Origin of the sequence: Streptomyces sp. WG7 (genome assembly GCF_049975785.1) — a bacterium.
GTDB lineage: Bacteria > Actinomycetota > Actinomycetes > Streptomycetales > Streptomycetaceae > Streptomyces.
In genome coordinates this window covers 1-57,671 of sequence record NZ_JBNGGE010000038.1, presented here as the reverse complement: position 1 = coordinate 57,671, position 57,671 = coordinate 1, and the positions used below count along the sequence as shown (strand labels likewise).

The 57,671-nt window shown below is 70.6% G+C and carries 43 protein-coding genes and 2 pseudogenes (1 of these 45 running past the window's edge); 22 read left to right on the top strand and 23 right to left on the bottom strand.

Translation table 11 applies throughout. The annotated features are described in order from the left end of the window. A protein-coding gene (locus ACP4J0_RS29200) for an SRPBCC family protein (protein WP_426601716.1) crosses the window boundary here: on the bottom strand, positions 1 to 316 show its 5' portion. Its footprint begins 158 nt before the window's first position; 316 of the gene's 474 nt are visible here — the first part of the coding sequence; the start codon lies at positions 314 to 316; its stop codon lies off the left edge, out of view. Positions 317 to 435: 119 nt separating this feature from the next. Continuing rightward, entirely contained in the window at positions 436 to 1,257 is an 822-nt protein-coding gene (locus tag ACP4J0_RS29195) for a DeoR/GlpR family DNA-binding transcription regulator (RefSeq protein WP_426601715.1), read from the bottom strand. Positions 1,258 to 1,694: 437 nt separating this feature from the next. Here ACP4J0_RS29195 and ACP4J0_RS29190 point away from each other — a divergent pair, with 437 nt between their 5' ends. Next, positions 1,695 to 3,950 (top strand): hypothetical protein, encoded by a 2,256-nt coding sequence (locus tag ACP4J0_RS29190; RefSeq protein WP_426601741.1) that lies wholly within the window; start codon positions 1,695 to 1,697, stop codon positions 3,948 to 3,950. 490 nt (positions 3,951 to 4,440) lie between these two features. Here ACP4J0_RS29190 and ACP4J0_RS29185 read toward each other — a convergent pair whose 3' ends face one another. The 4 genes from ACP4J0_RS29185 to ACP4J0_RS29170 form a co-directional block, all read right to left on the bottom strand. Then, entirely contained in the window at positions 4,441 to 6,879 is a 2,439-nt protein-coding gene (locus ACP4J0_RS29185) for a right-handed parallel beta-helix repeat-containing protein (RefSeq protein WP_426601714.1), read from the bottom strand. Between the two features lie 108 nt (positions 6,880 to 6,987). Continuing rightward, positions 6,988 to 7,593 carry an Rv1733c family protein gene (locus tag ACP4J0_RS29180; RefSeq protein ID WP_426601740.1) on the bottom strand — a complete coding sequence of 202 codons (606 nt, stop codon included), beginning with the start codon at positions 7,591 to 7,593 and terminating at the stop codon, positions 6,988 to 6,990. A gap of 206 nt (positions 7,594 to 7,799) precedes the next feature. After that, a complete protein-coding gene (locus ACP4J0_RS29175) occupies positions 7,800 to 8,627 on the bottom strand; it encodes an MOSC domain-containing protein (protein WP_426601713.1) in 828 nt (275 codons plus the stop codon). Positions 8,628 to 8,669: 42 nt separating this feature from the next. Further along, entirely contained in the window at positions 8,670 to 9,110 is a 441-nt protein-coding gene (locus tag ACP4J0_RS29170) for a DUF6643 family protein (protein WP_426601712.1), read from the bottom strand. Between the two features lie 296 nt (positions 9,111 to 9,406). Here ACP4J0_RS29170 and ACP4J0_RS29165 point away from each other — a divergent pair, with 296 nt between their 5' ends. After that, positions 9,407 to 10,729: a TerD family protein gene (locus ACP4J0_RS29165; protein ID WP_426601739.1), complete on the top strand. Its 1,323-nt coding sequence runs from the start codon at positions 9,407 to 9,409 to the stop codon at positions 10,727 to 10,729. 19 nt (positions 10,730 to 10,748) lie between these two features. Here the strand turns inward: ACP4J0_RS29165 and ACP4J0_RS29160 are convergent, their stop codons facing one another. Further along, on the bottom strand, positions 10,749 to 11,957 hold the full coding sequence (locus ACP4J0_RS29160) for a glycosyltransferase (RefSeq protein WP_426601711.1): 1,209 nt from the start codon (positions 11,955 to 11,957) through the stop codon (positions 10,749 to 10,751). 39 nt (positions 11,958 to 11,996) lie between these two features. Between ACP4J0_RS29160 and ACP4J0_RS29155 the strand changes: the two genes are divergently transcribed. The 6 genes from ACP4J0_RS29155 (at position 11,997) to ACP4J0_RS29130 (ending at position 18,982) form a co-directional block, all read left to right on the top strand. Continuing rightward, positions 11,997 to 12,782 carry a glutamate racemase gene (locus ACP4J0_RS29155; RefSeq protein ID WP_426601710.1) on the top strand — a complete coding sequence of 262 codons (786 nt, stop codon included), beginning with the start codon at positions 11,997 to 11,999 and terminating at the stop codon, positions 12,780 to 12,782. Between the two features lie 79 nt (positions 12,783 to 12,861). After that, positions 12,862 to 13,404: a hypothetical protein gene (locus ACP4J0_RS29150; RefSeq protein ID WP_426601709.1), complete on the top strand. Its 543-nt coding sequence runs from the start codon at positions 12,862 to 12,864 to the stop codon at positions 13,402 to 13,404. 428 nt (positions 13,405 to 13,832) lie between these two features. Continuing rightward, complete coding sequence (lnt, locus tag ACP4J0_RS29145) at positions 13,833 to 15,446, top strand: apolipoprotein N-acyltransferase (protein WP_426601708.1); 1,614 nt, start codon at positions 13,833 to 13,835, stop codon at positions 15,444 to 15,446. A gap of 68 nt (positions 15,447 to 15,514) precedes the next feature. Further along, a complete protein-coding gene (locus tag ACP4J0_RS29140) occupies positions 15,515 to 15,994 on the top strand; it encodes an NUDIX hydrolase (protein WP_426601707.1) in 480 nt (159 codons plus the stop codon). Between the two features lie 54 nt (positions 15,995 to 16,048). Next, positions 16,049 to 16,849 carry a 3-hydroxybutyrate dehydrogenase gene (locus ACP4J0_RS29135; protein ID WP_426601706.1) on the top strand — a complete coding sequence of 267 codons (801 nt, stop codon included), beginning with the start codon at positions 16,049 to 16,051 and terminating at the stop codon, positions 16,847 to 16,849. Positions 16,850 to 16,948: 99 nt separating this feature from the next. Beyond that, positions 16,949 to 18,982 carry a helix-turn-helix domain-containing protein gene (locus ACP4J0_RS29130; protein WP_426601705.1) on the top strand — a complete coding sequence of 678 codons (2,034 nt, stop codon included), beginning with the start codon at positions 16,949 to 16,951 and terminating at the stop codon, positions 18,980 to 18,982. Positions 18,983 to 19,025: 43 nt separating this feature from the next. Here ACP4J0_RS29130 and ACP4J0_RS29125 read toward each other — a convergent pair whose 3' ends face one another. Then, positions 19,026 to 20,447, bottom strand: a complete 1,422-nt coding sequence (locus ACP4J0_RS29125) for an MFS transporter (protein ID WP_426601704.1) — start codon at positions 20,445 to 20,447, stop codon at positions 19,026 to 19,028. Positions 20,448 to 20,918: 471 nt separating this feature from the next. Between ACP4J0_RS29125 and ACP4J0_RS29120 the strand changes: the two genes are divergently transcribed. Continuing rightward, positions 20,919 to 21,167, top strand: coding sequence for a hypothetical protein (locus tag ACP4J0_RS29120; RefSeq protein WP_426601703.1), 249 nt, complete (start codon positions 20,919 to 20,921; stop codon positions 21,165 to 21,167). A gap of 34 nt (positions 21,168 to 21,201) precedes the next feature. On the opposite strand, the gene ACP4J0_RS29115 is transcribed toward ACP4J0_RS29120, so the two are convergent. The 5 genes from ACP4J0_RS29115 to ACP4J0_RS29095 all read right to left on the bottom strand — a co-directional run bounded on the left by ACP4J0_RS29115 (position 21,202) and on the right by ACP4J0_RS29095 (position 29,057). Further along, the gene (locus ACP4J0_RS29115; RefSeq protein ID WP_426601702.1) at positions 21,202 to 22,287 is read right to left on the bottom strand and encodes an ABC transporter ATP-binding protein; all 1,086 of its coding nucleotides are present in this window, start codon (positions 22,285 to 22,287) and stop codon (positions 21,202 to 21,204) included. Then, positions 22,280 to 24,049 (bottom strand): ABC transporter permease, encoded by a 1,770-nt coding sequence (locus ACP4J0_RS29110; protein WP_426601701.1) that lies wholly within the window; start codon positions 24,047 to 24,049, stop codon positions 22,280 to 22,282. Before ACP4J0_RS29110 ends, ACP4J0_RS29115 begins: the two co-directional genes overlap by 8 nt. Before the next feature lie 53 nt (positions 24,050 to 24,102). Further along, on the bottom strand, positions 24,103 to 25,269 hold the full coding sequence (locus ACP4J0_RS29105; protein WP_426601700.1) for an extracellular solute-binding protein: 1,167 nt from the start codon (positions 25,267 to 25,269) through the stop codon (positions 24,103 to 24,105). 116 nt (positions 25,270 to 25,385) lie between these two features. Next, the gene (gene acnA, locus ACP4J0_RS29100) at positions 25,386 to 28,037 is read right to left on the bottom strand and encodes an aconitate hydratase AcnA (RefSeq protein WP_426601699.1); all 2,652 of its coding nucleotides are present in this window, start codon (positions 28,035 to 28,037) and stop codon (positions 25,386 to 25,388) included. 141 nt (positions 28,038 to 28,178) lie between these two features. Then, positions 28,179 to 29,057: an FCD domain-containing protein gene (locus tag ACP4J0_RS29095; protein ID WP_426601698.1), complete on the bottom strand. Its 879-nt coding sequence runs from the start codon at positions 29,055 to 29,057 to the stop codon at positions 28,179 to 28,181. Between the two features lie 189 nt (positions 29,058 to 29,246). Between ACP4J0_RS29095 and rraA the strand changes: the two genes are divergently transcribed. Then, positions 29,247 to 29,738, top strand: a complete 492-nt coding sequence (rraA, locus tag ACP4J0_RS29090) for a ribonuclease E activity regulator RraA (protein WP_426601697.1) — start codon at positions 29,247 to 29,249, stop codon at positions 29,736 to 29,738. 531 nt (positions 29,739 to 30,269) lie between these two features. Here the strand turns inward: rraA and ACP4J0_RS29085 are convergent. After that, entirely contained in the window at positions 30,270 to 30,824 is a 555-nt protein-coding gene (locus tag ACP4J0_RS29085) for a TetR/AcrR family transcriptional regulator (protein WP_426601696.1), read from the bottom strand. A 74-nt stretch (positions 30,825 to 30,898) separates the two neighbouring features. Here ACP4J0_RS29085 and ACP4J0_RS29080 point away from each other — a divergent pair, with 74 nt between their 5' ends. Further along, entirely contained in the window at positions 30,899 to 32,638 is a 1,740-nt protein-coding gene (locus ACP4J0_RS29080) for an ABC transporter ATP-binding protein (RefSeq protein ID WP_426601695.1), read from the top strand. Positions 32,639 to 32,841: 203 nt separating this feature from the next. Here ACP4J0_RS29080 and ACP4J0_RS29075 read toward each other — a convergent pair. Continuing rightward, positions 32,842 to 33,251 (bottom strand): annotated as a pseudogene (locus tag ACP4J0_RS29075) (helix-turn-helix domain-containing protein); the annotation flags it as partial. Positions 33,252 to 33,271: 20 nt separating this feature from the next. Between ACP4J0_RS29075 and ACP4J0_RS29070 the strand changes: the two are divergent. Beyond that, positions 33,272 to 33,598, top strand: a complete 327-nt coding sequence (locus ACP4J0_RS29070; protein WP_426601694.1) for a hypothetical protein — start codon at positions 33,272 to 33,274, stop codon at positions 33,596 to 33,598. Here the strand turns inward: ACP4J0_RS29070 and ACP4J0_RS29065 are convergent. Continuing rightward, on the bottom strand, positions 33,588 to 34,043 hold the full coding sequence (locus ACP4J0_RS29065) for a TIGR02611 family protein (protein ID WP_426601693.1): 456 nt from the start codon (positions 34,041 to 34,043) through the stop codon (positions 33,588 to 33,590). The genes ACP4J0_RS29070 and ACP4J0_RS29065 overlap by 11 nt on opposite strands. Before the next feature lie 233 nt (positions 34,044 to 34,276). Here ACP4J0_RS29065 and ACP4J0_RS29060 point away from each other — a divergent pair, with 233 nt between their 5' ends. Continuing rightward, positions 34,277 to 34,420 (top strand): hypothetical protein, encoded by a 144-nt coding sequence (locus ACP4J0_RS29060; protein WP_426601692.1) that lies wholly within the window; start codon positions 34,277 to 34,279, stop codon positions 34,418 to 34,420. 120 nt (positions 34,421 to 34,540) lie between these two features. Here ACP4J0_RS29060 and ACP4J0_RS29055 read toward each other — a convergent pair whose 3' ends face one another. From ACP4J0_RS29055 to ACP4J0_RS29040, 4 genes are all read right to left on the bottom strand, one after another. Beyond that, the gene (locus ACP4J0_RS29055) at positions 34,541 to 35,758 is read right to left on the bottom strand and encodes an FAD-dependent monooxygenase (protein WP_426601691.1); all 1,218 of its coding nucleotides are present in this window, start codon (positions 35,756 to 35,758) and stop codon (positions 34,541 to 34,543) included. A gap of 388 nt (positions 35,759 to 36,146) precedes the next feature. Further along, positions 36,147 to 37,502 (bottom strand): flavin monoamine oxidase family protein, encoded by a 1,356-nt coding sequence (locus ACP4J0_RS29050; RefSeq protein ID WP_426601690.1) that lies wholly within the window; start codon positions 37,500 to 37,502, stop codon positions 36,147 to 36,149. 247 nt (positions 37,503 to 37,749) lie between these two features. Then, a complete protein-coding gene (locus ACP4J0_RS29045; protein WP_426601689.1) occupies positions 37,750 to 38,304 on the bottom strand; it encodes a TetR/AcrR family transcriptional regulator in 555 nt (184 codons plus the stop codon). 62 nt (positions 38,305 to 38,366) lie between these two features. Then, entirely contained in the window at positions 38,367 to 39,572 is a 1,206-nt protein-coding gene (locus ACP4J0_RS29040; protein ID WP_426601688.1) for an FAD-dependent oxidoreductase, read from the bottom strand. Positions 39,573 to 39,882: 310 nt separating this feature from the next. On the opposite strand from ACP4J0_RS29040, the gene ACP4J0_RS29035 reads away from it, so the two are divergent. The 4 genes from ACP4J0_RS29035 (at position 39,883) to ACP4J0_RS29020 (ending at position 44,649) form a co-directional block, all read left to right on the top strand. Continuing rightward, positions 39,883 to 40,434 carry a TetR/AcrR family transcriptional regulator gene (locus ACP4J0_RS29035; RefSeq protein ID WP_403190959.1) on the top strand — a complete coding sequence of 184 codons (552 nt, stop codon included), beginning with the start codon at positions 39,883 to 39,885 and terminating at the stop codon, positions 40,432 to 40,434. Continuing rightward, positions 40,431 to 41,963, top strand: a complete 1,533-nt coding sequence (locus tag ACP4J0_RS29030; RefSeq protein WP_426601687.1) for an MFS transporter — start codon at positions 40,431 to 40,433, stop codon at positions 41,961 to 41,963. The genes ACP4J0_RS29035 and ACP4J0_RS29030 overlap by 4 nt, the downstream gene beginning before the upstream one ends. A gap of 127 nt (positions 41,964 to 42,090) precedes the next feature. Next, on the top strand, positions 42,091 to 43,860 hold the full coding sequence (locus tag ACP4J0_RS29025; RefSeq protein ID WP_426601686.1) for a phosphatidylglycerol lysyltransferase domain-containing protein: 1,770 nt from the start codon (positions 42,091 to 42,093) through the stop codon (positions 43,858 to 43,860). Positions 43,861 to 43,932: 72 nt separating this feature from the next. Further along, on the top strand, positions 43,933 to 44,649 hold the full coding sequence (locus ACP4J0_RS29020; RefSeq protein ID WP_426601685.1) for a VOC family protein: 717 nt from the start codon (positions 43,933 to 43,935) through the stop codon (positions 44,647 to 44,649). A 183-nt stretch (positions 44,650 to 44,832) separates the two neighbouring features. Here ACP4J0_RS29020 and ACP4J0_RS29015 read toward each other — a convergent pair whose 3' ends face one another. Next, the gene (locus ACP4J0_RS29015; RefSeq protein ID WP_426601684.1) at positions 44,833 to 46,203 is read right to left on the bottom strand and encodes a cytochrome P450; all 1,371 of its coding nucleotides are present in this window, start codon (positions 46,201 to 46,203) and stop codon (positions 44,833 to 44,835) included. 785 nt (positions 46,204 to 46,988) lie between these two features. Next, positions 46,989 to 48,065 carry a LacI family DNA-binding transcriptional regulator gene (locus ACP4J0_RS29010; RefSeq protein ID WP_426601683.1) on the bottom strand — a complete coding sequence of 359 codons (1,077 nt, stop codon included), beginning with the start codon at positions 48,063 to 48,065 and terminating at the stop codon, positions 46,989 to 46,991. Positions 48,066 to 48,327: 262 nt separating this feature from the next. Between ACP4J0_RS29010 and ACP4J0_RS29005 the strand changes: the two genes are divergently transcribed. The 5 genes from ACP4J0_RS29005 (at position 48,328) to ACP4J0_RS28985 (ending at position 56,390) form a co-directional block, all read left to right on the top strand. Then, complete coding sequence (locus ACP4J0_RS29005; RefSeq protein WP_426601682.1) at positions 48,328 to 49,623, top strand: ABC transporter substrate-binding protein; 1,296 nt, start codon at positions 48,328 to 48,330, stop codon at positions 49,621 to 49,623. 23 nt (positions 49,624 to 49,646) lie between these two features. Beyond that, the gene (locus ACP4J0_RS29000; RefSeq protein ID WP_426601681.1) at positions 49,647 to 50,606 is read left to right on the top strand and encodes a carbohydrate ABC transporter permease; all 960 of its coding nucleotides are present in this window, start codon (positions 49,647 to 49,649) and stop codon (positions 50,604 to 50,606) included. 69 nt (positions 50,607 to 50,675) lie between these two features. Next, on the top strand, positions 50,676 to 51,503 hold the full coding sequence (locus ACP4J0_RS28995) for a carbohydrate ABC transporter permease (protein WP_426601680.1): 828 nt from the start codon (positions 50,676 to 50,678) through the stop codon (positions 51,501 to 51,503). Positions 51,504 to 51,562: 59 nt separating this feature from the next. Continuing rightward, positions 51,563 to 53,578, top strand: a complete 2,016-nt coding sequence (locus ACP4J0_RS28990) for a glycoside hydrolase family 127 protein (RefSeq protein ID WP_426601679.1) — start codon at positions 51,563 to 51,565, stop codon at positions 53,576 to 53,578. A 1-nt stretch (position 53,579) separates the two neighbouring features. Continuing rightward, positions 53,580 to 56,390, top strand: coding sequence for a DUF5695 domain-containing protein (locus ACP4J0_RS28985; protein ID WP_426601678.1), 2,811 nt, complete (start codon positions 53,580 to 53,582; stop codon positions 56,388 to 56,390). 350 nt (positions 56,391 to 56,740) lie between these two features. Here ACP4J0_RS28985 and ACP4J0_RS28980 read toward each other — a convergent pair. Further along, a pseudogene (locus ACP4J0_RS28980) lies at positions 56,741 to 57,580 on the bottom strand (SDR family oxidoreductase); the annotation flags it as partial. Between the last annotated feature and the right edge of the window lie 91 nt (positions 57,581 to 57,671).

Below are 57,671 nucleotides of genomic sequence, written 5' to 3'. Positions count from 1 at the left end.
GCCATTCCTCGGCCATGGCCCGGGCGCCGGGCGCATTGGTGACGTCCACGCGGTAGGCGTACACCTCGGGCCGCTCGGCCGTCAGCACCGTCTCCACGAAGCGCGTACCGCCCTTCAGCCGGATCTCGCGCCCCGCCCGCTCGCCGATGGGCCGGGCGAACGTCACCGCCGAGAACCAGGCGGTCCACCCCGGCACGTCCTCGGCCAGCGCGCGGAAGACCGCATCCGGAGCCGCGGAGACCTCCCGTGCGAAGACCAGGCGGACCGGAGCCGCCTCGACGAAGTCGAGACCCACCGGACGCAGACGGTGAGCCATGGGCACCACCCCCTTGAACGAGGCCGCGTACGTGGACGATCGGTCGGGAGGCGCCACGATAGCCGGGGTCGCGCCGGGTGTCAGCGGGGCCAGGGGCCGGGCAGCGGCGTCCGCCGAGGTCAGTCCGTCGTCTCCGGCTCGCCCGCCACGACCAGCCCCAGGTGTTCCGCGATCTCCGCGCGGGCGTCCGCCGGCAGGCCCGCATCGGTCACCAGCGTGTCGACCTGCTCCAGCGTCGCGAACGAACTCAGGCCCACGACACCCCACTTGGTGTGGTCGGCGACCACGACGACACGCCGTGCGGACTGCACCAGCCGCCGATTCGTCTCGGCCTCCGCGAGGTTCGGCGTCGACAGGCCGGCCTCGGCCGATATCCCGTGCACGCCGAGGAACAGCACGTCGAAGTGGAGCGTCGCGATCGCCTGGTCGGCGACCGGCCCCACCAGCGAGTCCGAGGGAGTGCGTACACCGCCGGTGAGCACCACCGTGGCCGCACCCTGCCGGGCCCCCGAAGTGCGCTGCGCCACGTGGAACACGTCGGCCACCCGCACCGAGTTGGTGACCACCGTCAGATCCGGCACGTCCACCAGCCGGTGCGCCAGCGCGTACGTGGTCGTACCGCCCGACAAGGCGATCGCCGCACCCGGCGCGACCAGTTCCGCCGCGGCCCGCGCGATGTCCTCCTTGGCGGTCGGCTCCAGGCCCGACTTGGCCTCGAACCCGGGCTCGTGCGTGCTCGCCTCGACCACCGGAACCGCGCCGCCGTGCACCTTCTCCAGCACGCCCTGCCGGGCCAGCGCGTCGAGATCGCGACGGACCGTCATGTCCGACACGCCGAGCTTCCGGGTCAGCTCGTTGACCCGGACTCCGCCCCGGCGGCGTACCTCGTCGAGGATCAGGGCGCGCCGCTGCTCCGCGAGGAGGTTCGGATTCTCACTCACGTACGCTTCGGTCCTTTCGCCGCGAAACCGCCCGACACGCCCGGCGCACTCGCTCCGACTGGGAACCCTCCCGGCTCCCGGTGCGCGGACGTCCCATCCTCGCACGCCCGGCCATGAGCCGCGCCACCACCTGCCTGCCGCGCTCATGTCATTCCAGGCTCGTCCCGGTGTCACCTGTGACACGGTTCGGGGAGATTCCGTGCCGAGGGGTGTACGACGTTCCCTCAGCGGAGATCCTTGTGCCCGCACGGGCAGAGCCGACGGCGCGTCACGGGGGAGTGCGGACAGTGGGACAGGCGAAGGAACGGACCGGGACGGGCGGACAGGACGCCCCCGGACCGTGCGACGGGAGTGACCTGGGAGACCCGAGCTACCGGAGAGACGGGAGCTACCGGAAAGACGGGAGTGACGGGAACGACGGGAGAACAGGCACCGCCCTGGAACTCCTGGTGCACGGAGTGGGCGGCACGACCCCCGCCGAGATGCTGGACGACCCGCGGACCGTACGGATCACCGGCGACCACGTCGCGGCCGTCTTCCGGCGCACCGAGGACGCCGACGCCGAGTCCCGGCCCGAGGACTACCGGGGACGGCCGGTGCCCGAGGCCTACGTCTGGTGCAACCTCACCTCCGGCAACGGCTCCCGCGCCCTGTGGCTGCTGCTCCTGCCGTTCATGGTGGTCAACCTCGCCCACTGGATGCGGCCCACCGCACACGGCCGGACCCGGACGGTCCGCCTCTACGGGCTGCTGGTGCGGCTCGTGGGCCTGACCATGACGGTGCTGCTGGTCGCCGCGGCCTGCGAGGTCGCGCTCGACCTCGTCGCCTGGCAGTGCGCGGGGACACGTGCGTGTGCCGAGCAGCACTCCTGGCTGGGCTTCCTGTCCCCGGGGATGTCGGACGGAGGCTGGTGGAGCACGCCCGGCCGCAGGCTCGCCCTGGCGGCCTTGGTGCCCGCCGCGCTCACCGCCCTGCTGTGGTACCTGTCGCTGCGCACCTGGCGGGCGTACGAGTCCCAGCAGCCGATGGACCGCGAGCCCGGCCACGAGGAGGACCCGGCCCGCACCGCCCTCGGCCGGCCCGGGTTCTGGTACGGGCGCCGTCTGGTGGCCCGGCTGCGTGCCGCCCACACCGCCGCCGCCCTGCTGACCGTCGCCACGGCCGTCGGCGTGCCGGCCGCCCGCTTCGACCGCCGGCCGGGCGGGCCGGCGCTGCTCGACGCGCTCGGATGGATCCTGGAAGCCGCGCTGGTCACCGGGGCGGTCGCCGTGGCCGCGGTGGTCTGCCGCCGGGGCCGCAGCGAGAACCGTCTCGACCGGGAACTCGACGAGCGCCTCGTGCGGCGCCTGCCGCTCGCCGCCCTCGTCCTGTTCGTCCTCGCCCTGCTGTACGGCGGCTGGTCCCGTCCCCAGTGGTCGTCGGCCGGCCGGCTGCCGGGGGACATGGCCTTCGGCGGCATCGTCACGGTGCAGGGCCTGCTGGTCATCGCCCTCGCCGTGGTCGCCCACGTGCTGTACCGCAGCCTCCCCGACGCCCGCATCGCGATCCGTGGCCTCGGCGGCCCCGCCGTCGCCATGCTCGCCTGCGCGCTGGGCGGCGTGATGTCCGGCGGCGTCGCCCAGCGCGTGTCGGACTGGCTGGACGGCACCGGAACGTCCATCGACGGACCACCCGTCCTGCTGACCTGGCAGGCGTCCGTCATCCCGCCCCTGCTCGTCCTCGTCCTGCTGCTCTGCGCCGCGCTCGCCCGGCACACCTGGCGACTCGCCCGCGCCGAACGGGACGCCGTGGAGGGCGACCACCCCGGCGAGGCCGGGGACCCGGGACGCACCCGGCGCATCGCGCTCACCCGCGCCCTGGCCACCCTCACCGACCGGGCCCCCCTCCTCGTCGCCATCACGTCCGCCGCCACCCTGCTGCTGGGCGCCGGAGCCCTGGTGGGCGCCCTGACGACCGACCAGGTGCCCGGCGACGCCGCGCGCGGGACGTACGCCGTCGTGCACGGTGCCGCACAGACGGCGCAGGCGCTGGGCTCCTGGCTCATCGGCCTCGGTTTCATACTGTTCGTCACCTGGGGCAGGCGTGCCTACAAGGACGCCTCCGCACGGCGCACCATCGGCATCCTGTGGGACGTCGGCACTTTCTGGCCGCGCGCCGCCCACCCCTTCGCACCGCCCTGCTACGCCGAGCGCGCGGTGCCCGACCTCACCTGGCGGATGGCGACCTGGACCCGTGCCACCGGCGGGCGGCTGGTCATCTCCGGGCACTCGCAGGGCAGCGTCCTCGCCGCCTCGGCGGCCTGGCAGCTGGAGCCGTCGGCCCGCAAACGGGTCGCCCTGCTCACCTACGGATCCCCGCTGGAGCGGCTGTACGGCCGCTGGTTCCCGGCCCACTTCGGCCCGGCCGCACTCGGCTCGCTGCACGAGGAGGTCGACTGCTGGCGCAACCTGTACCGGCGCACCGACCCCATCGGCGGTCCGATGCGGCTGCCCGGCGACTCGGGCCCCGCGGTGGACCGCGCACCCCTCAAGGACCCGCTCACCTACGGCCGTACCGAACTCCACCCACTGCCCGCGCCGATCCTGGGCCACTCCGACTACCAGGCCGACCCGGCCTTCGCCGAGGAACGGCAGCGTCTGCTGGCCCGGCTGCGCCCGGAGGTACCCGAACCGCGGCACACCGGCCGGCGGTGAGCGGCCCGGCTCGAGGCGCACGTCGCGACCGGAGGCCGTAGGCGGGCCGAGCCCACCGGCGGCTGTGTCGCGCGACCTCGGCGGCCGGTGCGGCGCGTGGGCACCCGCCTCTCGGGCTAGTGCCAAAGGTTCCTGGCTGGTGGTCAGAACGGTCAGCCCGGGTGCAGGCCCCCCGCCGCGACGCAGGAGCCGGATCCGGATGCGGCACGACTGGCCACGTCAACGCCCTGAGGCCGCGTAACCGGAGCGGCCCGCCCGCCGATGACGACCCCGCTCGTCGACCCGCGCCCGCCTGGCGCGGCGAGCCGTTCGGCGACGTCGTCGAACCGGGCGGCGGGACCGCGGTGGCGTCTTCGGCGGGCCCGACGGGTGGGCGGGGCATCTCGACGCCGGGGGCGCACACCCGCGTGAGCCGCCTGGTCCGGCGCGCATTCCGTCACCGGGGAACAGAGAACGGGCCAAGGGCTGCCCCACGCTGCGGCAGGGCCGGCTACCGCAGCTCCGGCAGGTCCTCGGCGTAGAGCAGCGTCAGGTCGTCCGTGCTGGGGTCGGCCACCTGGGCGACCCGGCTCGCGTGCCGTTCCACCATCGCCTCGAAGGTCTGGCGGGCGGTGCGGCCGTTGCCGAAGGCCGGGCCCTTGGGGATCGCCGTGAAGTACTCCGTCAGCGCCTCGGCCGCGCCCGGCGCCAGCCGGTACTCGTGCTCGTCGGCCTGCTGCTCCACGATCCGCAGCAGCTCCTCGGGTGCGTAGTCGCCGAAGGTGATGGTCCGTGAGAACCGGGACGCCACTCCGGGGTTGACGGACAGGAAACGCTCCATCTCCGCCGTGTACCCCGCGACGATCACCACGACCGAGTCCCGCTGGTCCTCCATCAGCTTCACCAGCGTGTCGATGGCCTCCTTGCCGAAGTCCCGGCCCGCGTCCTCGGGGGACAGCGCGTACGCCTCGTCGATGAACAGCACACCGCCGTGCGCCCGCTGGAACGCCTCCTGGGTGCGGATCGCCGTGGAGCCGATGTGCTCACCGACCAGGTCCACCCGCGACACCTCGACGAGGTGGCCCTTGTCCAGGACGCCGAGGGACGCGAGGATCTCTCCGTAAAGGCGGGCGACCGTCGTCTTGCCGGTGCCCGGGGAGCCGGTGAAGACCAGGTGGCGCTTGACCGACGCGGCCTTCAGGCCCGCCTGCTGCCGGCGCCGGCCCACCTCGATCATGTCGGTCAGCGCCCGCACCTCGCGCTTGACGCTGTCCAGGCCGACCAGCGCGTCCAGTTCGCCGAGGACGGCCTTCGAGGTACGCGTCGGTTCCCGCGGCCCGCCGTCCGCGATCAGGGGCTCCTGCTCGGTGCTGCGCTGCCCGGGGATGGAGCCCAGCAGGCCGGGGGACTGGCTCACCGTCTGCACCACCGGTTCCGGCGCGGCGGGCGGCGTCAGACCGCCGCTCTCGTCGCCGGCACAGTCCTCGACGATCGGGCCGGAGTCGTACGCCGTATCCGGGCCGCCGTCCGCGAACTCGTACCCGCCGCGTGCGCAGCGCTCCGTACGGCACTTGCGCAGCGTCGTACGGCAGCCGTCTATCACATGGAAGCCGTAGCCGGCGCTGCCGGTCACGCGGCAGTTCAGGAAGCTGCCGCGGCCTCCGGCCGACACGTAGACCCCCGCCTCCGAGGGGGAGTCGACCGTGCAGCGCTCGATGGTGGGGTCGGCGCCCTTGGTGACGATCACGCCGGTGCGATTGCCGTCCAGCGTGCAGTTGTTCAGGGTGCCGCCGCTGCCGTGGTCGCGGAACCACGCGCCCGTGGCCGCGTCCCGGATGCGGCAGTCGTCGAGCTGTGCGGTGGCGCCGTCGCTCACCGACACGGCCGTGTTGCGCACCTGGGACAGGTCGCTGTCGACGACGTCCGCGCGCGAGCCGCGGTCCAGGACGAACAGCGCGTCCGGCACGTCGTGCACCCGGCAGGAGTCGAGCACCGCGGTGGCGCCGTCGCTGACCCAGACGGCCGGATAGTCGCCCGTGCTGTCGAAGATCTCGCACTGGTTGGCGTCCACCCGCGTGCCCGGATCCCACACCGACAGGCCGTTGCGCCCGAACTGCCGCACGATGGTGCGGGTCAGGGTGAGAACGGAACGGGAGCGCAGGTCGACCGCGTTCTCGGGGATCTCGTGGATGCGGCAGTCGGCGAGCGTGAGTACCGCGTCCGTGTCGAGCGTGACGCCGTCGCCGGTGGTGCGGTGCACGTCGCAGTCGGTCATGTGGGCGGTGGCCCGGCCGGTGACCTGCACGCCGCTGCCCCGCACCTCGTAGACCTCGCAGCCCACGGCCTCCAGCGAGGACCCCTCGCCCGTCGCCGTCAGGCCGGAACCCGCCGCGTGGTGGACCCGGCAGCGCACCAGCCGGGGGTGCGCGCCCGAGCGCACCGCGACGCCCGCCTGACCGGCCGAGACGACCTCGCACTCCTCGAACACACCGCCCCCGCCGTCGAGGACGGCGATGCCGACACCGGCCGGATTGTCGACGGTGCAACGCCGCACCGTCGGCCGCGCGCTGCCGCGCACCTCTATCCCGGACGCGGAACGCGTGACCACCCGCAGCCCCAGCAGCTCCGGCGTGCCCTCCTCGACGAGCACCGCGGGCGCCGCCGCGTCCTGGCCCTCCACGTGCAGGTCCTGGACCACCGCCGAGGCGCGCACGGTCAACGGGACGCCGTCGACGGGCGCGATCCGGACGGAACCCTGGGAGCCCTCGGGGCCGCGCAGGGTCACCGCCCGCTGGACGACGAGGTTCTCCCGGTAGGTCCCGGGGGCGATGGTGAGGACGTCACCGTCGGCCGCGGCCTCCAGGGCGGCGGCGAGCGATGCGTACTCACCCGTGCGGCGCCGCCACCGCGAGGTGCCGGTGTGCGTCACCTGGACCGTGCCCTGTGCCATGGCGTTGCTGTGCCCCCACCTCGTCGTACGCGGGTCGTCGCCGATTCGGTTCGGCCGGTCCACCGTAGCGTGCGCACAGGTGGTGAGTTGACCGGAGGCGGAAGCCCGTCAGCTGTCCGCGCCGGTCCTGCCCCAGTCCGGGCCCGCCCTGCCCCATTCCTGCTCCAGGCGCGCGTACCGGCGGCGGACCATGCGCCACACGACGATCCGCCGGGCGGTCTCGACCAGGGCGGCGGTCGCCACCGCGGCGCCGAACCCGGCGAGCACGGCGTGCGTCGCCGCGGTACGGGAGTCCAGCGGGCGGGCCACCGTCCGGCCGTGTGCGTCCGTCCATATCGCGAAACGGTCGCCGGTGTCGGGGTCGTCGATGCCCGCCATGAGGGGACCCTCGTGCCGCGAGCCGTCCGGCGCGGTCCAGTCGGCCAGGACACGGCTGCGCAGGTCCCCGGCGGACGCGCCCTCGGGGTGGACGGTCAGTGGGGGACGCTCCAGCGCACGGACCACGGTGGCCGTGACCCGGTGCCGGGACTCGTGCTGGTCGCGCACCGACCGCTGCAGGGCGTCCTGCGCGGCGCCGCCCACGAGCGTGCCGGTCAGCGGGGCCAGGGACAGGATCAGCAGCAGTCCGGCCAGTGCCACCCAGGCCTCGGCCAGGTCGGTCGCACGGCACAGGGCGTTGTGCCGCCAGCGCCAGAGCCCGCTGATCGCCCGCACGATCCGCACCCCTCCCCGCTCCGTACCGGCCCCGGTTCGAGCCGTTCACGCGCGGGGGCCGGTCATGGAGAGCGGGCCACGCCGTCCCGACCGGACTCGCGGCCGGGTTCCTCATGAACGTCTCGCCAAGGCTCAACGCGCGGGCCGCGGACCGGGTGCCCGGGTATGCGCCGGTGTCCGGAACGCGCCCCCGGGAACGCGGCACGTCACTCGACGATCCGCACCGGGTCGCCGACCCGGACCGTGCCGCGGCCGACCGGGACCAGGTTCTGCCCGAAGACCAGTTTCCCGTCGATGCGGCGGTGCCGCCCGAGGCTGTGCAGGGGCTCCCTGCCGCGCCCGGCGGTGCCCTGGTCGGTCGTCGTCACGACGCACCGCCCGCACGGTTTGACGACCCGGAAGGCGACCTCGCCGACGGTGACGCGGGACCAGCCGTCCTCGGCCCACGGGTCGGTGCCGGCGACGACCACGTTCGGCCGGAAGCGGTTCATGGGCAGCGGGCCCTCGTCCGCGTGCTCGCCCCCGGCGATCAGGGAGTTCAGGGCGTCGAGCGAGGCCGTCGTCGTGAGCAGCAGCGGGAAGCCGTCGGCGAAGGAGACGGTCTCGCCCGGCAGCGCGTACCGCGGGTCCACGGGCCGGCGCGTGGCGGGCTCGTCCAGGTACACCAGCCGCACGCTTGCTCCGAGCAGGGCGCTGAACCAGGAGTGCGCGGCCTCGCCCGCCGCGGGCAGCGCCTCGACCTTGTCGCGGAAGACCTCCACCACGACGGTGCCCGCTCCACGCGGGGCCGGAACCGTGAGCGGCTCCCGGCCGGGCGCGGACAGCACCACGCCGCCGCCGGGCAGGAGCTCGGCGGCGGCCAGGGCGAGGCGCGGCTGCTGGCGTTGTGTGACGACCTTTCCCCCGTCGTCGATCAGCATCCAGCGGCGGTCCCCGGCCAGCCCCCAGGGCTCCACGGCGGCCTCCAGGAGCGACAGGCTCCGGGTCGCCTTGACCGGATGGACGTGAATCGACTGCAGTCGCGCGTTCGCCATGGGGTCATCGTGCCAGGAGGCACCGACAACCCCGACGACGGCTCAGTAGCCGCGGTACTGCTGCTGGTTGTACGGGTCCTGGTACGGCGCCGGGGCGGGCCGGGGAGCCGTGGGGCGCATCGCCTCGTACCCCGCGGGTCCGGGCGCGGCCGGGCGTGGCTGCTGCGCCTGCTGGGGGCCGGGGTACCCGCGTGGCGCGGTCGCCTGGTGCGGGATGTACGGGGCGGGGGCCTGCTGCAGCGGGGCGGGCTGCGGCGCCTGCTGCGGGTAGCCGTAGGAGGGCTGGGACGGGCCCGCCGGGAGGGCGGGCAGAGCCGAGGGGAGCGCGGGCAGGTGGCTGCCCGGCGCGTCGTACGCGGCGGGGACCCGGATCGGGGCGATCTGCGGGGTGCCCCGCTCGGCCACGAGTGAGTCGTAGATCGGAGTGTCCGGGAAGGAGGCGGAGTAATAGCCGCCACCATAAGTGGAGCGGGGGGAGGTCATGGCACATAAGTTAAGCCCACGATGTGCTGATTGGGGAGACCGATAAGAGGGTTGTTTTCCGTGTCCGCAGTGACCAGGGATCCCCAATGCGAGCGAACTCGGCAAAATGGGGCGTCACGCCGCGCGTTCTTGGGGTAAAGGGCGAGTTCCGGGCGGGTTACCGGCGGTTGTCCGGACGCCTTCCCGCACTCCTTGCGAGGGGTGGGCGGCGGGAGAATAGGTTGGGCGGGAAAAGGCTCGGCGAACCGCCGGGACACGGCCCGGCTCGGTGACACGTGATGGGGGCGGACATGTCAATGCCGAAAGGATCGAACACTCCGGTGCCCACGACGGCGCTACGGGTGGAACTGGGCTGGCGATCCGGCCCCGGCGTGCCCGACGCGGACGCGTCGGCCCTGCTCCTGGTGGGTGGGACGGTCCGTTCCGACGCGGACTTCGTCTTCTACAACCAGCCGGCGCACTCCTCCGGCGCGGTCCGCCACGAGGGCAAGCGGGAGGCCGGCGGCCGGGTGACCGACAGCCTGCTCGTCGACCTCGCGCGCGTGGAGCCCGCGATCGAGACCGTGATCCTCGCCGCCTCCTCGGACGGCGGACCGTTCGGGCGGGTCCCCGATCTGTACATCGAGGTCCGCGACGCCGCGCGGAACACCGTGGCGGCCCGCTTCGACAACCCGGGCGCGACCGTCGAGACGGCCTTCGTGCTCGGCGAGTTCTACCGCCGCCAGGGCGCGTGGAAGTTCCGTGCCGTCGGCCAGGGCTACGACACCGGGCTCGAGGGCCTGGCCACGGACTACGGCATCTCGGTGGACGAGCCGCCGCAGGCACCCCCGGCGCCCCCGCAGGCACCCCCGGCGGCCCCGCCGGCACCGGCTGTCCCCACGGCCACCACGCCCCCGTCGGCGCCCCCGGCCACTCCCGTACCCCGGTCGGCCGCAGCCGCCCCGTCGCCCCCGCCGACGGCGGCGCCCTCCGCCGAACCGGTCCGTCCGACCAAGGTCACGCTCACCAAGGCGGCACCCTCCGTCTCGCTGACCAAGCAGGGCGGTACTTCGGGCGCCCTGCGCGTCAACCTCAACTGGCAGGTGCGCAAGCAGTTCTCCGGCTGGGCCCGCAAGCTCGGCCGCCCGGCCGCCCTGCACGACGACCTCGACCTCGACCTGTGCTGCCTGTACGAACTCACCGACGGCAGCAAGGGCGTCGTCCAGGCCCTCGGCAACGCCTTCGGGTCCCTGCACCAGCCGCCGTTCATCCACCTCGACGGCGACGACCGCACCGGCGCGGTGACGACCGGCGAGAACCTCACCGTCAACCTCGACCACAAGCAGCACTTCCGGCGCATCCTCGTCTTCGTCACCATCTACGAAGGCGCGCGCTCCTTCGCCGACCTGCACGCCACGGTCACCCTCCAGCCGCAGCACGGAGCTCCGATCGACTTCTCGCTCGACGAGTGCACGGTCCCCTCGACGGTGTGCGCCCTCGCGCTGATCACCGGCACCGGCAGCGACCTGGTCGTCCAGCGCGAGGCCCGCTACCTGGTCCCCGAACGCGGCGTGAGCCCGCAGCGGACCGTCGACCACGCCTACGGCTGGGGCATGAACTGGACCCCCGGCCGGAAGTGAACCTTCCAGGCGCGGGCGTTCACCCCTCCTCGGGCACGGCGCCCGGACGGGCGTAGGTACGGCCCTTCCAGGCCGCGCCCCGCCCCCGGTAGTGCAGCACCGCCGAGTCGACCGTCATCAGGAGATACAGGAACGCCGTGAACGGCAGCAGCGGAGCGAGCCACAGCGGCTGCCGGTAGTAGCGCAGCATGGGCACGTACGTCCCCGCCATCACCAGCCACGCGGCGGCACCGAGGACGGCCGCCGCCGTACTCCCCGTCACCGCGCCCACGACCACCGCCACCGGCGGCACGAGGTACACCAGGGCCAGGCCGACGACCGTCCCGGCGAGCACCAGGGGGTTGTGCCGCAGCTGCGCGTAAGCGCTGCGCGAGACCATCCGCCACAGGTCGCGCAGCCGCGGATACGGACGCACGCTGTCCACCCGGTCGGCCAGGCCCAGCCAGACGCGGCCGCCGCTGCCCTTGACCGCCCGGGCGAGGGCCACGTCGTCGATGACGGCGTGCCGGATGGCGTCCGGGATCCGCGCCCGCTCGGCGGCATCGGTGCGCAGCAGCACACAGCCGCCCGCCGCTGCCGCGGTTCGCCCCTTCCCGCCGATCCACCGGAACGGGTACAGCTGCGCGAAGAAGTAGACGAAGGCCGGCACCACGAGCCGCTCCCACACGCTCTCCACCCGCAGCCGGGCCATCTGCGAGACGACGTCGAAACCACCGGTGCGGGCCGCCGCCACCAGCCGGCGCAGGCTGTCCGGCGCGTGGGCGATGTCGGCGTCCGTGAGCAGCAGGTACTCGGGCTCACGCGCGCGAGCCAGGTCGATGCCGTGCCGCACCGCCCACAGTTTGCCCGTCCAGCCGGCGGGCGGCTCCCCGGGCGAGGCCACGGTGAGCGGCAGACCCTCCTGCCGCCGGGCCAGCTCGCACGCCAGCTCACCCGTGCCGTCCGTGCTGCCGTCGTCGATCAGAAAGACCTCCGCCCGCCCCGGATACGTCTGCGCGAGCAGCGACGGCAGGCTCGCGGACAGGACCGCCGCCTCGTCGCGCGCCGGGACGACCACGCACACGGAGGGCCAGGAGCCGGGCTCCACCCGGGCCGGCAGCCCGACGTCCGTACGCCAGAAGAAGCCCCGGGCGAGCAGCAGCCACAGCCAGGCGGCGAGGGACAGGGCGGATACGACGGTCACGACGGCAGTCCACGCATCGGCGCTCACGTCCGCAGTCTGCCCCACGACACCGGACCGCAGCGGCCCATCGACTATGGTGGCCGGGTGAAGATCGCGCTCATGGACTCCGGAATCGGTCTGCTGGCGGCCACCGCCGCGGTACGGCGCCTGCGACCGGACGCCGATCTCATCCTCTCCCTGGACCCCGACGGCATGCCCTGGGGCCCGCGCACCCCCGAGGACCTCACCGGGCGTGCCCTCGCCGTCGCCGAGGCCGCCGCCGCGCACCGCCCGGACGCCCTGATCGTCGGCTGCAACACCGCCACCGTGCACGCGCTGCCCGCGCTGCGCGCCCGGTTCGAGCCCGCACTGCCGGTCATCGGCACCGTCCCGGCGATCAAGCCCGCCGCGGCCGGCGGCGGCCCCGTGGCGATCTGGGCCACGCCCGCCACCACCGGCAGCCCCTACCAGCGCGGTCTCATCAAGGAGTTCGCCGGCGACGCGGCCGTCACCGAAGTGCCGTGCCCGGGGCTCGCCGACGCCGTGGAGCACGCGGACGAGGCCGCGATCACCGCGGCCGTCGCCGCCGCGGCCGCCCTGACACCGGACGCGGTGACGACCGTCGTCCTGGGCTGCACCCATTACGAACTGGTCGCCGAACGCATCCGCGCCGCCGTGCAGCGCCCCGGCGCCCCGCGCCTCGTCCTGCACGGCTCCGCCGGTGCGGTCGCCGCCCAGGCACTGCGCCGGATCGGCGCCCGGCCCGACCCCGGAGCCCCGGCCGAGGGCACCCTCACCGTGCTGCTGAGCGGACGTGAGGGCACACTGCCCGAGCCCGCGCTCGCCTACGACGAGGGCCGGCTCCTGCGAGCGGTCACGCCGGCCCGCTGACCGCCGGGCACGCCCGGTCGGCCCAGTCACCCTGCGCGACGAGGTACGCGCGCAGCGAATCGTGAGTAATCTCGTATGCATGAGGCATCGCCACGGCGAGACCACCCCCCAGCCGGACGTCTGGACCGGACGTGCCACCAACCGGGTCCAGTGGTTGCTGGCGCTCATCGGCGCCGCCTGCGTGGCGTTCGGCATCACGCTGGCCGTCGAATCGGCCTGGGAGTCCGGCGTCGCCCCGCTGGCCATGGCGGTCGTCGGCTGCATCGCGGCCGGGCTGCTGGTGCTCTTCGGCACGCTGGCGTTCGTGCACGTCGCGCTGAGAGTCGACGAGGAGTGCCTCGAGGTGCGCTGCGGCCACATCGGCGTGCCCCGTCGCCGCATCCCCCTGTCCCACGTCGCGGGCGCCGAGTTCGCCCCGCACGTCACCCCGCGCCACTGGGGCGGCTGGGGTTACCGCTGGCGGCCGGAGAAGGGCACCGCCGTCGTCGTACGCCGGGGGGAGGGCGTGGTCCTGCGACTGTGGGACGGACACACCTTCACCATCACCGTGGACGACGCGGAGGCGGCCGTCCAGGTCATCAAGGACCGGCTGCGGCCCAAGGCGCCGGGGCCGGCACGCTGAGCGCACTCGGGGGCTGAGCCGGCGAGGTCCACCGGAACCGCTGCGGCCGCCCTCCGCACCGGCCCGCCCCCACCCGCACCGACACGGACACCCCGCACCGCCCTCACCCGGAGAGCCGATCGCCCCGCGGTCGTACACCGGTCGCCGGCCGGGCCGGTGACTCGGCGGGGCGGGAAGGGCCGTGGCCGGCCCCGCGCGGAGTCCCGCACCCGCCGACACCGTGGTGGGGTTCGGCGCGTTGCCGACGGCGACGACCGCCCGAGCCCGGTGCCGGGCCCCGTCGGCGATGAGGACGACCGGTGTGCGGCGCGACGAGCGCCACAGGGACGTACGGCATCCAGTACGACGCGGCACCGGACAACCGCGGCCCCGCGGCGACCGCGGACCGCGCTGTCGGCGGCATGGTCACCCGCCGTACACTCCGGGGGGTGACAGCCACCGCAACCTCCGTCGGCGAGTCGGACCGGACACAGCCGCAGACGACACCCACTCCGCGTGTCGCCACGTGGCTCCGGCGCCTCCTCCCGGCCGCCGCCGCCGCGCTCTCCGGAGTGCTGCTCTACGTCAGCTTCCCGCCGCGCACCCTGTGGTGGCTGGCACTGCCCGCCTTCGGCGTCTTCGGCTGGGTGCTGCGCGGCCGCGGCTGGAAGGCGGGCCTCGGCCTCGGCTACCTCTTCGGCCTCGGCTTCCTGCTCCCGCTGCTGGTCTGGACCGGCGTGGAGGTCGGCCCCGGGCCCTGGCTCGCGCTGGCCGCGATCGAGGCGCTCTTCGTCGCGCTGGTCGGCGCGGGCGTCGCCGCGGTGTCGAAACTGCCGGCCTGGCCCGTGTGGTCGGCGGCGCTGTGGACCGCGGGAGAGGCCGCACGCGCGCGCGTGCCGTTCGAGGGCTTCCCCTGGGGGAAGGTCGCGTTCGGTCAGGCGGACGGCCTGTTCCTGCCGCTCGCCGCGGTCGGGGGCACACCGGTACTCGGCTTCGCGGTCGTGTTGTGCGGCTTCGGCCTCTACGAGGTCGTGCGCCTGGCCGTCCGGGCGCGCCGCACCCACGAGGTACGGCGGAGCGCGGCGGCGGTGGCCTTCCTCGGTGTGGCCGTACCCCTCGTGGCCGCCGTGGCCGCCCGGCCGCTGGTCAGCGACAAGGCGCAGGACGGCACCGCGACCGTCGCCGTGATCCAGGGCAACGTGCCCCGCGCGGGCCTCGACTTCAACGCCCAGCGGCGGGCCGTACTCGACTACCACGCGCGCGAGACACAGCGCCTGGCCGCCGACGTCAAGGCCGGCAAGGTCGACCAGCCCGACTTCGTGCTCTGGCCGGAGAACTCCTCGGACATCGACCCCTTCGCCAACGCCGACGCGCGCCTCGTGATCGACCGGGCCGCCAAGGCGATCGGCGCGCCCATCTCGGTCGGCGGCGTCGTGGAACGCGACGGCAGGCTGCTCAACGAGCAGATCCTGTGGGACCCGGACAAGGGCCCCGTGGACACCTACGACAAAAGGCAGATCCAGCCGTTCGGCGAGTACCTCCCACTGCGCTCGCTCATCGGGGCGATCAACGACGAGTGGACCTCCATGGTCAGCCAGGACTTCAGCCGGGGCACCGAACCGGGCGTGTTCACCATGGCCGGCACCAAGGTCGGGCTCGTCACCTGCTACGAGGCCGCCTTCGACTGGGCGGTGCGCTCCGAGGTCACCGACGGCGCCCAGATGATCTCCGTACCCAGCAACAACGCGACGTTCGGCCGCAGCGAGATGACCTACCAGCAGCTCGCGATGTCCCGCATCCGGGCGGTCGAGCACAGCCGCTCCGTCACCGTGCCGGTGACCAGCGGTGTCAGTGCGATCATCATGCCGGACGGGAGGGTCACCCAGAAGACCGGCATGTTCGTGGCGGACTCCCTGGTCCAGGAGGTGCCCCTGCGCTCCTCCGAGACGCCCGCCACCCGACTGGGCGTGGTGCCCGAGATCGCCCTGGTGCTGGTCGCGGCCGGCGGGCTCGGCTGGGCCGTCGGTGCCGGTGTGCGCGGGCGACGCGCCCGGGGCGTGTAGCCGTACGCCCGCCGCACGCCCCGCGACACCGCCCGGAGTGACCCGAGGGGCCCGTTAGGGTCGTACGCATGGCTACTCCCGACTTCATCCGCGACCTGCGCGCCTCGGCCGGACACCAGCTGCTGTGGCTCCCCGGAGTCACCGCCGTCGTCTTCGACGACGAGGGCCGGGTACTGCTCGGCCGGCGGTCCGACAACGGCCGCTGGTCACTGATCGGCGGTATCCCGGAACCGGGGGAGCAGCCCGCCGCCTGCGCCGTGCGCGAGGTCGAGGAGGAGACGGCCGTAAGGTGTGTCGTCGAGCGCGTGGTCCTCGTCCAGGCGCTGAACCCGGTCACGTACGACAACGGCGACGTCTGCCAGTACATGGACATCACCTTCCGCTGCCGGGCCGTCGGCGGCGAGGCCCGGGTCAACGACGACGAGTCGCTCGACGTGGGCTGGTTCGCGGTGGACGCCCTGCCGGACCTCAAGGAATTCGGGCAGGCCCGGATCAAGCAGGCGCTGTCCGACGCCCCCACATGGTTCGACCCCACTGGTTCCGTCTGAAGTATGGGGTGTGCCCACATGGGGGGCGGCGTGGACTCTGCCTAAGGTCGGGACATGACCTCGCCCAGCGTCCTCCCGGCCCTCCACGCCTCCCCGCTCGACCTCGGCGGCCGCACCGCCCTCGTCACCGGCGCCGCCGGCGGCATCGGCCGTGCCTGTGCGCGGCGGCTGGCCGCCGCGGGGGCCGAGGTCACAGCGGTCGACCGGGACGCCGCGGGGCTGGACGCCCTCGCGGAGAGCTGCGGGGACCTCGCGGGCAGCGTCGAACCCCGCGTCCTGGACCTGACCGACCTGGACGCCGCGGAACGCGCCGCCGCCGGCACCGACGTCCTCGTCAACAACGCCGGACTGCAGCTGGTGCGGCCGATCGAGGAGTTCCCGCCCGACGTCTTCCACACCGTGCTCACCGTGATGCTGGAGGCCCCCTTCCGCCTCATCCGCGGCGCCCTGCCCCACATGTACGGGCAGGGCTGGGGCCGTATCGTCAACATCTCCTCCGTCCACGGCCTGCGCGCCTCCGCCTACAAGGCCGCCTACGTCTCCGCCAAGCACGGTCTGGAGGGCCTGTCCAAGACCGCCGCCCTCGAAGGCGCCGCCCACGGCGTCACCTCCAACTGCGTCAGCCCCGCCTACGTGCGCACCCCGCTCGTCGAGAAGCAGATCACCGACCAGGCCCGGGCGCACGGCATCCCCGAGGAGCAGGTGCTGACCGACGTACTCCTGAGGGACAGCGCGGTGCGGCGGCTCATCGAACCGGAGGAGGTCGCCGAGGCAGTGGCCTACCTGTGCGGCCCGCAGGCGTCCTTCGTCACCGGCACCTCACTCGCCCTGGACGGCGGCTGGACCGCGCACTGAGCAGGACGGCAACCGCGTCCCGAGCCGGGTGGGTGCCCCGGCGGCCCGGGTTTTCCACAGGGCCGCCGGGACGACAGCGCGATGGGGAATCCTGTGAGCATGTCCCGCGATCACGTGCAGTCCGCCGAGCGTTCCGCCCACGGCGCCGGAGAAGCCGGAGAAGCCGGAGAAGCCGGAGAAGCCGGAGAAGCCGGAGAAGCCGGAGTGTCGCCCCGTGATGCGGGCGATGCCGCCGCCCCGGCGCCCGCCGCCGTCGAGACGCCCTTCCTGGACCTGCTGGCCCGGGGCGCGTCCGCCGACGCCTACGAGCAGCCGGTGCTGCTCGCCCGCGCCGAGGGAGGACCGGCCGAGCGGATCGCCGCGCTCGAACAGGCGAAGAACCTCGCCCTGCGCGTGCGCTCCGAACTGGAGGGCCGGCGCAGGCGCGAGGCCGAGCTGTCCGCACTGTTCGAGACGGCCCACGACCTCGCCGGACTCCGCGACCTGGACGCCGTCCTGCGCGCGATCGTGCAGCGGGCCCGCTCACTGCTCGGCACCGACGTCGCCTACCTCAGCCTCAACGACCCGGCCCGCGGCGACACCTGCATGCGCGTCACCGAGGGCTCGGTCGCGGCCCGCTTCCAGCAGCTGCGGCTCGGCATGGGGGAGGGACTCGGCGGACTCGTCGCCCAGACCGCCCGCCCCTACGTCACCGACGACTACTTCAAGGACGCCCGCTTCCAGCACACCCGCACCATCGACGCGGGCGTACGCGACGAGGGCCTGGTCGCCATCCTCGGCGTACCGCTGACGCTCGGCCACCACGTCATCGGCGTGCTCTTCGCCGCGGACCGGCGCGCCCGCGTCTTCGAACGCGAGCAGATCGCCCTGCTCGGCTCCTTCGCCGCCCTCGCGGCAGCCGCCATCGACACCGCGAACCTGCTCGCCGAGACCCGCTCGGCCCTCGCCGGCCTGGAGCGGGCCAACGAGATCATCCGGGACCGCAGCGGCGTCATCGAGCGTGCCTCCGACGTCCACGACCGGCTCGCCGAACTCGTCCTGCGCGGCGGCGGTGTCCACGACGTGGCCGCCGCCGTCTCCCAGGTCCTGGCCGGCACCGTCGAGTTCACCGAAGCCGCCGCCGCACCCGCGCGTGCCCTGGAGACATCCCGCGCCGAGGGCCACGCGGTGCGGCACGAGGACGACTGGATCGCCGCCGTCACCGCCGGCGACGAACTGCTCGGCGCCCTCGTCCTGCGCGGCCACCCCGGGCTCGATCCCGTGGACCAGCTCACCCTGGAACGCGCCGCGATGGTCACCTCCCTCCTCCTGCTCGCCCGGCGCTCCGCCGCCGAGGCCGAACAGCGAGTCCGCGGCGAACTGCTGGACGACCTGCTCGACGCCCGTGACCGCGACCCCCGCGTGCTGGGCGACCGCGCCCGACGGCTGCGCGCCGACCTGGACGCCACCCACGTCGTACTCGCCGCCCGCCTCGACGCCACCGCATCCGACGCCGACCAGGAGGCGGACGCGCGCCGACGCCTGTGGGCCGCAGCCTCCCACCTCGCCGCCACCCGGCACGGCCTGGCCGCCGCCCGGGACGGCGGCACCGTAATGCTGCTGCCCCTGGCCGCCGGGGACGGTGCCACGGACCTGGCCCGCCGCACCGCCCAACAGCTGAGCACGGCCGTCCACGAGGCGGTCACCGTCGGCGCCTCCGCCCCGGTGGAGGACCTCGCCGCGCACCCGGACTCCGTGGCCGCCGCATACGGCGAAGCCCGGCGCTGCCTCGACGCCCTGCGCCTGCTGGGCCGCTCCGGGGACGGTGCCGCCGCCGAGGACTTCGGGTTCCTGGGCCTGCTGCTGGCCGGGGACCAGGACGTCTCCGGTTTCGTCGAGCGCACCATCGGCCAGGTCGCGGCCTATGACGAGCGGCGCGGCACCGAACTCCTGCGGACCCTCGACGCGTACTTCGCCTGCGGCATGAGTCCCGCCCGCACCAAGGACAGCCTGCACGTCCACGTGAACACGGTCGCCCAGCGCCTGGAGCGCGTCGGCCGCCTCCTCGGCGACGACTGGCAGAGCCCGGACCGCGCACTGGAGATACAACTGGCCCTCAGACTCCACCGGCTGTCGGTCCCCGCGCGGCACTGACCCCCGCACGCGAGGGCGTACGAGGGCCGGCGGGCGGGACGGGTCAGCGGGTGCGCGCCTCCGGCGTCCGGGAGACACCTTCCTCCGCCTCCTTCATGTCCCCGTCCCCGGGGGAGGACATGACCTCGGTGAGGTCCCGGTGGCGGGTCTCCTTCGCCACACCCACGGCGATCAGCGTCAGCACGGCCGCGGCGATGACGTAGAGGGAGACCGGGGTGGAACTGTCGTACTCGGACAGCAGCGCGGTGGCGATCAGCGGCGCGGGGGCACCGGCCGCGACGGAGGCGAACTGGGCGCCGATCGAGGCACCCGAGTAGCGCATCCGCGTCGCGAACATCTCGGAGAAGAAGGCCGCCTGGGGCGCGTACATCGCGCCGTGCAGCACCAGGCCCACGGTCACCGCGAGGAGCAGACCGCCGAAGTGGCCGGAGTCGATCAGCGCGAAGAAGGGGAACATCCACAGCCCGACACCGGCCGCGCCCAGCAGGTACACGGGACGTCGGCCGATCCGGTCCGACAGCGCGCCCCAGGCCGGGATGACCGCGAAGTGCACGGCCGAGGCGATCAGCACCGCGTTGAGCGCCGTCTGTTCGGAGAGGCCGACCGAGGTGGTGGCGTAGACGAGGATGAAGGCGGTGACGACGTAGTAGCTGATGTTCTCCGCCATCCGCGCGCCCATCGCGATCAGTACGTCGCGCCAGTGGTGCCGCAGCACGGAGACCAGCGGAAGCTCCTCGGCGGCCGCCTTGCGGGTCTCGGCCCCGCGGGTTTCCGCCCTGCGCGTCTCGGCCTGTGCCAACGCCTGCTTGAAGACCGGCGATTCGTCGACGGACAGACGAATCCACAAACCGACCATGACCAGCACGCCGGAGAGCAGGAACGGTATCCGCCAGCCCCAGCTGTCGAACGCGGAGTCCGACAGCACGGCCGTCAGCAGCGACAGCACACCGGTCGCCAGCAACTGCCCCGCCGGCGCACCGGTCTGCGGCCACGACGCCCAGAACCCACGCCGGCGCACGTCCCCGTGCTCCGACACCAGCAGCACGGCGCCGCCCCACTCACCGCCGAGCGCGAAGCCCTGGACGAGCCGCAGCACGGTCAGCAGCACGGGAGCGGCCGTGCCGATGGTGGCGTGCGTGGGCAGCAGCCCGATCGCGCAGGTCGCCCCGCCCATCATCAACAGGCTGAGCACCAGCAGCCTCTTGCGCCCGAGCCGGTCACCGTAGTGGCCGAAGACGAGCGCCCCCAGTGGACGCGCGGCGAACCCGACGGCGTACGTCAGGAACGACAGCAGCGTGCCGACCAGCGGGTCGGAGTCCGGGAAGAACAGCTGGTTGAAGACGAGCGCGGCGGCGGAGCCGTAGAGGAAGAAGTCGTACCACTCGATGGTGGTGCCGATGAGGGACGCGGCGACGATGCGCTTGAGGTTGTTCGGAGCTGGTGGAGCGGCTGCGGGCGACGACATCGGCACCACTTCCTGGGGATCTGCGGGGACGGTTGCGTGTCGCCACACGGTAGGAAGGCGCAGGTCAGAGGCGTATGTGGTGGGACACCATAGTTCGGAGGCGAGCTATGCGCGCGGTCCCCATGCGTCCTCGCCAAGGGGTGCTTTGGCGGCCTGGAAGGGGGCGGATCGGGCGGTGTCTGCGATGCGTAGATTGGCATGATTTGTCGATGGCGTGCTGACTCCCGTGCTGGTTCGGTGCTGACTGAAAGCGCACGTCATCACCCGTCTTCACCCCTCCCGTGCTGACTTGGTGCTGACTACGTAGCGTTGAAGTCCGCCATCCGGGGCCCATCGGACAGCCGCTGTAGCTTGGTCCGACGTGGAGCTGCCTGAGAGCGGTACCTGTCAGGCACGCACGTCAGCGCGGTTGCAACGCTGTCACGACACCCCTGCCGCGCCTTGCCGGACCGGCGACAGATCTGGCGCCGAGTGAGCAACCGTGGCGGCGGCGCCCGCACCGTCCCGCTGGCCAGCACAGCCGTCGGCGCCGAGGTCTTCCGCACCCTCGTCGAGACGGGTGTCACCGTACGGGGCGACGCCGAGCACGACAGGGCCGCCGCGACTCACGGGGACCAGCCGGATCGACAGCAATCTACCGCGCGCTACCGGCTCATGGCCCGGTGGGGACGGCCAGTGGACCTTTGCGCCTGCGCCGGCCTCTCGCTTGAGGGGCTGTGACAGTGCCAGGGCGTCGCCGTCTGCGGTCCGTCGGTCAAACGGCTTCCGGGTAGAGCAGGCAGTCGTCGGGGCGGATGAGCAGGTTGATCTCGCCGTCCGTGTGGCGGACGGGGCTCTCTGCGTGGACGCGCAAGTCACCGACGCTGAGCTCGTACTCGAACCGGGCTCCGGTGTAGGAGCACTGTTCGATCCTCGCCCGGAGCACGTTGACGGTGCCGTCGTGCGGGGCGTCCGCGCGGTCGGTGAGGGTGATGCGCTCCGAGCGCAGGCCCACGGTCGCGGGTGCTCCCGTGGTACCGGTGCCGGCCACCTTCAGGCGTTGGCCGGTTTTGCCCAGTGCGACGTGTACGGTTCCGCCCTCGGTGGAGTCGACGCGGCCCTCCAGGAGGTTGCAGCGGCCGATGAAGCCGGCGACCTCGGGGGTGGCGGGGGTCTCGTATATCTCGGTGGGGGTGCCGACCTGCTGGAGGCGGCCGTGCATGAACACGGCGATGCGGTCGGACAGGGACATGGCCTCGACCTGGTCGTGGGTGACGTAGACGGTGGTGATGCCGACCTCGCGCTGGAGGTCCTTGAGCCAGACGCGGGCTTGGTCGCGCATCTTGGCGTCGAGGTTGGACAGTGGTTCGTCCAGGAGCAGGACGCCGGGGGAGTAGACGATGCCGCGGGCGAGGGCGACGCGCTGCTGTTGCCCGCCGGACAGCTGGTGGGGGTAGCGGTCGCGCAGGTGGGCCATGTCGACCTTGGTGAGCGCGTCGTCGATGAGGCGCCGCTGCTCGTCCTTGGGGATTTTGCGGAGCTTGAGCGGCAGGGCGAGGTTGTCGGCGATGGTCATGTGCGGCCAGAGCGCGTACGACTGGAAGACCAGGCCGAGGTTGCGGCCTTCCGGTGGCACCGTGTGGCGCGGGACGCCGTCGAAGAAGACCTGGTCGCCGACGCGGATGGTGCCCGAGTCGGGGGTCTCCAGGCCCGCGACGCACGACAGCGTGGTGGACTTGCCGCACCCCGACGGGCCGAGCAGGGTGAAGAACTCCCCGTCGGCGACGGTGAAGTTGACGTCCTCCAGGACGGCGGTGCCGTGGAAGGACTTCTTGATGTTCTCGACGGCCAGCTCAGGCATGTTTCTTCCCCTTCAGGAGGAGACCGGCGAGGCCGGCGACGACGGCGGTGACGGCGATCTGGAGGGTCGCGAGGGCGGCGACCGAGCCGGTCTCGCCCTGGGTCCACAGGTCGATGGCGGTGGTGCCGATGACCTGCGACTCGGCCCCCGCGAGGAACATGGCGGGGGCGTACTCGCGGATCATCTGGGTCCAGATGAGCAGGAACGAGGCGAGCATCGCGGGCACCAGCAGGCGGATCAGGATCCGGGAGACCGTGCGCCACCAGTCGGCGCCGGCGACGCGCGCGGCGTTGTCGAGTTCGGCGCCGAGTTGCATGGTCGCCGGGGAGATCGCGCTGTATGCGGACGGGAGGGCCCGGATGCCGAAGGCGATGATCAGCGCGAAGAGCGTGCCGCGCACCGCGTCGCCGCCGGGTATCCAGGTGAAGGCCCAGAACAGGCCGATGCCGACGATCAGGCCCGGGACCGCGTGCGGTGACTGGGCGGTCGTCTCCAGGAGACGGGCGAAGCGGAAGTCGGAGCGGCGGGCCACGAGAACCACCACCGTGCCGAACAGGGTCACGGCGACCGCGCCCACGAAGGCCACGGTGATGCTGTTGACGATCGACTCGGTGTAGGGCGCGTAGTCGAAGATCAGACGGAAGTTGTCCAGGGTGAGCAGGTCGAACGGGTTGACCAGCGGGGTGAGCAGCGAGGTGAACGCGCGCAGGATCAGCGCCAGCATCGGCAGCAGCGCGCCGAACACGACGTACAGACCGACGAAGGCGAAGCCCAGCCACTTCCAGGCGCCGATGTCGAGCAGGTCGGAGCGGGTCGCCTTGCCGCGCACCGACACGAACCGCTGGGCGTGCCCCAGCAGCCGCGTCTGGAACACGACCAGGGCGATCGTGCTGAGCAGCATGAAGGTGGACGCCGCGCCCAGCAGCCCGTAGTCCGGGTTGATCGAGTCGATGCCCTGCTCGTAGAGGAAGTTGGAGAAGAGGGTGATGCCGGCGGGCTCGCCCAGGATGAGCGGAACGGAGAGGGTCTCGATCGACGTTCCGAAGATCAGCAGGCCCGCGTAGAGCATCGGCGGGCGCAGCATCGGCACCACGACCGAGCGCAGGATGCGCAGGGGCCCCGCGCCGACGCTGCGGGCCGCGTTCTCCAGAGAGGTGTCGGACGCGGCCAGGGCGTTGGCGCAGAACAGGTACGCGATGGGGACCTGCGCGACGGCTTCGACGAAGGCCATGCCGGTCAGCGAGTACAGGTTCCAGGGGACCCAGCCGAAGCCCTCGCGCACCGCGCTGGTCAGAAAGCCGGCCGGCCCGTAGACGACGATCCAGCCGAAGGCCAGGACGAGCGGCGAGATGTAGATGGGCCAGCGCAGGATCTGGCCGAACAGGCGGGCGGCGGGGAAGCGGGTGCGTTCCAGGAGGATCGCCATCGGCACCGCGATGGCGAGCGCGAACACCGTGGTCAGGACGGCGAAGAGCAGGGTGTCCAGGATGATCGAACCGAAGCCCGCCTCACTGAACAGCTTCGTGTAGTTCGAGAGGGTGAAGGCGCCGCCTGCGGCATACAGGGGCTGGTTGCGGACCGACTGGTAGAGGATCGGTACGACGGGGGCGAGGACGAGCACGGCGGTGACGAGGAACGTCAGCCAGTGGATGGTGACTTCACGTCCGGCGCCGAAGAGGCGCCGGTACTGGGGAGTGCCCAGCTCACCTGCGCGTGGGGCGGGGGGCGGGGCGGGTGGCGCCGGGGGTGTCTGGATGGCCATGGCGACTCCGTACGAACGGGGTGGGGGCAGGGGCATCGGGCGGGCGGGGCGGCTCAGCCGCCTGCCTTCCGCCAGCGCGCGACGTACGCCTCCTGCACGCGCTCCGGCACCCGCACGGGCCGGTAGAGGTGGACGCGCTCGGCGCCGAGCTTGCGCCGCATGTCCTGGAGGCTGTCCATGGCGTCCTGGCGCACGTCCGGCCGGTACGGCACCAGGCCGCCCTCGGCGACCGCCGCCTGCCCTTCGGCGGAGATCAGGAAGTCCAGGAAGAGGCGGGCCGCGTTGGGGTGAGGGGCGGTCTTCACGATGGACAGCGCGCGCGGCATGACGACGGTGCCCTCCGCGTAGTAGCTCCAGCCCATCAGATCGCCGCTGTTCTCGGCGGCCGGGATGGCGACGCCGCCGCTGAGATTGATGGAGAAGTCGTACTCGCCGGAGACGACCTTCTCCACGAGCGTGCCGGAGGAATGGTCGGCGTGGGCGAACGGCAGCAGCCGCCGAAACGTGTCCCAGCCGCCCGCGACCTTCGAGGTGTAGCCCTGGTTGCTGGCGTAACCGTAGGCGTTGGTCGGGTCGTAGACGCCGATCTTGCCGCGGAAGCGGGAGGGCCGCGCCTCGACGATCGCCGCCAGCGACCGCAGGCCGTCGGGGAACTGGTCCCGGGAGAGGGTCTTGCGGTTGTAGATGAGGGCGACCGGGTCCGTGGACATGGTCCATACGCCGGGCAGCAACTCGGCCCAGTCCGGCAGATGGTCCTTCTCCGGCGAGCGGTAGTCGGCGGCGGCGTTCCGGGTCGCGTAGTCGCCCCACAGCGGTCCCGCGTTGTTGGCCAGCACGTCGGCGGGGGAGGTGCCGGCGGCGGACTCGCTGTAGTACCGCTCGTAGACGGCGGAGCCCCCGAGGTTGGTGGCGCGGATGTCCGACAGCCAGGGATAGCGCCGGGCGAACGCGTCGAAGACCGGCTGCCAGTTGGTCTGCGAGGTGTTCGAGTAGATCAGCAGTTTCCGCTCCCGCCGGGACGCTTCGACGATCCTGTCGTAGGAGTCGGGGTAGTACGCGGGGGTTCGCGGGGCGGCGGCATTCGCCTCATCGGCCGTACAGGCGGAGAGCGCGCCGCCCAGGGCGGCGAGACTGCCGACCGCCGCCGCGCCCCGCAGGAGGCGGCGGCGGGTGGGTCGGGATGCCGGGCCCGAAGTGGGCACCAAGGGAATCGTGGACATGGCGGCTCTTCTCGTAGGGGACGCGACGGCACTGTCAGCTGCTTCGAGAGACCGGCGGGGCCGGGTGGACGCCGGTGGGCGTGGGCGTGGGGGAGGGCGAGAGCGGTGCCGTCCGGCTATGCAGCGGCGACGGCGCGGCGCACCACATACGGCAGGATGCCGCCGTGCCGGAGGTAGGCCAGCTCCTGGCGCGATTGGAGGCGCAGACGCAAGGCGACCGTGGTGCCGGAGGCGTCGGGCCGGTTGACGGACAGGGTTATGGGATTCGTGCCGACGCGCAGATCGGCAAGTCCATCGAAGGTGAGGTCCTCCTCTCCGGTGAAGGCGTGGGCCGACGCACTGTCGCCGTCCTCGAACTCCATCGGCAGCACACCCATGCCGATCAGGTTGTTGCGGTGGATGCGCTCGTACGACTCGGCGATCACCACGCGCACTCCCAACAGCGCCTGCGCCTTGGCGGCCCAGTCACGGCTGGACCCGGCACCGTAGTTGCGGCCCGCGACAACGACCAGGTCATGGCCCGCGGCGCGGTAGGTCGCCGCCGCCTCGTGGACGGGCAGGACGGCCGAGCGGTCCGCGGTGTACGCGTGGCCACCCGTGAGGTTGCCCACCGACCGGAGCAGTTGGTTCTGGACGGCGGCGTTGCTGAACGCCCCGCGCAGCATGACCTCGTGGTTGCTGCGACGGGTCGAGTACTGGTTGAGGTCCCGCCGGGCGACACCGCGGTCGGCCAGCCAGCGCCCGGCGGAGCTGCGCGCCGGAATCGCGCCGGCCGGTGAGATGTGGTCCGTGGTGACGTCGTCGCCCAGCACCATCAGCACCCTGGCCCGCTCGACACGAAGCCGGTCGGGCGGTGTGGCGGGCAGGTCTGTCAGGTGCGGGGGCCGACGGATGTAGGTGGAGGCCGGGCTCCAGGAGAAGCGGACGCCGCCGGGCGCCTCGATCTCCCGCCACGCCCCGGTGCCCTCGCGCAGCCGTGTGGCGTTGGTCCGGAACATCTCGGGCCGTACGGAGGTGGCGACGCGCGCGGTGACCTCCTCGTCGGCGGGCCACAAGTCCTGCAGGAACACGGGCGTGCCGTCGGCGCCGGTGCCGAGCGGGTCGCGCTCGAAGTCGTGCAGGATCGAGCCGGCCAGTGCGTACGCCACGACCAGCGGCGGCGAGGCAAGGTAGGACTGGGCGATGCGCGGGTTGACGCGGCCGGCGAAGTTGCGGTTGCCGGACAGGACGGCCACCGGGTCGACGCGGGCGTCGGCGGCGAGTCGCTCCAGCCCGGGGTGGAGCGGGCCCGAATTGCCGATGCACGTCATGCAGCCGAAGCCCACGATGTGGAAGCCGGTCTCCGCCAGCGGGGTCAGAAGCCCGGCCTCGCGCAGGTAGTCCTCGACGACCCGTGAGCCGGGGGACAGGGACGTCTTGACCCACGGTTTCGCTGAGAGCCCGGCCCGCCGTGCCCGCTCGGCGAGGAGCGCCGCCTGCACGATCAGCGTCGGATTGGCGGTGTTGGTGCAGCTGGTGATGGCCGCGATGGCGACCGGACCCTCGGGGAGCCGCTCTCCGAACTCCGCCGTGGCCGTGGGCCGACCGGCGGTGGTGGACCGGAAGGACGCGGGCACCCCGGACAGCGGAAGCCGCTGATGGGGCAGATCGGGGCCGGCCAGGCTCGGCTCCACCGTCGCCAGATCGAGGTCGATGACGTCGTCGTAGCGCGGCTCGGGCAGGCCCTCGGTGCGCTTGAGGCCTTGCGTGGTCAGGTACGCGTCGACCAGCCGCACGTGCGCCTCGTCGCGGCCGGTCAGCCGCAGGTAGGCGGCGGTCTCGTCGTCGTAGGGGAAGTAGACGCAGGTCGCCCCGTACTCGGGTGCCATGTTGGCGACAGCGGCCCGCTCCGCCCACTTGAGCGTGGCCGCACCGGGACCGCAGAACTCCACGAACCGGTCCACCACGCCCTTGGCGCGCAGCAACTCGGTCAGGGTGAGCGCCAGATCGGTGGCGCCGACACCGGACCGCAGCCGTCCCGTCAGCCGCACGCCCACCACCCGCGGGTAGGGAATGGTGACCGGCTCGCCCAACATGGCGGCCTGCCCCTCCAAGCCCCCCACGCCCCAGCCGACGACGCCCAGAGCATTGATCATCGGAGTGTGGCTGTCGGTGGCGACCAGCACGTCCGGGTGCAGCCACGGCAGGCCGCCCTCGGAGGCCTCCTCGCGCCAGACCACGCGGGCCAGCACCTCCATGTTGACCTGGTGGATGATGCCGGTGCCCGGCGGTACGACCTGGAAGCCGCGCAGGCTGTGCTCGGCCCACTTCACGAACTGGTAGCGCTCGCCGTTGCGGCGGAAGTCGATCGCCAGATTGCGCTCGACGGCGTCGGGGCGCCCGTACTCCTCGACGATGACCGAGTGGTCCACGGTCAGGTCCACCGGGACGGCCGGCTGGAGCCGTTCCGGGTCGCCGCCGAGTTCGGCGACGCTGTCGCGCAGGGCGGCGAAGTCGGCGAGAGCGGGCAGACACGTGGTGTCGTGCAGCATGATCCGGTTCGGGTATACCGGCAGTTCGCAGTCGCCGCGGCCTGAGCGGGCGCGGGCGAGTACGTCGTCGAGGGCGGCGGGGGAGCGGCGGGCGACGTTCTCCAGCAGCACCCGGACCGCGTACGGCACCTCGGCGAGCCGCTCGGCAGGCAGCAGCCCGTCCAGTGGCTGGTACCGGTACGAGTGGCCGTCGACGGTCAGCACGGCGGTGGCGGTGGCGGTGGGGTCTGTACTCATGGTCCCTGCTGTCGTTCAGGAGGAGCCGACGGGCGCATGGCTCCGGGCGCGGCCCATATTGTCTTAAGCCGCTTACTGATACAACAGTTGGAACGCGGAAACTTCACGGACGGCAGTGGCGGGGTCCGGAGCGCGAGGTGGTCAGCCCTGCGTCTTGATGATGCGGACCTTGTCCAGGTGGCGGCGCAGGAAGGCGGCCGCCTCCTCCAGTTTCCCGTCCTCGACGAGGTCGAGCAGGTGCAGGTGTTCGCGGGCCTGGCCGGCCAGGCGGGAGCGGTCGACCTGGTGGCGGTACTCGATGAGGCGGCGCAGCCGGTGCTGCCGTCGGGCGGCGTCCAGGAGGAACTGATTGCCCGAAAAGCTCACGAGCATCTCGTGGAACGAGGCGTTGACGCGGAACAACTCGGCCCGCGGGAGCAGCAGGATGTCTCCGCGCAACAGGGACTCCTGCTGCTTGCGGTGCAGGGCCGCGGCCTCCGGATCGACCGTGAAGCCGGGCTCCAACAGGGCGTTCGGCTCGATGACCATGCGGAATCGATAGCTCTGGTCGTGTGCCTCGACCGTCGAGAGCACCTGCTGGAACTCCCAGCCGCGTCCGCCGGTCTTGCGGCGCACCAGGTCCTCGGACTCCATGCGCGCCAGCACCCGGTCGGCCTGGCGCGGCGTCAGGCCGTAACCGCGGCCGATGTCGGCCGCGGTGAACGGGCCGGTGAAACGGCCCCCGATGTAGTCGTCGGCGACCCGGAAGTACGCCTCCTCCTCCAGGTCGGTGGCTCCCGCCAGGTCTGTGCCGGTCAGGGTGGCGGCAGCGCGGTTCAGGAAGTAGCCGCGGTTCGGTTCACGCCTGAGGATCCCTACCTCGGCGAGGAAGGCCATCGCCTTGCGCGCAGGCGTGCGGGACACATCCAGCTCGTCCGCCGCCCACTGCTCGGTGACGTGCGCACCCTCTTCCAGGCCGCTGCGGCGCAGGAGATCCACCAGGCGGGTAGCGGTGGAGGTGGTCAGGTTCGGCCGCGACATCAGGCTGCGCTCTTCGGACGGGGACGTGGGACGCCCCATCCTATGAGTTGGGCCCCGGCGTGCGCGGTTGGGGAGGGCTCATCCATAACTAGTATTGTATCTATTGGCTCATTGATGCAAAGTTTCCTGTGGGGTGTCGATCCGGCCCTCCGGCCCCAGCACGCTCAATGAGAGGCAGCGCTTCCGACGATGCACACGACTCCCGTCCGCACCGCCGACCTCGCCGACCAGTACGGCGACGAGCTCCGTGTCTGTTCCACGCAGTTCACCGGTTACGGGGCCGTACGCTCCTTTGCCGGCCCGGTGCGGACCGTTTCCTGCCGCGAGGACAACGCCCTGCTGCACGAGCTGCTGCACACACCCGGGGACGGGGCAGTCGTGGTCGTCGACGGCGGAGGATCCCTCGTCACCACGCTCTTCGGCGACCGGATGGCCACCAGGGCCCGCGACAACGGATGGGCGGGTGTCGTCGTGCACGGTGCTGTCCGCGACAGCGCCTCACTTTGCGCGATGCAGTTCGGCGTGCAGGCGCTGGGGACCAGTCCGCGCAGAGCAGGCAAGGCTGGTCGCGGAGCGGTGGACGTCCCCGTCAGCTTCGGTGGCGTCTCGTTCGCCGTAGGCGACATCCTGCATGCGGACGAGGACGGAGTGGTCCTGCTCCCGGTCGATCACGTCTCCTGAAGGGCTGGTTTGTCGGCGGGCGGACGGGTGCAAACCACGCTGCTCGCCCGGCGCGGGCCTGTGCACCAGCGGTCCGACCGGCAGCGAGCGGAGGTGCCCGTCAAGGGGAAGGCGCGGCGACCGGGCGGCCTCACTCGCGGGGCGGGTCGGCCGCTGGGCGACGGGCGGCCCGGCCGCCGCCCAGCGGCCGTCCCGGCTGCGGGCTCGGCGCCCCCGGCAGCTCCGGGCGCCACCGCTTCGCCGGCGCTCGAAGAGGCGTGGTGGGGAGTGGTCTCCGCCGCGAGCTCGGTGCCGGGAGCAAGGACTGTGCGCTGCCGCAGCTTGACGCGCAGTAGGCGCGCGATGGCCATCGACCCGCCGCCGTGCAGCAGAAGGCTGCCTAGCACGACGAGCACCGAACACGATCGAGGTGGTGCCGCGTGGCCCGAGCGCACCGACCGTCAGTCCCCTTCGGGGGATGGGTCGTTGTCGTCAGACACCCGCAGACAGTCACCCATGGGCCGGTCCCTGCCTTGCGGGCGCGGTTTACCTCTACGGACTGACCGTCTTGCGCAGTGTGCGCAGGCACAGCGTCAGTGCCTCGTGCTTGGTGCCGCCCACTCTGGTGCGCTGCCAGGCCGCGTAGAGCAGCGACCACAGGATCTGGATGATCCAGTCCTGGTCGAGGCCGGTGTCGAAGGCCCCTTCTGCATGGCCGCGGTCGATGAGGCGGGCAAGCTCGCGGGACGTTTCTGTCTCATCCTCCCAGCCCTCCCACTGCCAGGTCGCGGCCAGCGATTCTTCGAACATCAGCGTGAGGGCCTCGCCCAGCTCGAAGAACTCCTGGCATACCCGCTCCAGCGCGGCCGCCGCCGGGCCGTCCTCGGTATGGGCCCGGTCGGTGGCGGCCGCGACCTTCTCCAGTACGTCGGTGCCGAGCGCCTGCATCAGGTCGGAACGCTCCGGGAAGTAGCGGTGCACTGTGGTGCGCCCGACCTCGGCGGCGGCGGCCACATCACCCAGCGACGCTTTGGGGTTCTTGGCCAGCACGGTGGCGGCGGCTTCGAGGATGGCGCGCCGGGTGCGGTTACTTGTTCCCGTTCCCATGCAGTACACCGTAGCGCGGTTCCGTTATGAGACATATTTGACCCTGGTGGAGCATCAATGTTCCACTAATGAACATGGTTGCTCGGGAGAGTCTGCGAATCCTCTGGTCCTTCGTCCGCCCGCACCGGCGGACCCTCGGCCTCGGCCTGCTGCTGGCACTGGCCGCGTCGGCGCTGGGCCTGGCGACGCCGATGGTCACCAAGCAAGTCCTGGACGCACTCGGGGACGACGGCTCACTGCGCGGCCCAGTGCTCACGCTGCTGGCGCTCCTGCTGGTCGGTGCGATGCTGCACTGCGTCGAATGGATCCTGCTCGGCACCCTCGGCGAGAAGGTGGTGCTCCAGGCACGGAAGTCGATGGTGCAGCGGTTCTTCCGCGCCACCGTGCCCGGCATCACCAAGCGTCCGCCCGGCGAACTGGTCTCCCGGGCGGTGTCGGACACCGTGCTCCTGCGCGAGACCGCCTCCACCAGCGTGGTCGGGCTCATCAACGGCGTGGTGATGCTCGTGGGCACGCTCGTCCTGATGGCCGTGCTCGACCTGGTGCTGCTCGGCACCACGGTCGCGGCTGTTGCCGTGGTCATCGTGCTGTTCGCGGTACTGATGCCCAGGATCGCCAAGACACAGGAACGGGCCCAGGAATACGTCGGTCGGATCGGCGGCACTCTGGAGGGCACACTGCGGGCGATCCGCACGGTCAAGGCGAACGGCGCCGAGGAGCGGCAGGCCGAGCGGATCATGAAGGACGCCCGGGAGTCGGCCCGCCACGGAATCACGGCCGTCCGTCTCGAGGCCGCCGCATGGACGATCGCCTGGACCGGTATCCAGCTCGCGATCATCCTCATCCTGGCCATCGGCGCATGGCGGGTCGGCGAGGGCCATATGGACGTCTCCAGCCTGATCGCCTTCCTGCTGTACGCCTTCGGACTGATGGACCCGATCACCGAGCTGTCCCAGAACCTCACCTCTCTGCAGTCCGGCATCGCCGCCGCCGAGCGGATCCGCGCGGTGGACGCCATCGAGGTGGAGACGAACGAGCGGCATGCAACGGCACCCGCGCGCGCCACAGCCGGCCCGGTACTGGAGATGCGGAGCGTCACTGCTACGTACGGCCCCGACCGCAAGCCCGCTTTGTCGGAGCTGAACCTGTCCGTACCACGGCGCGGACACACCGCAGTCGTCGGCCCGTCCGGCGCGGGCAAGACCACCATCTTCTCGCTGCTCCTGCGCTTCCTGGAACCGCAGGGAGGAAAGATACTGCTGGACGGCGCCCCGTACGAGCAGCACGGCCATGCCGCGATCCGGTCCCGGCTCGCCTACGTCGAACAGGACACCCCCGTGGTGCCCGGCACCATCCGCGACAACCTGCTCATCTCTCGCCCGGAAGCGACCGACGACGAGCTGCACCGAGTGATCAAAGAAGTACGCCTGACGGAGAAGATCGCGACACTGGACGATGGCCTCGACACCGAACTGTCGTCGGCGACGATCTCCGGCGGCGAACGGCAGCGGATCGCGCTCGCCCGCGCGCTGCTGCGCCGGCCCGACGTGCTCCTCCTCGACGAGGCCACGGCCCAGCTCGACGCCCTGACCGAATCCGCGGTGCACGGTTGCATCCGCGGCCGGTCCCGGGAAGGCGCAGTGGTGACAATCGCGCACCGCCTGTCCACGGTCATCGACGCGGACACCATCGTCGTGATGGAGGACGGGCGGATACGAGCCCAGGGCACCCACGAGAAACTGCTCGCGAGCGACGCCCTCTACCGTGACCTGGTGGAGGCGCTGCGGATCGCCGACGGGACGCCGGCGGCATAGCAGTACCCATTCGGACACGGACATGCGCAGGCCCAAGCCTCGCCCAGCACAGCAGGGACAGCACCAGGACCGGCTCGCTGCGGCCGCGACGGTGCCGTGGAAGTCGTAGGCCCGTGTGTCGTAGCGGGTGACCCCACGGGACGGTCCGCTCGACCTCGTTGGGCGCTGATTACGGACGCAGTCGAAGCCTCGGGCGGGCCGGCCTATCCGGCGAGCGCGAGGTTGTGCGGGCGAGCTATGGGAAGCACGGCGTGATGACACCGTCTCCCTTCAAGTGGCGGTCGCGGAGGATCTTCCAGCCCTTCCCCACGGGTGACGACCAGCCCTGTATCGGCGTCGAGGCCGACCTGGTGGTTGGTGGATAGTTTTTCGACCGCTCGGCCACCGTGTGGCACACGTGGGCACCAACGTGCCGTCCACGATGAGCACGGTGCCCTCGCGGAACCGTCGGCGTGTCCGCAGCGCGAGCAGCGCCCGAGGCGGGTGATGATGCGGTCGGCCACAGACTTCGAGATTCCGGAACAGCGGCGCGGGCCGGCGCAGCGTCAAGTTGGGTTCGCCAATAAGCCGCCACCAGCAGGACACGGTCCTCCAGCGGCAGACTCCACGGCCGGGACGGACCGCTGAACCCGTATGCGCAAGCCCGTGAAGCCGTTGCGAGTGTGGCTCAACCCGGGTCACGGCCCGGCGCTGGACGCACTTCCCTTCGGCCTGGTGCGGGCGACAACGTGGGAGGAAGAAGCCAACACCTTCATCGCGCCAGTCCTGGGACTGCCCGAACTGCCCTTCATCCCCTGGCCCTCGCTGCGGCCCGGACCCAGAGGCGGTGTCTTCTGGAAGACGCCCGAGTTCGTCCCCTGGGCGAAGGGCCGTGCGTTCGCCTGGGCCGACGACGGGATCACAGAGGCGGACCGTAGCCGGGTGAAGGAACACCACGACGGCCCCGCCCTCATTGCTTGATTTTCCACGGTACAACTATGCCGAACTTCCAGAGGTACATTCCTGCCAGCGCTGTGATGATCACGAGCCCCGCCGTGGTGAGAATGATATTGCGCCGCCGTACCTTAGGGTCGAGTGCGCGCTGGGCGGCTTCGGTGACCTTACGCCGGGTCCAGCGTAGGACGATCTGTGCCCAGGCGAATTCGGTCGCCCAGATGGCCATGCCACCGAAGATCACCAGCCAGCCCGGGCCGGGCAGCACCAGCATCGCGACGCCAGCCCCGATTACGGCGAGACCAACGACGAAGATTCCGACCTGCCAGCCCAGGCGGAGGAACCTTGACTTCCGGATGAACTCGGGGGCCCGCGAGCCCAGTTTCCGCTCCGTCGCCCGCTCGTCCCCCGCAGCGGAATCAGCGGTCACCGTCACGGCGACCTTATTCTGCTTATCATTCTCCGCGTTCATAAAGCCCAACCTATCGGAACCGAGACCTTGACCGGAATGGAGGTATGACCCAAAGGGACACACGTGAAAACGAACGGATTGAAGCACCGCAAGGTGCATGCGGTGGTGGACATTCATGATCGACCACATTAGCCGGAGGTCGACCCGAGAATTCATCCCAAGACCGGAAAGGCCCACAGCGGGCCCAGTGAGAGGCCGCTACTGCCAGGCGGGCTTTCTCGGCCATTCCTGACGTGAAATCGGTCGACCTGGCGCAGCAACAGATTGGCCAACTGGACGACCTTAACCGTTTCGATCGGTTTCTCGAAGCCAACGGTGCGATGACTGGCGGGGTTCGTGGAACGGCTCTTGGCTCCGGCGAACAAGGCGAAGTCTGACTTCTGTTCGTGACATCAGCGCGACGTCGACGAGGGAGCTTATCGAGCCCGGAGGCGTCGCGGCCGGCGACCTCGGTCGCCTTCATGGCGGCGAAGTCCGCGGTCTCGTGGTGGGGGCCGTCAGACGGCGGCGACGTCGATGGACATCTCCTTGAACGCCTTGTCCATCATGGCCGTCATGACCTTCTTGCCGACGCGGTTGGTCAGTACCTTCTGCATGGCGGTGCGTACGATTTTGTCCTTGCGGGTCTGGGGGACGAATGTCGGCAGGCCTTCGGTGCGGGCGGACTTCTGTTGGAGTGCCATGAAGGGGCGCAGTTTCTGGTCCCATTCGCGCAGGGCGCGGGGAGTGTTGCCGGGGTTGCGCTGGATCAGGGTGCCCAGCAGGTCGGCGCCGGCCATCGCGGTGGAGGCTCCCATGCCGGAGTAGAGGGTCAGGCACCAGGCGGCGTCGCCGAGCAGGACGATCCGGTCGGTGTGCCAGGTGTCCATTTCGATCTGGTGGGCGGAGTCGAAGATGTAGTCCTCTGCCTGCTCGAACTGCCGGAGCAGGTGGCCGAGTACGGGACCGACGGGCTCGGGTCCGAAGGCGGCGCGCAGAGACTCGATGGGCGGGCGGCGGAACTGGGCGTCCTCGTCGTCGGTGCGGTAGTTGAACAGCAGTCCGGGCTGGTGGTCGGTGAAGGGGAAGGTCCACACGGAGCGCCCGGGTTCGGCGAGGACGATGCCGTCCTGGGGCCGGTAGCCGGGGACGGGTTCCTTCATGGTGGTGGCTGCGACGATGTGGTGCAGCGGGCGCATGAACCGGCTGTCGGGGCCGAACGCGAGGCGGCGGACGGTGGAGCGCAGGCCGTCGGCGCCGATGACGAGGTCGAAGCGCTCGGTGGTGTCCGCGGCGTCTTCGCCGGTGGTGGTGCGGAGGGTGACGTCGACGCCTGCGGGGTGTTCATCGAGGGCGGTGGGCGTGGTGCCGTAGCGGATTTCGGTGCGGGGGGCGACGGTGTCGTAGAGGGCGGTCTCGATGTCGCCGCGCAGGATCAGACGAGGGCCGCCGGGCAGGTCGCCGTAGCCCATCCCGGGACGGCGGCGTCCGTCCCGCTCGACGTCGTAGGTGATGCTGGTGGTGTCGGTGCGGTTGCCGATGGCGTCGAGGATGCCCATGCGCTTCGCGGTGGCGCGACCGGTTTCGAAGAGGCCGATGAAATAGCCGGCGGCGCGGCGTTCGGGGGCCCGCTCGACGATCACGGGCTCCCACCCGATCTCATGCAGGCGCATCGCCGTGGCGAGGCCGCCGATTCCCATGCCGACGACGAGGGCTCGGGGTGTGCTGCTGTTCAATTGGGGTCTCTCCTCTGCAGTGCGGGTCCGTGACTGCGGATCCGCTACGTGATGCGGCGGCCGGGGACATGGGGACGGCGGGTGCGGCGGCGGGATCCTGCCTGGCAGGGTGCGGCGGAAGAGCAGACCGTGGACGACGGCTCCGATGGTGCGGGGAGACGGCGGCCCACGTGCAGAGCGCTGAGCAGATCTCCAGCGTGCGCATGCGGGCGTGCTCTGGGCGGGCGGGCTGGGGCCGGTCCGGGGCGGACTGTTCCAGCCCCCTCCACCGCTGCTGCTCGTGGCCTGCGGTAGCGAACCGCGAAGGGCCGGTGGTCCGGTGGTCAGGTGCCTTGCGGGAGGTTGCGCACGGCGGCCCGGGGGACGGGGCCGGCGAGGGCGGGTGTCGTCACTGCCTGGCGTCGAGGCGTGTTGCCACTTCGGTGGCTGCGCGCTGGCCCGAGAGGATGGCGCCGTTCATGCTGCCGGATGTCTCGTCGGCTGTTTCGGTGCCGGCCCAGTGGACGCGTCCGACCGGCTGGCGCAGGAACGGTCCGAAGGTGGTCCACGTCTTCGGTCCGACTGCCGGGTTGGGCCCGCCGGGTGCGAAGCTGTCGTTGCCCCAGGAGAAGTCGGTGTAGTCGATGGAGTGGCGCGCGGGCTCACCGTACAGGTGGATGAGGTGCCGCGTGACGCGGCGGCGGCGCTCCGCCTCGTCGTACGCGTCGAATCCACGTCCGTCACAGAACACCATGAGGATGCCGGGGCCGTCGGCGCGGGGGCTGACGTCGAAGGTGAGGAAGACGGTCTCGTCGTCGGACATTCCTTCCCCCGACAGACCTTCGTCCCGCCAGAAGGGGCGGTCGTAGGCGACGAAAGCCTTGCTGAGTGCTCCCAGCCGCCAGCTGCGCGAGAGTCCGTAGTGGCGCTCCGGGAGTGCGGGCGTGAACTCGATGGTCGAGCGGTGTGCCGGCGACGCCGTCACGATGACGAACTGGGCATCGATGGTGTGCTTGCTGGTCTCGACCGTGACGCGTTCGCCGACCGTGGTGATGCGCTCCACCGGGGAGGCGAGGAGCAGGCAGTCTTCCAGCGTGCCGGCGAGCCTGCTGACCAGCGTGTGCGTGGTTCCCAGCACTCGGTCCTGCTGGTCGCCGCCCTCGACGGCGAGCATGTGCTCGATGCCGCCCAGGTTTTTGATGTACCGCATCACGTTGAACAGTGACACCTCGCCGACGGGTGCGCCCCAGTGCACCAGGCTGAACATGTTCATGAACTTCCGGGTGTCCGTCAGGGCGTGCTTCAAGGTCAGCCACTCGCCGAGCGACATCGAATCGAAATGCGCGGCATGGGGGTGCTCCCAGGGGGACGAGACGGGAAGGCCGTCGACCATCTTCTGCAGGTTGCCCATGATCCGCGTGAGGTCGAGCATCACCCAGGGCGCCATGGACGTGGCGCTCTCGATCTTGCGCTTGCCTCCGAAGGACATGACGCCCTTGCCCGGTTGAAACTGGGGCACGAACTCGCAGTCGAATCGGCGTGCGAGGTCGCGTACCGCGGTGTGACCCGGTGCGACCCAGGTCGCTCCGGCGTCGACGGGGACGCCCGCGACCTCGACCGTGTGGATCCGTCCGCCGACGCGGTCACGGCCCTCGATGACGACGACGTCGTGTCCGGCTCGGGAGAGCTGGTCCGCTGCCGTGAGTCCTGCGAGCCCGGCACCGACGACAACGACGTCGGCGGATCGGGTGCTGACACTGGTCATGGTCACGCTCCGTTCGTATGCGGCCTGCCGGCCGTCTAGCTCTTCCCAATACTGTACTGACATGTCAGTGCAGTTTTCAAGTCGGGGTGCCATGTTCCGAGGTGAAGGTGGAAAGAGTTGCGGGCGATCAGGAAGAACGGCTTCCGTGGGAACGCCACCACATACGAGAAGACCGCCACTTCCTGCGAAGTGGCGGTCTTCCTTGCGTCGATCCTGCTCCGGGCGAAATCCCCCTCAAAAGCGGACCTCAGGCGCTGGGGCTGGCAAGATCCTCCAGCTTGTTGCGCAGGGCGACGAGTTCGGCACGATCAGGCTTGAGCCCCCATCCGGTCATCAGGCCGGCGCCGTCGATGGCGTTGAGGATGACCGTGCGCGCTCCGACCGACAGTCCGTCGTTGGCCATCTCGGCCTTCCAGGCGGCCCCGTCTTCGGCAAGAACTTCGGGCACCCCGGGGGTGACGGCGAGGGCGGCCAGGAGGAACAGCCGCTCGCCGACCGCATCGATCTCGTCGCCTTCCAGAGATGCGCGGATGAAGGCGCGTGCCAGACGGCCGGGTTCCTGGCCGTCCTCAACGTTGTCATGCACCGCTTTGCGGAACTGGGTGAGCACATCGCGGGTCAGGGCGACCCACAGCGCGTTCTTCGAGCTGTAGTGGTAGATCACGGCCCCGCGAGTCATCCCGGCCGCGTCCGCCACGTCATCGAGGGTCGCCCGGGCTCCCTGGGCCACGACGACACCCCTCGCGGCGTCAAGGATCAACCGCTTGGTGTCCTCAGGTCCTCGTCCTGCTGTGCGTCCCATTGATCTCTCTCATGTGCAGTCGACGTCGTTCGGCGACCAGTGTGCCCGGTCGCGCGATCTCGTCACAGGTTGGGGATTTGCTTGGGGCGGGAGGGCTCAGCCCCGAAGGGGGTCTTCCTGCGGTTGCTGTGCCTTGTCAGTGTTGCCGGGATGGTGGCCAGCAGGTCGCCGATCCCTCCGGCGAGCGTGGCCGCGCGGTTGCGTCCCTCGGCCCGGGTGCTGAACTCCACGGTCCGCGCCGTGATGCTCTGTGCCGTCTTGGCGAAGGGACGGATCTCGGCCTCGAACCGTGCGAAGGCGAGAGTGACGTCAGCGGTGTCGCGGAGGGACTCGGCGAGCACCTTGGCGCCCGGCAGGGACGCGTGCGCGCCCATGCCGGAGACCGGGTCGATGCAGTGGGCGGAGTCGCCGAGGAGGACGACCCGGCGGGTGTACCAGCGTGGCAGTCGCACTTGTGAGAACCGGGTCAGTTTGGTGTCCTCGGACTTGCGTGCTGCCGCCGCGACCGCGCGCATGTCCGGGCCCAGGCGCTCGACCATGTCACAAACCTGCTCGACCAGCATCGGCTCGTCCGGCGTGGTCGAGCCCGGCACGGGAACAACCGCCATGACCGACGTCTGGTCGGTGTCCAGGAACGGATAGATCAGCGACAGCATCCCCTCCCGGGACGCGATCACCGCACGCCCGTCGGGCAGGGGCACGTCGGCGTTGATCCATACGTGGGTCAGGCCATTGCGGTACACGCTGTGCGCTTCTGACGCCAGCGTCAGCCGGCGCACCGTCGAGTGCAGCCCGTCCGCCCCGACCACCACGTCGAACGACTCCGACGAACCATCACTGAACCGGGCCAGGACGTCGTCGCTACGGTGCTCCAGCGCCTCGAGCCCGACGCCCAGCCTCTTGTGAACCGTGCTCGGCAGGTGCGCGAACAGCCTCGACAGCAGCACCGAACGGCGGGCCAGACGCCAATCGCTGTCGCCGTCGAGCTTGAGCTCGCGGACCTTGCGCGTGCCCCACCGCACCGACATCGCCGGCGCCGCGAAGGTCACCTCGTCGATGATCTCCTGGCCGCCCATGAGTCGCAGCACCCGCGTCGCCTGAGCATCCAGTTGCAGCAGATAACTGCTCGGGTACGGCTCGGCCTCCTTGTCGACGAGCACGACCTCCCATCCTTCATGCTCCAGCCACCATGCCGCGGCGCATCCGGCCATCCCGCAGCCCACCACGAGAGCCCGTCGGCGAGCGGTCTCCACGGTCCCGGATGCCATACACCCTCCAAAACTAGTCTGACGTGTCAGTATAGTTTATGGGTGGGTGTGGGACCTGTCAACGACGGGGGGCCGCCTCGGCCAGGGTGGGGCGGCCTCGTCGGCGGCGCTCGGACGGCCCGAGCGTGGTGCGCCGGCCCTTATGCGGCAGCAGTCGTTCTTCGATGCGGCCGAAGGGTCTCGGGATGACGCGGCCGGCCTGCGCGTGGTGACTGACGGTGGGGCGTGAGGGTGGGGTCAGGGGGTCGCAGTGGGAGTCGATGACGTAGCGGGTGAGACACCCTCGTCTCGTATGAGTTAAAGTTGACTCATGAGCTTCGATCGTGATCATGTGTTGCGTGCCGCTGCCGATCTGCTGACGCGCAAGGCCACGGCGACCACGGAAGAGGTCGCCCGGGCCGCCGGGATCAGCAGGGCGACGCTGAACCGCCATTTCTCCGGACGTGACGCCCTGGTGCGCGCCCTGGAGGACCTCGGTATCACCGAGTGCGAGGCGGCTCTGGACGCGGCCCGCCTGACGGAGGGGACGGCAGAAGAGGCGGTGCGCCGTCTGGTCCGTGCCCTCGAGCCCTGCACGAGCCTGCTCGCCTTCCTCTACTCCGAGAACCAGCTCTTCGAAGGCGAGGGGCAGCACGCGGGCTGGTCCCGTATCGACGCCCGGCTCACCGAACTGTTCCGCCGGGGCCAGGAGAGCGGCGAGTTCCGCATCGACCTGAGCGCGGTGTGGCTCACCGAGGCCCTGTACGGACTGTTGGCCGCCGGCGGCTGGGCCGTCATCGAGGGCCGGGTGGCCCGCAACGACTTCACTCACATGATCGCCGAGCTGCTGCTCGGCGGCACGATGCGAAGGGACGCATCATGACCCATCCCCTGAGTACGGCTGAACAGGCCGGCACCCAACGGGCTCCGGGCCGCTGGATCGCCCTGGGCGTCCTGGTCCTGGCCGTGCTGCTCGTCGCGGTGGACGCCACCGTCCTCGGACTGGCCACGCCCTACCTCAGCGAGGACCTGCAACCCTCCGGCACCCAACTGCTGTGGATCGGCGACGGCTACTCGTTCGTCCTCGCGGGCCTGCTCATCTCCATGGGAAGTCTGGGTGACCGGATCGGCCGCAAACGTCTGCTGCTGATCGGCGCGACCTTGTTCGGGTTGGTCTCCATCCTGAACGCCTATGCACAGACCCCCGAGATGATGATCCTCGCCCGGGCGCTGCTCGGTGTCGCCGGCGCCACGCTGATGCCCTCCACGCTCGCGCTGATCCGCAACCTCTTCCACGACCCGCGTGAGCGCAGCCTCGCCATCGGAATTTGGAGCGCCGCCGCCTCCGCGGGCATGGCGGTCGGCCCGATCGTCGGCGGTGTGCTGCTGGAGCACTTCTGGTGGGGCTCGGTCTTCCTGATCAATCTGCCCGTCATGGCGCTGCTCGTCGTCATCGGCTTCAAGATGCTGCCGGAATCGCGCAACCCCTCCCCGGGACCGTGGGACCTGCCGAGTGTCTTCCTGTCGCTGGTCGGCATGATCGGCGTCGTCTACGCCGTCAAGGAGACCGCGTCCGAAGGGTTCTCCTGGCTCATCCTCGCGGCAGGCGTGCTCGGTGTCGCCGCTCTCTACGGGTTCGTCCGGCGCCAGCGCGCCCTGCCCGTTCCGCTGGTGGACGTCAGTCTGTTCCGCAACCGTGGCTTCAGCGGCGCCGTCCTGGCGAACGTCCTGACCATTCTCGGGCTCTCCGGGCTGCTGTTCTTCCTCTCCCAGTACCTGCAGCTGGTCCAGGACCGGCGGCCCATCGAAGCGGGCATCGCCGAACTGCCGGCCGCCGCGGGCGCGGTCGTGGCCGGTCTGGTCGCCGGCGCCGCGGCGCGACGCTTCTCGGTGCGCGCGGTCGTCTCCAGCGGCCTGGCCGCCATCGGCCTGTCCCTGGCCGCCCTGACCACGCTCGCCCAGTCCACCGGCTACCCCCTGATCGGCACCACCCTGCTGGTCGTCGGCTTCGGCGCCGGACTGTCGTTCACGATCACCTCGGACATCATCCTGACCGCCGTACCCAAGGAACAGGCCGGTGCCGCTTCCGCGGTCTCGGAGACGGCCTACGAACTGGGCACCGCCCTGGGCATCGCCCTGCTGGGGTCGGTCGTCACCAACATCTACCAGGACTTCACCGGACCGGCCGGAACCCCGGAGGCGGCACACGAATCGCTGGCCGGAGCCGTCGTGGCGGCCATGCACATGCCCGCCGACGCAGCCGCGGCGCTCCTGGCAGCGGCCCGTGAGTCCTTCGTCGACGGTGTGGCACTCGCCTCAGGCGTCGGCGCCGGTCTGCTGCTGCTCGCGTCCGCCGTCGCCTGGTTCCTGCTGCGCGGCCAGAAGCTGACCAACGAACCCGTCGAGCACTGAGCACGAACGAGATCAGCGTCGGCGCGTGCCGTCGGCGGAGGGCCGGACAGGTTCTCCGCCGACGGCCGTCGGCGCGCTGCGGCTGCCACCAGCGCCCCACCGAAAACAGCCCGTTCAGGAAGAGACCATGAGTAACCGTCCCGCCGCCAACCAGATCTCTGTGGATCGCAGGTCCCTGCTCGCGCAGCGGGCGGCCGCCTACGCGGTGTGGTACTTGCGCATCGTCGCGTTCATCAACTTCCTCAGCGCGATATGGGTCTCCCTCGGCCAGGACGTACGCCGGCACAATCAGCAGGACCTGTTCACGCCGCACCTGCTGACCGCCGGCTTCACCTCTGGGGTCTTCGCCGCCTTCCTCGCGGTGACCATGCGGCGTCGCAAGCGCGCGGCGTGGATACTGAACATGGCCCTCGGCGGACTGTTCCTGGCGATCGTCTGCTTCGCCATGTTCTTCCAGGAGTTCCGACAGCACCCGCTGGACTGGATCTCCCTGTTCATCACCGCGACGTTCGTGGTCGCGCTGCTGCTGGGGCGGCGCGAGTTCTACGCGAAGGGTGACCGCTCCAACCCGAAGCTCGCCGCGGCGGTGGCCGTCGGCGGACTGCTGCTGTCCTCGCTGCTCGCGTGGCTTCTGGTGACCGTCGCCGACCACGCTCCGCACGGCACCGGCACCTCGTTCGCCGAGCGCTGGGGCTACGGCACCCTGCAACTGTTCACCGTCAACGTGGACGAGTCACGCTTCCCGGGCATCACCGTCGCGCACGGGGTCGATGTCGCCATCAACGTGCTCGGCACGGTGCTCCTCGTCGCCGTCGCCTACGCCGCGTTCCGGGCCCGCCGTGCCGTGGACCCGCTCAGCGAGGACGACGAGACACGGCTGAGGGCGTCGCTGGAGTCGTACGGAGAACGCGACTCCCTCGGATACTTCTCGTTGCGCCGGGAGAAGAGCGCGATGTGGTCGCCGACCGGCAAGGCGGCCGTCGTCTACCGCGTGGTGGGCGGAGTGTCGTTGGCGTCCGGCGACCCGATCGGGGACCCGGAGGCATGGCCGGGAGCCATCACTCCCTGGCTCGCCGAAGCGCGCGCCCACGGCTGGTCGCCCGCGGTCATGGGGGCGAGCGAGGAAGCGGGCACCATCTACGCGCGGCACGGACTGGACGCGCTGGAACTCGGCGACGAAGCGATCGTCGACATCGCCGACTTCACCCTGGAGGGGCGCGCCATGCGCACCGTGCGGCAGGCCCACAACCGAGTGCAGCGGGCCGGATACACCGTGCGCATCCGGCGCCACCAGGACATCCCCGCGGACGAGATGGCGCTCCTCGTCGAGCACGCCGACGACTGGCGCGACGGCCACACCGAACGCGGATTCAGCATGGCGCTGGGCCGGCTCGGGGACCCGGAGGACGGGCTGTGCGTGATGGCCGAGTGCCATGACGGCGACGGAGAGCTGCGGGCGCTGCTGTCCTTCGTGCCATGGGGCTCGAAGGGATTGTCCCTCGACCTGATGCGCCGGGACCGTGACTCCGACAACGGGCTGATGGAGTTCATGGTCATCGAGTTGCTGCGCCGCGCGAACGAGATCGGCGTCGCCCGAGTGTCCTTGAACTTCGCGATGTTCCGTTCCGTGTTCGAACGCGGGTCCCGACTGGGCGCCGGTCCGGTCCTGCGGCTGTGGCGCTCACTGCTCAGCTTCTTCTCCCGCTGGTGGCAGATCGAGTCCTTGTACCGCGCCAACGCGAAGTACCGCCCCACATGGGAGCCGCGCTTTCTGCTCTTCGAGAAGAGCGCGGACCTGTTGCGCATCGGGTTGGCGTCGGCCCGCGCCGAGGGCTTTCTGGAGGCCCCGGGGTTGCCCAAGTGGCTCCATCGGCGACGCCTGCGGATCGACAGCTAGTAGCAGCCGAAACCCGCTTGCGCAGTCGCCCGGCGAGCCGATACCCAGCACTCGAAAGACAAGGAGGACACGATGCCCCCCCTCGGTTCGTTGAACGAGTTCTGCTGGATGGACCTGAAAACCCGCGACCCATCCGGTACCGCTGCCTTCCTATCGCAGGCACTGGGCTGGTGTTTCGCAGTGGATGAGGAGGACTGGCGTCAGGCCACCAAGATAACCATCGGCGGGTACCAGATCGGCGGCGTCAGCGACCTTGCGAACCCGATCTACCCGGTGGCCACGCCCGCCCACGTCGCCTATTACCTGGCCGTTGACGACGTCGACCGCCGCGCCGAAGCCGCGACGGCGAACGGCGCGCGTCTTGTCGTGGCTCCCTTTGACGCGGGCGATCAGGGCCGTACGGCGACGCTGATCGACCCGGTGGGTGCCGCTTTCTCCCTGTGGCAACCCCATGGGTTCACCGGGTGGAACTTCCCGCCCCGCTTGGCAGGCGCACCACACCACATGGTCCTGGCCTGCGACCGACCGGACCGGGCCCGGGACTTCTACCACCAGTTGACAGGCACCCCTTTGGCGGCGGCCGCATTCATCGCGGCGCGTGAACCCATCGCTACCCCGCAGTGGGAACTTACCGTCGGGGTCGATGACCTGGATGGCGTCATCTCCCGCGTGCAGATCGGTGACGGTGGCCAGAGTCTCGCTACCTGGATCCGAGAGACCGACCAGTCCAATCTGAGACTGCACAGCCCAGAAGGGCTGTCCTTCCGAGTTCAATCTCTGGGGCAATGACGCCTGGACCACTCACGGTGCCGTCGGACCACGTTGAGCCGACGGCACCTCATTTCGTCAGTAGTTCTAAGAGTTGACGTCAAATGATCTTCGCTCGGCGACGGGGCCCGGGGCGTGTACGTCTTCTGCGGTGAAGGCGGCGAGGAACGTCCGATTCTCTGTACCGACTCCGAAAGGGGACTTTTACGGAGTTGCAGACGCATGGAACGGCAGATGGGTGAAGCCGCTGATTGCTCCGCCAGGCCGGCGGACCGCCCGCCCCATCGGTCGCAGTTGCGGCAAGCGGCTGGCTAGGGTCCTGAGGGCGATCTCTCCTGCCAGTTGCGCCAAGGAGTTCTCAAGCCTCATGGCACCGTCAGCAATGAGGTGACTGGGCTGGGTACTCCGTGCGAGGTCGAAGCGGTCAGGGTCGGGGAATTGGTGGCCATCGCGGTGGGCCGCGGCGAGCGCAATCAGAACGCCGCTGCGCGGGGGCAGGGGGTGACCTGCCACCTCAACCTGCTCGGAGGCGATACGCAGGACGAACTGGTGCGGAGGATCGAAGCGCAGGGTCTCTTCGACCGCCTTGGCCGCGAGGGTCGGTGCTGTTCTGAGCGTCTGCCATTGGTCAGGACGGGCCGCGAGCGCGGCCACCGCGTTGCCGATCAGACAGACCGCGGTCTCCAGGCCGGAGGCGATCAGGGTCCTACAGACTGCGGCGATCTCTTCCAGGCTCAACTTGTCAGAGGCGATACCTGAGCCTCCCGGACTCGTCGCTGGTGTGTCCTGACGGCCACGCCGTTGTATGTGATCGATCAGTGCGGAGAGGCCATGACCTGTCTCATCTCCGCCACGGGAAGCGGTGAGCCGACTGATGAGGTCGCCTCCAGGACTCCCTCGCCGCTCACGTTCCAATCGGATGGCGAGGGCTGCCAGATCCTCGTGCGCATCGTGGACTGCTTCCGCCCGGGCTTCCGAAAGCGTCTCGTCGACGGGTCGGCCGATGACGTCGCAAATATCAGCAAAGTATGCCGAGTCGGCTGACGGAATGCCCAGCACTTCACTGAGACACGCGACAACCAGTGGGAAGGCGAAGTCGTCCACAAGATCTATGGAGCCGGCATCAGCCTGCTGGCGGAGCAGGTCGTGAGCGACGGTGTCGATTCGGGTGGCGGACCGATGCAGAGCCGGGTGCAGCAGCGATGCGGCGATCGTGTACGCCTTCTCGAATCGTGTCGGCCCTGAGCAGCGCCCCTCGGCGCGAGTCGGCGCCGGACGCGTGAGCGCGCACGTATGTGCGGAGCGGGTGAGTGACTCGCATGTCGAGAAACGTGGATCTTGGAGAACCTGGCGACAGCCGTCGTACGAGAGGACGGCGAGCAGTCCTGTACGGCTGCGATGGGCTGGCCCCTGAGCGCGCATCTGCTCGTACAACGCGTAGGCGTCCCCCCGGAAGTCCGGCGCGATGAGTTTGCCGACAGGGTCACCGGTGCGGGCAAGAAGCCTCGTCCGCATGCGGTGCAGGCCGTACGTGCCGGCGCAGGACGACTCGATGTCTTTGGGGCGGTGGCTCATGATCTTCCCCTCGGCAAGCGACTGTAAGCAGGGCGCTGGGCGCGGCTGTTATCCGCGGGCGTTGACGGCTCCGGGGTCGCCTTGCACTCACCGTTGATGCGAGTTCCGCCAGGTCGGCGGCAGGGCCCCGGGCGACGCGTTCCGCAGGTGCGGTAGTGGGAGTGAGGAGGTCGGTGATTCCGCGGTACGTGTTCCGACTCACTGCCCATGAGTCAACGATATCCCAAGTGAGACGCGAACGTGTCAATCGAACCGTAGGCGACTCACGCTGCGCCCGCCCTGTTGCCCGAAGTCCCGTCCTGCTGGCGCTGAACTTGTAGGCGCTGGCGGTGGCGTCTCTTCGTAGTCCTGGGCCTCCAGGAAGCACTCCGCGCGGGTTGGCGCCAGTCCGATGCGGGACAGATCAATACTGGGCCGTGATGGGTGCCCTGTCCGCCACGGAAGTTCCAGTTCGACGGGCACCATCTGGTCATCCAAAGGGGGTCGGCGCGGAGGCGCTGTACGTCGTCCTGAAACTCGAGTCGTACATGGTGCAGCGCGAGGCGCAGCAGCAGCGTCTGACGACCGGGGTACTGACCACCGCGAACAAGGACGTCACCGTGGCGAACTCCGGGGCCGCCGTCGAGGACTTCGTCGGCAAGTGGGGCCGTCCCGACTTCTGTCCCGAGGCATTCAAGACCCGGAAGCACCCGGCTGCCCGTGACGACGGACCGGCTGAACGTGCTCTTGGGCATGTGGGAGGAGAGGTTCGGGGCGAAGGTCGTCGACTGAGCCGGCGGCTTGCCTCACGTCAGGGGAACGCTGGACCCCCGTACCACCAGTCGGGCCGGCTGGGCGCGTACGCCGCCGGCGAGCGTGCCCCCGTCGGCGATGGCCTGGGCCAGGGCCGTGGCGGCATCGCGGCCGAGCTGCTCCAGGTTCATGTCGAGGCTGGTGAGCATCGGCCGGCAACCCTCGGTCATGACCTGCCAGTTGTCGAATCCGACGACGGCGACGTCGTCCGGGACGCGCAGACCGCGGTCGCGCAGGGAGTCCAGGGCCCCGCGAGCGAGCTGGTCGTTACCGCACACCAGGCCGTCCGGTTCCGCACCCTGGTCCAGCAGCATGGCCGTGCCCGCCCGGCCCCAGCTCTCGCTCCAGGCGCCGGTGCGGCACGGTGCCGCCGGTTCGAGGCCGGCCTCGGCCAGCGCGGCGGCGATGCCCGCGATGCGGTCGGTGGTCGCGGCGTAGCCCGCGTCGCCCGCGATGTGCGCGATCCGCGTGCGTCCGCAGGCCAGCAGGTGCTCCACCGCCATGCGTCCCGCGGCGACGTTGTCGGGGACGAACGAGAGATCGGCGGGGTCCTCGGAGGGGGCGTAGGCGTACACCACGGGGACGGGAAGATCGCGCCCGAGAGAGGGCCGCGGGTCGGTGCTGCTGCCGACCACGATCAGGCCGTCGACCCGGCGGTCGAGCAGCGCGCGGACATGATGGCGCTCCCGGATCGCGTCGCCGCGTGCGTCGCAGAGGAACACCGACAGTTCCCCGGCACCGAACGCGTCCTCCGCGCCCATCAGGATCGGCAGACTGAAGCGGCCCTCCAGGTCCCCGGTGAGCAGGCCGACGGTGCCCGTGGCGCCCGCCAGCAGCCCGCGGGCCAACGGATTGGGGCGGAAGGAGAGGCGCTCCGCCGCGTCGAGCACGCGCTCGCGCGTCTCTGCGCGCACCTGGTCCCGCCCGTTGAGAGCCTTGGACGCCGTGGCGATGGACACCCCGGCGAGGCGGGCCACGTCGCTGAGAGTGACGTTGCCGGTCGTGCGACGGACGCCGTCTCCCGCCCTCCCCGCGCCCCGCTCCTCCCGGCTGCGAGCCTTCTGGGTCATGAACCGCCCCTCCCGTGCGTGACCGGGCGTCTGGGCCGCTTGGGGGCCTCGACGTGAAAACCGTACTGGATGAGTTTCGCATCTACCTGACGCGTCACGCGGGTGGGCATCGAAGTTTCCCCGGTGCAGAGGGATTGACTGCCCTCGGAAGGGCGCCCTACGTTCACTGAAAACCTTTTCGGTTCCTTTCGGTCGCGGGTCTGAAGACAGCGCGGGGACCGCAGCTGTCGTGGGAGACAGCCTTCGTTGTGGGGAGTACACGATGAGTAATGCACCGAGCGGACTCCGCGCCTGGGCGGTCTGCGCGCTGGTCACCGCACTGGCAGTGGCCGGCTGTGGCACCGGCGCCCAGGAGACGGGCGGAGGCGGCACGGGCAAGGGCGGTGTGGAGGGCCTCGACGACGGCTCCACGCTCACCATGTGGACACGGGCCGCGACGAAGACCCAGAGCGAGGCCCTGGTCGCGGAGTACAACAAGACCCACGAGAACAAGGTCGAGCTGACGGTCGTCCCGACCGACGACTACCAGGCCAAGGTCGGCGCCGCGGCCGGATCACGGGACCTGCCCGACCTGTTCGCCGCAGACGTCGTGTTCGTACCGAACTACACCTCGAGCGGCCTCTACGCGGACCTCACCGACCGCATCGACGCACTGCCCCATGGGGACGACCTCGCCCCCTCGCACATCAAGGCGGGCACCTGGGAGGGGCGCGAGTACGCCGTCCCGCACACCCTCGACCTGTCCGTGCTCTTCTACAACAAGGACCTCTACAACAAGGCCGGGCTGGACCCCGAGAAGCCGCCGACCACGCTGGAGGAGTGGGACCGGCAGGCGCGCGCCGTCGACGGGCTGGGCGGCGGAGTCGACGGCACCTTTTTCGGCGGGAGCTGCGGCGGCTGCGGGGTCTTCACCTGGTGGCCGTCGATCTGGGGCGCCGGCCAGGACGTGCTGTCCGAGGACGGCACCTCGGCACAGCTGGCGTCGGCGACCGCCAAGAAGGTCTACGACACCTACCGGGGCTGGGTGAAGGACGACATCGTCGCGCCCGGTGCCAAGGAGGAGACCGGCGCGACCTGGACCGGTGTCTTCCCTAAGGGCAAGGTCGGCGTCATGCCGATGCCGTCCACCGCACTGGGGCTGATGCCGAAGGACATGAACATCGGCGTCGCGCCGATCCCCGCGGTCGGCGGCGGTGAGTCCACGTTCGTCGGAGGCGACGCCGTCGGCATCGCGGCCACCAGCAAGAAGGCGGACCAGGCGTGGAACTTCCTTGCCTGGTCGCTCGGCGACAAGGCACAGGTCGACGTGGTGGCCGCCCACAAGGACGTGGTCGCACGCACGGACCTCGCGGAGAACAAGTACTCGGCCGCCGACCCGCGGCTGGTCACCGTCAACAAGCTGGTGGCCAAGGGGCGCACCCCCTACGCCGTCAAGTTCGGCCAGACGTTCAACGACCCCAACGGCCCCTGGCTCGCTCTCATGCGCGACGCGGTCTTCGGTGACGGCGCGGACGTGGACAGCCTCAACCAGGACATCTCCGACTCGCTGTCCGACTGACCCCTTCCGGGAGAGTTGCGCCCATGCAGACGAAAACCGTCCGGCCCCCCGCGGTCGAACCCGCGCGGGGCACCCCCCGGACGACGACCGCCCCGTCCGTCAAGGCTCCGTGGTGGCGAAGCCGTCAGGCCAAGGGTCTGGCCTACGCGGCACCGACCGCTGCTCTCGTCGCCGTCCTCTTCATCTGGCCGTTGCTGCTCGTGGGCCGTATGTCGCTGAGCGACTGGCCCCTGCTCGCCGGCTACCGCGAGGTCAACGCCCCCGAGAACTACAGCGACGTCCTCGACGGCGAGCTGTTCTGGCCTGCCGTACGCTTCACCCTCCTCTACACGGTGATCGCCACCGCACTCCTCATCGGCCTGGCCCTCCTCCTGGCCCTGCTGGTCCAGGAGAACCGGCGCGGCTCCGGCTTCTTCCGCACCGTCTTCTTCCTCCCCAGCGCCCTGGGCCTGGCCTCGGCGGCACTGCTCTTCTACGGTTTCTACAGCCCCGGCGCCGGCCCGCTGAGCGATCTGCTCCAGGACGTCGGCCTGGCGGACGGCCCGGTCTCCTTCCTCGGCACGCCGACCTCGGCGCTGATGTCGACGGTCTTCCTGATCGTCTGGAAGTTCGCCGGCTTCTACATGCTCATCCTCCTGGTCGGACTGCAGCGCATCCCGCACGAGGTGTACGAGGCGGCACGGATGGACGGCGCCTCGCGGGCCCAGGTGTTCCGCTCGATCACCCTCCCGCTGTTGCGCCCCTCCCTGGCGCTGTGCCTGCTGCTGTCGGTGACCGGCTCACTGCTCGCCTTCGACCAGTTCTTCATCCTCACCAAGGGAGGCCCGGACAACGCCACGGTCACGGTCGTCCAGCTCATCTACCGGGAGGCGTTCCAGAAGATGGACCTGGGCACCGCCGGGGCCCTGTCGGTGATCGTGCTGCTGGCGCTGCTCGTCTTCAACTTCGCCCAGTTCCGGGGTCTCCGTGGTGCCGACGAGTAGCGACGGATTCCCGTACCGCCCCCTGCCCACTGTCCCCGAACCGCCCGCAGCACCAAGGAGACCGGTCCCGTGAGCACGAACGTCCGAACTCTGGGCCGCACCCCGTACTACGTATTCACCGGCGGGCTGGCGGTCGTCTTCCTCTTCCCCTTGTTGTGGAGCGCGTGGGCGTCGGTCAGCCCCCAGCCCGGTACCGGTCAGGCCTCCGGGTACGGCCTGGGCAACTACCACACCCTGCTCGACTACGACGCCGGCCTGGTCCGCTACTTCCTCAACAGCACGGTCGTCTCCGCACTGACGGTGGCGGTGACCCTGCTGGTGTCGCTGCTGGGGGGATACGCCTTCGCCCGCTTCACCTTCCCCGGCAAGAACCTCCTGTTCCTGCTCACCCTGGCCATCCTGATGGTCCCCTACGCCACCCTGCTGATCCCCCTGTACGTGCTGCTGGGACAGCTCGGACTGCAGAACTCGCTGGTCGGTCTGAGCCTGGTGCTGGCCATGTACCAACTGCCGTTCGCGACCTTCATGATGCGGATCTCCTTCGAGTCAGTTCCGAAGGAACTGGAGGAGTCGGCGATGGTCGACGGCTGCGGCACGGCCAAGGCCCTGCTGCGGGTCCTGCTGCCCGCGGTGAAGCCGGGACTGATCACCGTCGGTCTGTTCGCGTTCCTCGCCGCGTGGAACGACTTCATCGCGCCCCTGATCCTGATCAGCGACAGCGAGAGCGCACCCCTGCCGCTCGCCGTCGCCAACCTTCGCCAGCAGTCCATGGGAGCAGTGGACTACGGCGCGACCGAGGCCGGAGTGGTCGTCCTGGCCCTTCCCTGCCTCGCACTCTTCCTCCTGCTCCAACGGCATTACATCCGCGGCTTCATGGCCGGCGCCCTCAAGGGATGAGCCCGACCTCCTCCCCGCCACCGTCGACCGCGACTCCACGCACCCATGCAAGGGAGACCATGTCCGAGACCGTCACGCCGCCGACTTTCACGTCCGCCACCCCAGGAGCCGCCCCATCGACCGCCGTGCCCGTCCAGCCGTCGCGGAGCGCTCTGCGTCCGCTGGGACTCGACGCCACAGCGATCACCGGCGGCTTCTGGGGAGAACGGCAGAGCGTGAACGCGGCCGCGACACTCGCCCACTGCCAGGACTGGCTGGAGCGGGCCGGCTGGACCGGGAACTTCCGACACGCCGTCACCGGAACACTGGCCCGGGCCCGCCGGGGCAGGGAGTTCTCCGACTCCGAGGTCTACAAGCTGCTGGAAGCGCTGGTCTGGGAAGCCGCCCGGCAGACCGACGACGACGCCAGGGCGGAGCTGCAGGCGAGGTGCGACGAGCTGTCCGCCACCGTCGCCGCCGCTCAGGAACCCGACGGCTACCTCAACACCCGGTTCGGCCGCCCCGGCCAGCCGCCCCGCTACAGCGACCTGGAGTGGGGCCACGAGCTGTACTGCTACGGACACCTGATCCAGGCCGGAGTGGCCCAACTGCGCACCCGCGGGGGCGGACCGCTCGCCCGCACCGCGATACGCGCCGCCGACCACGTGTGCGCCACCTTCGGCGCGGACGGCGCTGGCATCTGCGGCCACCCCGAGATCGAGACGGCACTGGCCGAACTCGCCCGGGCCACCGGCGAACCCCTGTACCTGGAGCAGGCCCGGCTCTTCATCGAAAGGCGAGGGCACGGCACGCTGGCCGACATCGAGTTCGGCCGCGCCTACTACCAGGACGACACTCCCGTGCGCGACGCGGACACCCTGCGAGGGCACGCCGTCCGAGCCCTCTACCTGGCCTGCGGTGCCACCGACGTCGCAGCCGAGACCGGCGACGGCGAGCTGCTCGCCGCCGTCGAACGCCAGTGGGAGCGGACCGTGGCGCGCCGCACCTACATCACCGGCGGCATGGGCGCCCACCACCGCGACGAGTCGTTCGGCGAGGACCACGTCCTGCCGGCCGACCGCGCCTACGCCGAGACCTGCGCCGGCGTCGCCTCCGTCATGCTGTCCTGGCGCCTGCTGCTGGCCACCGGCAGGGCCCGGTACGCGGACCTGATCGAACGCACCCTGTACAACGTGATCGCCGCGTCGCCCGCACAGGACGGCCGCGCCTTCTTCTACACCAACACCCTGCACCAGCGCACCGCCGGGACCGTCCCGGCCGCCGACCGGCCGAGCCCCCGGGCCGAGTCCGGCCTGCGCGCCCCCTGGTTCGCCGTCTCCTGCTGCCCGACCAACGTCGCCCGCACGCTCGCGCTGCTGCCCGCATACCTGGCCAGCACCGACGGCGGCGGGATCCAGATCCACCAGTACGCGCCGGCCCGCATCGAGGCGGAGGCCGTGCCGGGCGCCGGCCGCGTGACGCTCGGCGTCCACACCGACTACCCCTACGACGGCCGCGTCCGCGTCGTGGTGGAGGCCCCGGCCACGCCCGGTCGGGAGTGGACCCTCTCGCTGCGCGTGCCCGGCTGGGGCGGCCCGCGCACCGCGTGGCTCGTCGAACCCGACGGCACCCGCCGGCAGGTCGGCCCGGGCACCGTCCACGTGTCGCGTGCCTTCGAGGCCGGCGACGAGGTGCTGCTCGAACTTCCGGACGCCCCGCGCTTCGTGCGGCCCGACCCGCGCATCGATGCCGTGCGCGGCTGCGTGGCGGTCGAGCGGGGACCCCTGGTGTACTGCGCGGAGTCCGCCGACCTGCCGGAGGGCGCCGACGTCTCGCACGTCCTGGTCGACCCGCACGCCGCACCGCGCAACGAGGGCCGCACGGTGCGCGTCACCGGCACCGTGGCAGGCCACGTCGACAGTGACTGGCCGTACGCCCCGGAGGACGAAGCCCACCCCGATCCCACCCCGGCCTTCGGCGAACTGACTCTGATCCCGTACCACACGTGGGCGAACCGGGGTCCGGCCACGATGCGGGTGTGGCTGCCTACGGCCGACCGGGCCGACAAGGATCATCTGAGTGAAGGGACACGATGACGTGAGCACAAGGCACTCGGAGCACTCGGAAAACCCGGGCGGCCGGGCCGACGTCTCAAGACGGCGCCTTCTGTCGCTGAGCCTAGCCGGAGCCGCCCTCGGCGTACTGGGTGTTCCCCGGCCGGCGGCGGCCCTGCCCGGACCGGTCAACAGGATCACGTCGACGTACTTCGACGTGAGTGTCGACCAGGCGTCGGGCGGGGTGTTCCAGCTGTCCAACCCCCAGGACGGCTTCGGCACCAACTACGTGATGAATCCCGAGATCCACTCCGCGTTCGACGTCGACGACTCCCGGTGGGTCGGCGACATGGTCTTCAACGTGCGGAAGGGGTCCGCCACCACCGGTACTGCGGCCGTGACCTCATTGTCGGACGACATCCGCAAGGTGACGTCCGTGACCGGTGGGGTGCAGGTCGCCTACGAAGGCACCGCGGCACACGCGAACGGCATCAAGGGCTTCACACTCACCCAGGCCTACACACTGGCCGGCGCCGGTGGAAACCGGCTGGAGTGGACGATCCGACTCAAGAACACCTCGACCGAGCGCCTGGAGTTCCAGGATGTCGGCTTCCCCCTGCTGATGAACGCCTGGTGGAACGGCGGCGATCAGAAGGGGATCTACGAGCAGAACGTCGGCCGGCACTCCTTCGTCGGCAAGGACGGCTCCTACATCTACTGGCAGCGGCCCAACGGCGTGGGACCCTTCCTCGTGATGGTGCCCCACGGCGGGACGTCGCTGGAGTTCAAGAACAAGGCCCGGTACGACGAAGGGCCGTTCGCCGAGAAGGACCCCTCCTGGGAAGGAGTGGTGGAGTACTTCATCCACTCCAAGAACATCAGCGTCGAGCGCGCCGCGAAGACGGCCAAGTACCTCCCGGCGACCTCGCTGGTCCTCGAACCCGGGGCGGAGAAGACCTATGGATTCACCTTCCGCTGGGCCGCCGACTACGCCGACCTGCGCGACGTCCTCCACGACGCCGGCGTGGTCGACGCGATTTCGCTGCCAGGCATGGTCGTCCCGCAGGACACCAGAGCCACTTTGGCCGTCCGGGCCAAGGGCGGCATCCAGCGGGTGACCGGCGAGAGCGGCCGGAACATCACCGTCACCTCCCGAGGCACGAGGAACGGCTACACCCTGTACGACCTCACCTTCCCCGGCCTCGGTCCCCACCTCGTCACCGTCCACTACGACAACGGCAGGCAGTCGGTCCTGCAGTACTACTCGATCAGACCGATCGAGGAACTCGTCACCGCGCACGCGACGTTCCTCGCCACCAAGCAGCAGGCCAGGACGACCCGCGGCTACAACGGCGCCTACCTGCAGTGGGACATGAGCCGTAAGAAGCTGATCACCTGGGACGACTACCCCGGCGGCGGCTGGAAGGAATGGATGGCCGGAGGCTCCGACGACCTCGGACTGGCTCCCGCGGCCTTCCTGTCGGAGAAGAACGCCTCCACGCCCACCCAGAGCGAAGTCACCTCACTCGACTACTACGTCGAGCACTTCCTCCTCGGCTACCTGCAGGCCCGCACCGAGAACGGCGCCCGCACGTACCAGGTCTACCGCTGGTACGACGGACAGGACGGCACCCCGAAGGACCAGGGCGTCTGGCGAGCGTACAACTACGTGCACATCGCGAACACGTACCTCAACATGTACAAGATCGCCAAGAGGTACTCGCACATCCGGACCCGGCTCACGTCCGACGAGTACCTGGTGATGGGCTACAAGACGCTCGAAGCCATGTTCACGAGGATCCCGCAGCCCACCCCTATCGGTGACGCCGCGCACGACGTCGGCCTGATGGGCGAGATGCTCTACCCGGACATCCTCGCGTGCCTCGCAGCGGAGGGCCGCAGCGCCGAGGCCCAGCGCCTGGACGGCTTCCTGCGGGCGAAGCGGGACCGGATCTTCGCGCAGGAGTATCCCTTCGCCTCGGAGATGAGCATCGACACCACAGGGTTCGAGGGCTGCTACACGCTGGCCAAGAAGTACGGCGACACGGCGCTGGCTGACAAGGTCACGCGGGCCTCCCTCGCCGCGCGCGGCACCCAGCCGCTGTGGTACTTCTACGGCTCGGACAACCGGCACATGGGTGAGTCGTGGTGGAACCTCGGGTACGAGTGCCAGCTCGGCGCCTGGCAACAGCAGGACTACCTGTACTCATACGCCTCCACCGGCGGCGATGAGTTCGACGAGATGATGCGCAGCACCTACGGCGCCTACCTGGCCGGATGGGCGAACATCAACTCCGGCCAGATCAGCGGTGACGCCGCCAACACCGGGGCGGCCTCCTGGCAGTTCCAGAGCGAAAAGGGCGCCGGCAACTACGCCTGGATCCCCAACCTCAACGGCTGGTGGGCCTGGTCCGGCGAGGCCGATCTGGGTTTCTGGGGCGGCCTGCGGACCGCCACCGTCAACGTGGTCGAGGACCGGACCGTGGGGCTGTACGCCTACGGCGGAGACGTCAGCCTGCGAAACGGCGCCTACGTCGTCGTTCCCAAGGACGGTGTGCGGCGGCGCCTGGCGCTGTACAACAAGGGGAAGTTCGGCCTGCAGATCGACAAGGCGACGTACACCAGAGCTCAGGTGTCGACCGACCTACGCGACATCCGGGTCACCTTGCAGAGCGTGGTCACGGGCGGCTACTCACCAGAGATCACCCTGCACAACCTGCCTGCGGGGACGTACCAGGTGTCGGTCGACGACGGCGGGGCCCGCACCGTGGTCAGCGACGGCAGGGAAGTCGTCGTCAGCGGGGTGCAGATGCTGACCGGCAGCGGGCAGATCCTGCGTATCGTGGGTGTCTGACCACACATCTGGTCGCCCAAGACTTACACGGTGCACGGAGTCAGCATGAGAGACGCCGGTCGGATGCCCCGTATGGGCCCTGCATGGGCTGATGACGGTTCCGGCCCACTCCTAAGTTGATCGTCTGGCTTTGTACGTGGGAGCCAGCAACGCCTGTCGACGGTTTCGGGTAGCACTTCGCGATCAAACGGTCCGGAAATGTCGATGAGAACTGGCAACGGTCCCGGGGCGCTGACCGCTCCTGAACCCGCGCGCTTCCGAAGTCATGATCCACCTCGCCACAACCCGACCTGATGGCCCGCCGCCTCACCGGCGAAGACACCAACTCGTGGCGCAACGCGATGCAGTGCTCAAGTGAAGTCGGGGGCGTGATCGTGCGCCCATTGGCGGAAGGTGCGAGCCGGCGTTCCTGTTATCTGGTCGAGTGTGAGGTAGGCATCGTCGTCCGGGGCGCCCGTGTCATGGGGTTCGTCTGCGACGCCTTCGACGCCGTCGTAGCTTTCGAAGCCGAACAGGAAGTCTGCGTTCGTGGCCGCGAAGCCGCCTTGGGCTCGGTAGAAGCCGCGGGCTTGTTCGGCGGAGACCTCATCGAGCGTGATCTGTTCTCCGATCGCTTCTGCGATCACTGCAACCTGTTCGCGTTTGGTGAGACTGTCCGGTCCGATGATCGTGTCGATCCGCCCGCGGCGGCGTGGGGCGAGCAGGTTGGCCAGGACGACGTCGGCAATGTCGGCTTTATGGACGGGGTGCCCGATCTGATCCGGAAAGGGCTCCACAGCTCGGCGATCCGCCTTGATCGCCGGCCCCCATATGAGGAGTGAGTTTGTCGCGAACTCACCGGGACGCACGATGCTCCAGTCCAGCCCGGAGCCCATGACGGCCTGCTCGACGACCGCGTTGTACGTGGTGTCGTAGCCGGCCGTCACGGCGGCGGAGGAGACCACGACCACATGCTCGATGCCCGCCTGCTTCGAGCGAGAGACGACCGCCTCAACGGTCTCGGGGACCGCGATCAGGACGAGTTGCGCGGCACCGTCGAATGCGTGCCTCAGCGTGGACGGGTCGTCCAGGTCGCCGAAGACCACGTCCGCACCATCCGGGAGTGAGGCACGTTGCGGGTGCCGCGACATTCCACGCACCGTGTGACCGGCGTCAAGCAGTCCTGCGACGACCAGGCGGCCGATCGCCCCGGTGGCCCCAGTAAGTCGAGGGAGTAGCCCACGATCCTGTTGCTGAAGACATCCTTGATCGCGCAGAGATACAGCTTGCCGTTGCCGGTGG

Bases quoted from the DNA above. Each gene is read 5' to 3' on its own strand.
- ACP4J0_RS29185 (WP_426601714.1), bottom strand. From the start codon at position 6,879: ATGGCACAGGGCACGGTCCAGGTGACGCACACCGGCACCTCGCGGTGG.
- ACP4J0_RS29175 (WP_426601713.1), bottom strand. From the start codon at position 8,627: ATGGCGAACGCGCGACTGCAGTCGATTCACGTCCATCCGGTCAAGGCG.
- ACP4J0_RS29170 (WP_426601712.1), bottom strand. From the start codon at position 9,110: ATGACCTCCCCCCGCTCCACTTATGGTGGCGGCTATTACTCCGCCTCC.
- ACP4J0_RS29165 (WP_426601739.1), top strand. From the start codon at position 9,407: ATGCCGAAAGGATCGAACACTCCGGTGCCCACGACGGCGCTACGGGTG.
- ACP4J0_RS29150 (WP_426601709.1), top strand. From the start codon at position 12,862: ATGAGGCATCGCCACGGCGAGACCACCCCCCAGCCGGACGTCTGGACC.
- ACP4J0_RS29140 (WP_426601707.1), top strand. From the start codon at position 15,515: ATGGCTACTCCCGACTTCATCCGCGACCTGCGCGCCTCGGCCGGACAC.
- ACP4J0_RS29135 (WP_426601706.1), top strand. From the start codon at position 16,049: ATGACCTCGCCCAGCGTCCTCCCGGCCCTCCACGCCTCCCCGCTCGAC.
- ACP4J0_RS29130 (WP_426601705.1), top strand. From the start codon at position 16,949: ATGTCCCGCGATCACGTGCAGTCCGCCGAGCGTTCCGCCCACGGCGCC.
- ACP4J0_RS29125 (WP_426601704.1), bottom strand. From the start codon at position 20,447: ATGTCGTCGCCCGCAGCCGCTCCACCAGCTCCGAACAACCTCAAGCGC.
- ACP4J0_RS29115 (WP_426601702.1), bottom strand. From the start codon at position 22,287: ATGCCTGAGCTGGCCGTCGAGAACATCAAGAAGTCCTTCCACGGCACC.
- ACP4J0_RS29110 (WP_426601701.1), bottom strand. From the start codon at position 24,049: ATGGCCATCCAGACACCCCCGGCGCCACCCGCCCCGCCCCCCGCCCCA.
- ACP4J0_RS29105 (WP_426601700.1), bottom strand. From the start codon at position 25,269: ATGTCCACGATTCCCTTGGTGCCCACTTCGGGCCCGGCATCCCGACCC.
- acnA (WP_426601699.1), bottom strand. From the start codon at position 28,037: ATGAGTACAGACCCCACCGCCACCGCCACCGCCGTGCTGACCGTCGAC.
- ACP4J0_RS29095 (WP_426601698.1), bottom strand. From the start codon at position 29,057: ATGTCGCGGCCGAACCTGACCACCTCCACCGCTACCCGCCTGGTGGAT.
- rraA (WP_426601697.1), top strand. From the start codon at position 29,247: ATGCACACGACTCCCGTCCGCACCGCCGACCTCGCCGACCAGTACGGC.
- ACP4J0_RS29085 (WP_426601696.1), bottom strand. From the start codon at position 30,824: ATGGGAACGGGAACAAGTAACCGCACCCGGCGCGCCATCCTCGAAGCC.
- ACP4J0_RS29080 (WP_426601695.1), top strand. From the start codon at position 30,899: ATGGTTGCTCGGGAGAGTCTGCGAATCCTCTGGTCCTTCGTCCGCCCG.
- ACP4J0_RS29070 (WP_426601694.1), top strand. From the start codon at position 33,272: ATGCGCAAGCCCGTGAAGCCGTTGCGAGTGTGGCTCAACCCGGGTCAC.
- ACP4J0_RS29065 (WP_426601693.1), bottom strand. From the start codon at position 34,043: ATGAACGCGGAGAATGATAAGCAGAATAAGGTCGCCGTGACGGTGACC.
- ACP4J0_RS29050 (WP_426601690.1), bottom strand. From the start codon at position 37,502: ATGACCAGTGTCAGCACCCGATCCGCCGACGTCGTTGTCGTCGGTGCC.
- ACP4J0_RS29045 (WP_426601689.1), bottom strand. From the start codon at position 38,304: ATGGGACGCACAGCAGGACGAGGACCTGAGGACACCAAGCGGTTGATC.
- ACP4J0_RS29040 (WP_426601688.1), bottom strand. From the start codon at position 39,572: ATGGCATCCGGGACCGTGGAGACCGCTCGCCGACGGGCTCTCGTGGTG.
- ACP4J0_RS29035 (WP_403190959.1), top strand. From the start codon at position 39,883: ATGAGCTTCGATCGTGATCATGTGTTGCGTGCCGCTGCCGATCTGCTG.
- ACP4J0_RS29030 (WP_426601687.1), top strand. From the start codon at position 40,431: ATGACCCATCCCCTGAGTACGGCTGAACAGGCCGGCACCCAACGGGCT.
- ACP4J0_RS29025 (WP_426601686.1), top strand. From the start codon at position 42,091: ATGAGTAACCGTCCCGCCGCCAACCAGATCTCTGTGGATCGCAGGTCC.
- ACP4J0_RS29020 (WP_426601685.1), top strand. From the start codon at position 43,933: ATGCCCCCCCTCGGTTCGTTGAACGAGTTCTGCTGGATGGACCTGAAA.
- ACP4J0_RS29015 (WP_426601684.1), bottom strand. From the start codon at position 46,203: ATGAGCCACCGCCCCAAAGACATCGAGTCGTCCTGCGCCGGCACGTAC.
- ACP4J0_RS29010 (WP_426601683.1), bottom strand. From the start codon at position 48,065: ATGACCCAGAAGGCTCGCAGCCGGGAGGAGCGGGGCGCGGGGAGGGCG.
- ACP4J0_RS29005 (WP_426601682.1), top strand. From the start codon at position 48,328: ATGAGTAATGCACCGAGCGGACTCCGCGCCTGGGCGGTCTGCGCGCTG.
- ACP4J0_RS29000 (WP_426601681.1), top strand. From the start codon at position 49,647: ATGCAGACGAAAACCGTCCGGCCCCCCGCGGTCGAACCCGCGCGGGGC.
- ACP4J0_RS28990 (WP_426601679.1), top strand. From the start codon at position 51,563: ATGTCCGAGACCGTCACGCCGCCGACTTTCACGTCCGCCACCCCAGGA.